Origin of the sequence: Bradyrhizobium sp. USDA 241, assembly GCF_049739505.1 — a bacterium.
Classification (GTDB): domain Bacteria; phylum Pseudomonadota; class Alphaproteobacteria; order Rhizobiales; family Xanthobacteraceae; genus Bradyrhizobium; species Bradyrhizobium liaoningense.
Genome location: NZ_JBMGPZ010000007.1, coordinates 1 through 57,671 on the forward strand (window position 1 = coordinate 1; position 57,671 = coordinate 57,671).

The following is a 57,671-nucleotide window of genomic DNA, read 5'->3' on the forward strand; positions in this document are numbered from 1 at the left end:
GAGCAGGCGATCGCCCAGCAGACCGAGATCGGCGCCCGCCGCCGGCTCGACGCCGCCAAGGTTGAGCTCACCGCTGTCGGGAGCGGCACTTATCTCGGCGACAGCTACAATGATCGGCCGAGCTCCGCGCAACGCGAAGAGGAGATGCGCCAGCGCGCCAGCGATCTGCGCGCCGATCTGGCGCATGCCGACGCCGAGATCGACTGGCTCACGCACGAGATTGCAGTCGAACAGTTCCACTACGTCAACCGGGCGGAAGCCGACATTAAGGCGCCGGTCGCCGGACGCATCTGGGAGATGATGACGTCGCCCGGCGAGGATGTCCGGGCCGGTCAGCCCTTGCTCAAGCTGCTCGATTGCAGCGGCGCCGTGGTCACCGCCAATGTCACCGAAGGAGTCTACAACCGCCTCCGGCTCGGCGAGCAAGCGATCTTCGAGCCGAATGACGGCAGCGCGACGATCCAGGGTGAGATCGTCAATCTCACCGGCGCATCGGGCGCGCCCGCGAACCTTGCGATCAATCCGGATGCGCTGAACAAGGAGCCCTACCGGGTGACGGTCTCGATGCCGGCGCTCAACAGCACGGGCAAGGAATGCGCGGTCGGCCGCACCGGACGGGTGGTGTTCAACACGGATGCGGCAAAGCCATGATGGCGGCATTCGCGCCCGGCCTGGTTGCCTTCGGCGCCTGCCTTGCGATCCTGCCGCTGCTCCGGCGCGAGCACACGCTGGCCCGCATCATGATGACCGGCATGTCGTTCGTCCTGCTGCTGCACTACTTCGTCTGGCGGGTGACCCAGACCTTGCCGCCTCTGGGACTCACCGCCGACGCGGTGGTCGGCTATCCCTTCGTGGCGGCCGAGGCGGCTTCGATGATCGCGGTGTGCCTGTCGTTGCTGTTCCTCTCCAGGACCATCGACCGCTCGCCCGAGGTCAACGCGATCCTTCGCCGATCCAGGGCCCCGACGGATGCGCCGCTCGTCGACGTCTTCATCTGCACCTACAATGAGGAGAAGGCGATCCTGGAGCGCACCATCATCGGCGCGACGGGACTCAACTATCCCAACTATCGCGTCTGGGTGCTCGACGACGGGCGACGGCTTTGGTTGCGCCGGCTCGCCCAGGAGCTCGGCTGCAATTACCTGACCCGTCCGGACAACCGGCACGCCAAGGCCGGCAACATCAATCATGGGCTCCACCACGTCTCCGCTCTGCCGGACCGGCCGGAGTTCATCTCGATCCTCGATGCGGATTTTGTCCCGATGCCGGACTTCCTGACCCGGGCGATCAGCCTGATGCAGGACGGCACCGTCGGCGTCGTGCAGACGCCGCAGCACTTCATCAATCCGGATCCGATCCAGACCAATCTCGCCGCGACCGACGTCTGGCCCGACGAGCAGCGCTTCTTCTTCGATATCCTGATGCCGGCCAAGGATGCCTGGGGCACCGCGTTCTGCTGCGGCACCTCATCGCTGATCCGTTTCTCCGGCCTGATGCAGATCGGCGGCTTCCCCACCGATTCGGTGACGGAAGACTATCTCGTCACGCTGCGGCTGAAGGAGAGGGGTCTGCGCACGGTCTATCTGAACGAGCGCCTGACCATCGGCCTCGCGCCGGAGGGATTGAAAGAATACATCACCCAGCGCGGGCGCTGGTGCCTCGGCTTCATGCAGATCTTCAGGGGCCGCAGCGGGCCGTTCTCGCGGCAATCCAGGCTCGCCTTCATGGACCGGCTGTCGCTGGTCGATGCCTTCATGAGCTGGGCGGCGGTCTACGGCACCAAGGTTTTCGGCCTGGTTGTGCCCTGGCTCTTTCTGCTGTTCGGCATCAAGGCGGTCCATGCTGACCTGTTCGAGCTGCTGACGTACTTCCTGCCGTTCTATGTCTGGTACGCCTTCACGATGGCCTGGATATCGCGTGGCCGCTCGCTTGCGATCATGACCGACGTCTCGCAATACATCGCGGCGCCGGCGGTCCTGAAGGCGGTCGTGACCGGCCTCGTCAAGCCGCAGGGCCACAAATTCAAGGTGACCGCCAAGGGCGGCGACCGCAACCTCCGCTTCATCGAGTGGCCGCTGCTGCGGCTCTATGGCGGTGCCTTGCTGATCACGCTGGTGGGGATCGCCTACGCCTTCATCCTGCACCCGCGCGGCGACAGCATCGCCTATGGCGGGCTGGCGCTGGCCTGGAGCCTGTACAATTGCGTTGTGCTCGCGATCGTGTGCTTCATCTGCATCGAGCAGCCGCGGCGCCGCAAGGCCGAGCGTTTCGAGCGCGACGAGCCGATCCTGGTTCACGAAGGCGCCGAACCGCGGCTGGTGCGGATGGCCGACATCTCGATTTCGGGCGCGCGCTTCATCGATCCGGCCCCGCCCGCAATCGGCGCCTCGATCAAGTGCAATGTCTACGGCCAGAGCGTGAGCGCGACCGTTGTCCGCCGCTCCCGCGACGGCTTCGGCGTCCGTTTCGAGGACGCGGTTGCGACGCGGATCAATGTCGTCCGCGCATTCTATGCCGGTGAATATGTCCGCGCCTTCCGCAGCGTGCGCGCGGCGCCGGTCGGCAAGGCGTTGCTGATGCGACTGTTCGGCTAGAGCGGGCGGAGCGTCATGCTGCCGGCTTCGCCGCCTGGTCCTCGCTCGACAACAGATGCAGTAGCGCGCTCTTGATCGCGGCCTGCCGGGTCGGCGCGGTGATCTGGGCGCCGAGCAGGTCGGTGACATAGAACACGTCGCGGGCGCGCTCGCCGAAGGTCGCGACGTGCGCCGAGGCGATGTTGAGGTTGAGCTTCGAGATCGCGGTCGTCAGCTGGTAGAGCAGGCCGGGGCGGTCGAGGCCGGAGACCTCGATCACGGTGTAGCGGTCGGACCACTGGTTGTTGACGGTCACTTCGGGCTCGACGACGAACGGCCGCGCCTTGCTGCGCACCGCGCGCTTGGCCACCGCCTCGGGCAGCCTGAGCTTGCCTTCCAGCACCTGCTCGATCATCTCGCCGATCCGCGTCGCGCGGCGGCCTTCGTCATCGTCACGGTCGTATTCGCGCGAGATCGAGATGGTGTCGAGCGCGCGGCCGTCGGTCGTGGTGTAGATCTGCGCGTCGACGATGTTGGCGCCGGCCGAGGCGCAGGCGCCGGCGATGATCGACAGCAGCCAGGGATGGTCGGTCGCCAGGATCGTGAGCTCGGTGACGGCGCGGATAGGACAGCGTATCGATTGCGGATCGTGCGTTCGTGGCGATGGCCTCATGGTCGCCACGCCTCATAGCTTCGCAGGCGACGGTTATTCCGAAGCACTCGGTCGCGGGAACGGGGACCACGGACTTTCAGGGACATTTCCTCAAGGGCCACGTCGGAACTTCTGTGGTCGACGGCTCGTTGTGGCCGCGCGGAGCCTCCCGCTTGCGCCCTTCAGTGGGCCTCGGCCGACCTCCAGCCACAGGCGGGAAAGGTCAACAGTCCCATCACGACTCTTGATCCATCGTATTTCTGCGCTATATCCGGGTTTCCCCTTACCCAATTGTGATCCGGTGAATGCATGACGACGTCAGATACGGCTGTGCATACGCAGCCCTTTCAAGCCGAGGTGTCCGAGCTGTTGCACCTGATGGTGCACTCCGTCTATTCGGAGACCGACATCTTCCTGCGCGAGCTTCTTTCGAACGCGTCGGATGCCTGCGACAGGCTCCGCTATGAGGCTATCGCGATCCCTTCATTACTTGGCAAGGGCGAGGCGCTGAAGGTCCGTATCATTCCGAATAAGCCGGCGAATACGCTGACGATCGCCGACAACGGCATCGGCATGGAGCGGCAGGAGCTGGTCGACCATCTCGGTACCATCGCCCGCTCCGGCACCAAGGCGTTCGTGTCGAAGCTGAAGGAGGCCAAGGACGGCCTCGGCCTGATCGGCCAGTTCGGTGTTGGCTTCTATTCTGCCTTCATGGTCGCCGAGAAGATCGTCGTGATCAGCCGCCGCGCCGGCGAGAGTGACGTCTGGACCTGGACGTCCTCCGGCGGCTCCGGATTCGAGATCGCCCGCGCCAGCGACGAGGACGCAGCGCGCGTGGCGCGCGGCACCGAGATCGTCCTGCACCTGAAGGACGACGCGAAGAAGTATCTCGAGACCTACGAGATCGAGCGCATCGTCGGTGCCTATTCCGACAGCATCCTGTTTCCCATCGAGCTTGTGCCCGGTGAGGGCGAGCCGCGCCAGATCAATTCGGCAAGCGCGCTGTGGCAGCGCTCGAAATCCGAGCTGACGGCAGACGACTACAAAAAGGCCTATCAGCAGATCGCTTCCGCCTTCGGCGATCCCGCGATCACGCTGCACTACCGCGCCGAGGGCCGCCACTCCTACGCCGTGCTGCTGTTCGCACCGTCGACGATAATCGCAAGGGCCGCGTCAAACTCTACGTCCGCCGCGTCTTCATCACCGATGATGCCGATCTGCTGCCGGGTTACCTCCGCTTCATCCGGGGCGTCGTCGACAGCGAGGATCTCCCGCTCAACATCTCCCGCGAGATGCTCCAGAACAATCCGCAGTTCGCGCAGATCCGCAAAGCCGTGGCGACCCGCGTCGTGTCCGAGCTCGAAAGCCTCGCCGAGAAGGACCCGGAGAATTTTGCCAAGATCTGGGATGCTTTTGGCGCGGTGCTGAAAGAAGGCATCTACGAGGATTTCGAGCGTCGCGAAAAGCTGCTGGCGCTGTCGCGCTTCACTACCACGTCAGGCGAGAAGCGCTCGCTCAAGCAGATTATCGCCGATTTCAAGCCGAACCAGACCGAGATCTATTATCTCGTCGGTGACAGCATCGAGCGACTGAAATCCAATCCGCGGCTGGAGGCCGCCACCGCGCGCGGCATCGAGGTGCTGTTGCTGTCCGATCCCGTCGACGCGTTCTGGACCTCGATGCCATCGGAGTTCGAGGGCAAGCCGCTGAAGTCCTTGAGCCAGGGCGACCTCAATCTCGACCTGATCCCGCGCGTCGACGAAACGGACGAGGCGAAGGAGGACGAGCCGGCCGCCGATGAAGCGGCCACCATCGCCTTGATCAAGGCCGCGCTCGGCGAGCGCGTCAGTGACGTCAAGGCTTCCACGCGCCTCACCAGCTCCGCCTCCTGCCTCGTCGCAGGCACTGACGGCCCGAGTCGCGAACTGGAGCGCATTCTGTCGCAGCAGAACCGCGGCATGCGCACCAAGCCGATCCTCGAGATCAACCTGCGCCATCCGGTGGTGGCGGCGATTATCAGGGCAGAGGCCGGCTCCAAGGCCGTCGACGACCTCAGCCTGCTTCTGCTCGAACAGGCGCAGATCCTGGACGGCGAACTGCCGGAGCACGCGACGGCCTTTGCAGCAAGGCTGAACCGGCTGGTGCTGCAGGGGCTCGGTAGGTAGCCCAGACACGTGCCTCCGGGTGGATAGATGCAAGACCGCCGCCGCCAATTCGACGAATCTTCTCGCAACACACGGCCGGACCATACATAAGGTCACATCCTCAGAAAGACGCTCGAACTTCACAAGACGGCCGCCGCCGGAGGAATACGGTAAATGTCAGACAGTGCGGCATTCAGATAACGTCGTTGGGCAATTGACCGCAGGTCTCGGCTGCGCTCAGGCAAGTTGCCCGTTTTGACAGCATCTTAGGAAGCTCAACGCTTATAGCAGTAAGTTGAGCCGCTGTCCGGCATGGCCGAAGACCGTTTCGGGTCGATGTCCGGCACCGGCCGCGGCAGGTAGTACACGCTGCCGCGGCTGATGTTCAAAGCCTCCGCCTGCCTGGTGATCGACAGCTCGTGCTCACGGTCGATCATCGCTTTGCGCTCAGCAATCCCGCCTTGGTGAGCGCTCCTTCTAAAAAACTATGCGCGGCGCTGCGCTCCCCCTGTGGGATAGAAACGGACCGGCGCTAGATTGCCGACCGGGAGGGAGCGGCCGATACGATTTTGGTGGCACGCGACCCCGTTAAAAAACCTGGTCCATGGGTTGTCGCGCACTTGAGAGTGGTGACGCCATCCGGCGATCCCGTTTAGGAATCTGACGAATAGCGCAGCCCAGCCCTTCCGCCGCCGTCAGCAGGAGGATTAGAGATGAACCCCAAAAGATCGAAGTCGAAGAACGGAGGTAAGATGCAGATGGTGCACCCGGACGCGGCTGCCATCGACGTCGGAGCGACTATGCACATGGCAGCCGTGAGGGCAGATCGCGCACCGGAGCCAGTCCGCAGCTTCGGTACCTTCACGGCTGATCTGCATCGGCTAGTCGACTGGTTTACTGAATGCGGCGTCGAGACTGTCGTCATGGAATCGACCAGCGTCTACTGGATTCCGATCTTAGAGCTGGCCCCGGTTGTTTGGACAGCGCCCCGCTGGATTTAAGTGGATTCCTGCCGGGTTATGCTGAACGCGGGGCTTTACGGTTTTGTCGTTGCGTCGGGAGGGCGTAGCCCGACCAGAGCGACGACAAAACCGTCGGCGACGGTCATGCGGCCATCACCATAGCTTGCGTGCCGAAGTAAGCCTCGTCGGGCGTGCGCCCGTCAAGGCTCGAGTGAGGGCGTCCCTGATTGTAGAAGGCCAGATACTTGGCAATTGACGCTAGCGCCTCGGACACGCTGTCGTAGGCGCGGAGATAAACTTCTTCGTATTTGACCGTGCGCCAGAGCCGCTCGACAAACACGTTGTCGCGCCAGGCGCCCTTGCCGTCCATGCTGATGGCGATCTTCGCGTCCAGCAGCACATCGGTGAACTCGAGGCTGGTGAACTGGCTGCCCTGATCCGTGTTGAAAATCTCGGGCCTGCCGTGCTTCGCCAACGCCTCCCGGACCGCTTCGACGCAGAAGGCCGCCTCCATTGTGATCGAGACGCGATGGGCCAGGACCCGTCGGCTGAACACATCGACGACCGCCGCGAGATAGACGAAGCCACGCCGCATCGGAATGTAGGTGATGTCCATTGCCCACGCATGGTCGGGCCGCTCGATCTTCAATCCGCGCAACAGGTACGGGTAGATCTTGTGACCCGGAGCCGGCTTGCTCGTGTTCGGGCGACGATAGACCGCCTCGATCCCCATGCGCTTCATCAGCGTCGCGATGTGGCGGCGACCGGCGTATACGCCCTCCCGCCGCAGCAACGATCGCAGCATACGCGCTCCCGCGAAGGGATAATCGAGATGCAGCTCATCGAGCCGACGCATCAAGGCAAGGTCCTCGGCCGAAACTGGCCGAGGTTCATAGTAGACCGTGCTGCGAGCCAGCTTCAGGACCTTCGCCTGGCGCACGATAGAAAGATCATGATCGCGGTCGATCATCGCTTTGCGCTCAGCAGGCCCGCCTTGGTGAGCGCGCCGGACAAAAAATCGTTTTCCAACGCCAGCTCGCCGATCTTGGCATGTAACGCCTTCAAATCGACCGGCGTCTCGGCCGATGTCTTGTCATGCCCAAACACGCCGGCGGCGCCTTCCAGGAGCTGGTTTTTCCAGATCGTGATCTGGTTCGGATGAACATCAAACAGTTGCGCCAGCTCCGCCAGTGTCTTGTCGCCTTTGACCGCAGCCAAAGCAACCTTCGCCTTGAATGCCGGAGAATGCGTCCGGCGGCTCTTCTTCGTCATCTTCGCTCCTGATTCGCAGCAAGAATCCTCGCCGCTGTCAGGCAGAAAATCCACTCAAGCTACTGTCCGAATTTGCGGGGCCAGCTCTCTTCGAGCTTCTCGATGCCCGGGGATTTAACGTGTTTCTTGTCAACGCGCGCGATGCCAAGCACGTGCCGGGGCGCAAGACCGATGTCAGCGATGCGCAATGGCTGCAGCGGCTCCATTCATTCGGGTTGCTGCGGGCCAGCTTTCGGCCCAAAGGGCAGATTGCCGAGCTGCGAGCCTACGTGCGTCAGCGCGAGCGTCTGCTGGAGTACGCGGCCTCACACATCCAGCATATGCAGAAGGCCTTGACGGAGATGAATCTTCAGCTCCACCACGTCGTCGCCGACATCACCGGCGCGACCGGCCTGCGTATCATACGCGCGATCCTTGCCGGCGAGCGCGATCCCGAGGCGCTGGCGTGCTTGCGCCACTACAGTTGCCACTCCAGTGCCGAGACGATCGCGAAGGCGCTCACCGGGAGCTACCGCGCCGAGCATCTGTTTGTTAGGAGCAGTTGACCCCTTATCAGCCCCTCAGTCGGGTTTGCAGTGCCGGCCGACTGACGCTGAGGTTGCTAAGGTTCTGCAGGCCTCGCTGGCCTGCCACCAACCCCCTAACCAGCGCTCGCGTGCCGTCCACGACAAAGACGCCGCAATCCCAGCCGTTCTGCTGCTGGGCCATGCCGGCTTGCACCGAGTCGCCGGGGAGGCCCAGCCTTCCTGCCAGATGGTCTGCAGACGTCTCGTTGAATCCCCAGAAGGAATCGTAGTGATAGGCAATCGGCGAGTTCCGGTCGCGACGATCAACGAACAGCAGCGACCAATGATTCCCTTGGCAACGAGGATCTGTAGGATCGGCGTCGTTCACTGGCAGGAACAGGAAGTCGGCTGTATCATTACCGTTGTCATCATAGACGATGCGCTGCAATGCGAGTTCCACGACGGTATCGTTGGGAGAGCGCAGCAGATTATGGGCCACAGTAGGATCCACCAACCGCGTCCGGGCGGCGATATCCAGGGTGGGGATATCCAGAGGGTGCCTCAGCAAATCCTGCTCCAGAAGCTGGTAATCCCTGAGGATATGCTCGTCGCCCAGCCATTGCTCGTCGTCGAGCACCAGCCCGCGGGACGAGGCTGTCGGATTCAACGCCACGATCTGAGCATCGGCGGATGTGCTCGGAAACACCGGCACAGAAACAGCATCGTCGCGCAATGGGGACAGTGTGGGCGCAGTCAGATCAATGAATGGATCAAGAGCACCATAGTTGTCTGAGCGAGCCCTGGCAGAGGGCGCTGGCGCAAAGTGAGCATCGTCGCGCAAGTCGGACGGCGTGAACGTAGTCAGATCAACCAATGATTCAAGACCGCCGTAGATGTCTGACGGAGCCCTGCCGGTTGATGGTGAGGCCGGTTCTTGCATCTGCCGCCGCGACAACTCCTCGCACGCCAAAGCTTCATCGTCCGAGGAGGCTGGCACCGGAGAAAGCCCCTGCGGCGAACCGGGCTGTCGATCGCCCTGGTGATGACCCGGTACTGTCCCGGCAAACAGCGGCCGAAAGTCAGGCGTCGGGACGAGGTCGTCACGCAACTCGAACGGATTCGGATGAACCATTGCCTCAATCCGGCCCTCCTGCCGGCTCGGCAGGAGATTGCGCCCGGTCATCTCGTCCAAGGCGCCTTGGTGATTGTGCGGCCAGTTAAGGGGATGGACGGCCTCTCTGGAATCCGGTGCCTGGGGATGGCTCGCGCTTGTCTCGCGAGACGGCGGTGAGGCGGCCTCGTCCGCGCCCCCCCAAAGCAGATCCTGATCGTAATTTTCCGCTGGAATGACCACTGGCGAACTGACAGCTTCCTGCGGAGCACTGTGCTGCGCGGCGGCGTCCCATGGCCGTGCGCCCACCTGGTGGATGGGGGCCTGCATCAGCACGCGGCCGCCTGAATTGCCGTTTCCGATCAGCATCCCCTGAATTGCGACCTCTTGCGGATTATCTAGAGTCCTGGGCCTCTTCGCTGGTCTCAGTTCCGCTGTGCCATGCTCATCGTTAATGAGAACCTCCTCGCTTGGCAGGAAGTTGCTCCACTCAAGCGCCCCCATCAGCTCGTGCGCGGCCTGTTGGAGGTCGCGGTGTCCGCTCAAGTCAGGAAAGGACTCTGCGGGCTCCGGCGCATGGTCGTCGCGCACGCTTGGCTCGAGAGCCGACAAGGGGCCGGATTGATGATCCCGCGGTCCCTGAATCTCCTCCGGAAGCTCTTGTTCCGGTGGCAGAAGCTCTGGATCGTCAGCCATGATCGGCGGCTCGTCGGCCTCATCATCCAACAGCTGCCGAAGCTCCTCGGGATCGACGTCTACCATCGGCGACTGGGTAGCCTCACCTGCGCCCTGCTGAGAGCCGCCTGCGCCCGAAGCCCCCTCCACCGAGGGGCCTGAAGCCTTCGCCTGACGATACTCACGAAGCGCTTTCAGCCCGCCGTCCAAGACCATTTTCCACCCGACGTTGCGAAACAATCTGTCCGCGTTGACACGTAGGGCTACGTGATCGAGTGCAGAAAGCGAATCGCCGTCAAGCCCTAGCTCTCGGGAGAATTTGCGAAGCGCCCAATCGTAACTCTGGGCGGTAGTCGAACTCAACTTGTTGCTCTCAAGGGCGTGGCTTATGGCGCCCTTAATGAGCCCTTCGTCACCATCGGCAGGAGGAAGCGGTGGGCGCCCACCAATAGATGAAGCGCCCGGAGCGTTGGGGGCACGATGTTCTCTAAGCGCCCCCACCGCGGCCCGCATAAGTTTATCACCCTTGAAGATTTCTTTAGCATGGGCGAGCAAGAAAGCGTCGCTACTCCCGTCAAGCGATAGACCGCGCTCCCCGAGATCATTCGCCAACCTGTTAAGATTGCGCGTATAACCGTTAGCCACCGCGTCTTTCAGCTTCCGACTTGCAATAACGCCCTGAGCCACCTCCCTGATAAGCTCCCGGTCGCACCCAGACACATGGGGATAGACGGTGGATGCTTTTTGGCGCTTGCGCACGGGAGCTGGACGGGGAACGCGCCCCGTCGACCGCCAGGTCCGGAGATGGTCTAGTGCCAATATGAGATCACTGTTTCCGTTGTGCTGGAACACATCACCGCCATCGGTCAGCGAATTGTTGTCTAGCCGAGCAACAATGCCCGTCTTGTTATTTACGCAGAGCCAGCGGCCAAAGCTAAGAAGAGGACCTACAATCCTCTGGACGAAGGATTCGGCGAGCTTGCCCTCGATGAGGGCCTCCCTAAACCCCAAAACAACGAGAGCATCCTTGGAATAAAGAGGCTGTTTCCTTTTTGTGCCCGCTATTGAAACCAGAGTTAACTGAGCCGGCTGCGGGGCCGAGGCGCCAGGCATTGCTCCACCACCTCCAACTGAATTGGCGACCTCGCTCAGCTGCCGCTCAATGGCAACGGCTTGCGGATAGTCTGGGGTCCTCGGCCTGTTCGTTGGTCTCAACTCAGCTGTGTCATGCCCATCTTTGATGAGAACCTTCTCGCTTGGCAGAAGGTTGCTCCCGGCGAGTGCACCTATCGGTTCGTCCGGGGACTGCTGGCCGTCGCTAGACACATTGGGAGTGTTCCCCCGGTCCGGCATCGCGGTATCGGCCTGGCGCGCCTCGTGCAATTGCTGCTCAAAGGCCTCTTGCCCGGCTTGGCCCGCCTGCTGCTCCTGCAACAGGTCGTGCTGCACCTGCGACGAAGCTGTTACGTTGGTTGGGTCATAATTGTGTCGGTCCACGCTAGCCTCGCATCTACAGAATCATCTAAGCAGGTATCTTACTCGGTTACGCGGCGGAACGGCGCATGGCAGCGGCAATCAGGATTGTCGCGCCATATCCCTCCGCAAAATCCCTCAGTTTGTCTCGCAGGCCCTGACGGCGAACACCGCAGGGGCTCCTCTTGGTGGCGGACCGAGTAGACGCAGCACCATTGTGTTGAGGTTCTGCACAATGGCGGCGAGATGAAACTCGTCGCGGGCGCCGAAGGCGCATTCGCCAGGCTGACCTTCAGGTGTGCAGCTCACAGACGCCAAATGTACGGCCGTGGCAAAATCGATCTGCTTCAAGCCGGACTAATCGGCGCAGAATAAACGTAGCTGCACCAAAACTGATGGTGTGGAACGGCCCTTCGAACCGGCCTTGAGGAGGTCTACTGTGGTGACGCCAATCGCCACACGAGAGAAGGAACCGTTCCCATGGAGAAGATTATCACAATCGGACTAGATCTGGCCAAGTCGGTCTTTCAAGTCCACGCCATCACCGAAGGCGGGCACGTCGCTGCCCGGCGCGCCTTGCGGCGATCACAGGTGCTGGAATTCTTTAGCAGCATCGAGCCCTGCCTTCGTCGGTATAGAGCTGGCCCCGCAAATTCGGACAGTAGCTTGAGTGGATTTTCTGCCTGACAGCGGCGAGGATTCTTGCTGCGAATCAGGAGCGAAGATGACGAAGAAGAGCCGCCGGACGCATTCTCCGGCATTCAAGGCGAAGGTTGCTTTGGCTGCGGTCAAAGGCGACAAGACACTGGCGGAGCTGGCGCAACTGTTTGATGTTCATCCGAACCAGATCACGATCTGGAAAAACCAGCTCCTGGAAGGCGCCGCCGGCGTGTTTGGGCATGACAAGACATCGGCCGAGACGCCGGTCGATTTGAAGGCGTTACATGCCAAGATCGGCGAGCTGGCTGCGCGTTTCGCGGGATCGTGAGCGCGGATTTCAGGGGATCGTGAGCAGAGATTTCAGACGATCGTGAGCAACGATTTCGCGGGATCGTGAGCAAGGCTTTCGGAGCCTTGCAGCGCTTCGGCCGACAACTCAACCGGCTTAGGGATGACCTCGTGGTTAACGAGGAAGTCCAATGCCTACCCAGAGATTGTCGATGCGCCGGATCAAGGAAGTCCTTCGGTTAAAACATTTTCAAGGCCTGCCAGAGCGGGCCATCGCGCGGAGCGTGGGCGTCAGCAACGGCGTTGTGCACAGCTACCTGAGCCGCGCCCGCTCTGCTGGGTTGAGCTGGCCGCTTCCGGAGGGAATGACCGATGAAGACCTGGAGCTTTTGCTTTTCCCGGCCCCACGACCAGCGTCTCAGAGCCCGCAGCGGCCGGTGCCCGACTGGAGCTACATCGATAAAGAGCTCCGCCGGCGCAACGTAACCCGTCGCCTGCTCTGGGAGGAGTATCGCGCCGTTAATCCCGACGGTTTCGGGTACACGTGGTTCTGCACTACCTACGAGGCCTGGAAGGGGCGGGTCCGACCTTCGATGCGGCAGATTCATCTGGGCGGCGAGAAGGTGTTCGTGGATTTCGCCGGCGACACCATCGACATCGTCGATCCCCTGACCGGGGAAGTGCAGCCGATGAAGCTGTTCGTCGCGGCGATGGGCGCTTCGAACTACACCTACGCCGAGGCCTGCCCCAGCGAGAGCTTGGCCGACTGGATCCGGGCCCACGTCAACTTGTTCACGTTTTTGAGCGGAACGCCGACGTTCGTGGTCTGCGACAACCTCAAAGCCGCCGTCAGCAACCCCGACCGCTACGATCCCGGCCTCAATCGCACTTATGCCGAGATGGCGAGCCATTACGGCACGGCCATTCTCGCCGCACGGCCGCGGCGCCCAAAAGACAAGGCGAAGGTCGAGGTCGCGGTGCAAATCGCCCAGCGCTGGATTCTGGCCCGGCTGCGCAATCAGCGCTTCTTTTCCCGGGCCGAGCTCAACGCCGCCATCAAGACACTCGTCGACGAACTCAATGCTCGTCAAATGCGTGGCTTCGGCTCAAGCCGCGCCGAACTGTTTGCCGAACTCGACAAACCCAAGCTAACCCCGCTGCCAGATCAGCCTTATGCCTTCGCACGCTGGAAGCGCTGCCGCCTCGCTCCCGATTATCATGTCGAGGTCGACGGCCATTGGTACTCCGCGCCGTATCGTCTGATTGGCGAGCTGGTCGATGCCCGTATCGACGATCGGACGGTCGAGATCTTCCACAAGGGCCAGCGGATCGCCAGCCATGCCCGCGCGCCCAACCGACGCGGACACACCACCATCGCCGACCACATGCCCAGCGCCCATCGCCGCTACGGCAAATGGACCCCCGCCGCGGTGATCGCCGCCGGCGAGCGGATCGGTCCTTCGACAGCAGCGTTTTTCCAGGCCGTGATCGACGCCCGCCCCCATCCAGAACAAGGCTTTCGAACCTGCCTTGGCATTCTGGCGCTCGTCAAAAGCTACGGCGCCGAACGCCTCGACGCAGCCTGCCAGAGGGGCATCCTCATCAAGGCGCGCTCCGTCGCCTCGATTAGATCGATCCTCCAGAACGGCCTCGATCGCACGTTCTTCGACGAATCTTTCGAGCACCAGCCCCTGCGCCACGGCAACATCCGCGGACGCGACTACTTCCACTGAAGCAAGGAGAGACCCGGCATGCTTAACCACCCAACCCACGAACGGCTGATCGAGCTTGGCCTGACCGGAATGGCCAAGGCCTTCGAGGAGCAGCGCCGATCGCCCGATCTCGAAGCCCTGCCGTTCGAAGATCGCATCGGCCTGTTGGTCGACCGCGAAGCCGCCGAACGCGACACCAGGCGGCTCACCACGCGCCTCAAGATCGCCGCACTGCGCCAGACTGCTTGCGTCGAGGACGTCGATCTGCGCACCCCGCGGGGCATCGACCGCGCCGTTTTCGCCAAACTCGTCGAAGGTCGCTGGATCGATCGCCACGAGAATTTGCTCGTCACCGGGGCAACCGGCCTGGGCAAAAGTTGGTTAGCCTGCGCGCTCGGCCACAAGGCCTGCCGCGACAACCGATCAGTCCTCTATCATCGCGTTCCAAGGCTGTTCGAGGCGCTCGCGCTCGCGCGCGGAGACGGACGCTACGCCCGGCTCCTCAAAAGCCTCGGCCGCGCTCAGCTTCTGATTTTGGATGATTGGGGACTATCGGTGCTCACCGCCGCGGAACGCCGCGATCTGCTCGAAATCCTCGAGGACCGCCATGGCCGCGCATCCACCATCGTCACAAGTCAGCTCCCCGTGGACACCTGGCATGGAGCCATTGGGGACCCCACGGTCGCCGACGCCATTCTCGATCGCCTCGTCCACAACGCCCACCGCCTCCAGCTCACCGGAGAAAGCATGCGAAAACGCAGCGCCAAAACCATCACCCTTGACGGCCAACCAGAACACTGACTCTATCTCCCATCGGCCGTAGCGGGCTGCTCACGATCGTCTGAATTCAGTGCTCACGATCGCGCGAAATCGATGCTCACGATCCGTGAAATCCGCAAGCTGGCGTTGGAAAACGATTTTTTGTCCGGCGCGCTCACCAAGGCGGGCCTGCTGAGCGCAAAGCGATGATCGACCGCGATCATGATCTTTCTATCGTGCGCCAGGCGAAGGTCCTGAAGCTGGCTCGCAGCACGGTCTACTATGAACCTCGGCCAGTTTCGGCCGAGGACCTTGCCTTGATGCGTCGGCTCGATGAGCTGCATCTCGATTATCCCTTCGCGGGAGCGCGTATGCTGCGATCGTTGCTGCGGCGGGAGGGCGTATACGCCGGTCGCCGCCACATCGCGACGCTGATGAAGCGCATGGGGATCGAGGCGGTCTATCGTCGCCCGAACACGAGCAAGCCGGCTCCGGGTCACAAGATCTACCCGTACCTGTTGCGCGGATTGAAGATCGAGCGGCCCGACCATGCGTGGGCAATGGACATCACCTACATTCCGATGCGGCGTGGCTTCGTCTATCTCGCGGCGGTCGTCGATGTGTTCAGCCGACGGGTCCTGGCCCATCGCGTCTCGATCACAATGGAGGCGGCCTTCTGCGTCGAAGCGGTCCAGGAGGCGTTGGCGAAGCACGGCAGGCCCGAGATTTTCAACACGGATCAGGGCAGCCAGTTCACCAGCCTCGAGTTCACCGATGTGCTGCTGGACGCGAAGATCGCCATCAGCATGGACGGCAAGGGCGCCTGGCGCGACAACGTGTTTGTCGAGCGGCTCTGGCGCACGGTCAAATACGAAGAAGTTTATCTCCGCGCCTACGACAGCGTGTCCGAGGCGCGAGCGTCAATTGCCAAGTATCTGGCCTTCTACAATCAGGGACGCCCTCACTCGAGCCTTGACGGGCGCACGCCCGACGAGGCTTACTTCGGCACGCAAGCTATGGTGATGGCCGCATGACCGTCGCCGACGGTTTTGTCGTCGCTCTGGTCGGGCTACGCCCTCCCGACGCAACGACAAAACCGTAAAGCCCCTCGTTCAGCATAACCCGGCAGGAATCCACTTAAATCCAGCAGGGCGCTGTCCAAACAACCGGGGCCAGCTCTCTTTGGACGCGGCACGACCGCGACTCCGCGTTTCGGCACAGAAATGATCGGGAGTCACTCAATCTTTCTTCAACTTAACCCGTCTTATTCGTAAGAGTGCGCCTGAGGGCTGGCGAGCGTGGTGTAAAGCGCTGATGCGGCGTAGGATTCGGTTGCGAAGCCACCCCATCACCTTCAACCGCGAACGCCACGCCCGCCATGACCGATGATACGATTCCGCCCTTCTCGTTTCCAGCCGTTCACGCCAAGAAAGTCACAGCTGCCTTCGATGGTGGGCGCCTGACCTCGAACGGGGGCGTGATGCTTCTGGCGATGGCCGAGCGGCGTCTCGGTTTGGCCGACAATCTGGCCCGGGCGTTCCCGGATCGGCGCGATCCGACGCGGGTCGTGCACAGCCTGGTCGATATGTTCCGCGCGCGCATGTTCGCGATCTGCTGCGGCTACGAGGACGCCGACGACCTCGATCATCTGCGGTCCGATCCGGCATTCAAGCTGGCCTGCGGTCGCCTACCGGACACGGGCCGGGATTTGTGTTCCCAGCCGACGCTGTCGCGGCTGGAGAATGCTCCGCGCCTGCGCGACGTGATCCGACTGACCTACATTTTGGTCGACGCATGGATGGATAGCTACCCCCACGAGCCGGCATCCGTCACGCTCGACATCGATGATACCTGCGACGTCGTCCACGGCCGTCAGCAGCTCTCGCTGTTCAACGCTCATTATGATGAACGCTGCTTTCTGCCGATCCACGTCTACGACACGGAGAAGAGCCGGCCCGTGGCGGTCGTGCTGCGGCCCGGCAAGACGCCGGGCGGCGTCGAGGTGCGTGCCCATCTGCGCCGCCTGGTACGGCATATCCGCACGCGATGGCACAACACGCAAATTACGTTCCGTGGCGACGGGCACTATGCCCGGCCGGAGGCCATGGCGTGGTGCGAGACCAACGGCATCGACTACATCTTCGGTCTGTCCGGCACCAAGCCTCTCGCCAGAAAAGTCGACGAGGTCGCCGACGACATCCGCACCCGACGCGCCATCGAGAACCTGCCGGTTCTGCGTGGCTATACCGAGACCCGCCACAAGGCAAAGTCCTGGGATCGCGAACGGCGCACTGTCGCCCGTATTGAGGCGACGATGCTCGGCCTCGACATCCGTTTCGTCGTCACCAGCCTCGATGTCGGCTCGGCCGAGTGGATCTACGACAGCCTGTATTGCGCGCGCGGCCAAGCCGAGAATCTGATCAAGCTGCATAAGACACAGCTCGCCTCCGACCGCACCAGCTGCCGTTCGGCGCTCGCCAACCAGGTCCGTCTCGTGCTCCATACGGCCGCTTATTGGCTGATGCTGACCGTGCGCGACGCCATTCCCAAAGCCCGGGAATTGGCCACTGCCGAGTTCGCGAGGCTGCGTCTTCGGCTCTTGAAACTCGCTGCCCGTGTGGTCGAGACCACGAGCCGCATTCGCCTTGCGTTCGCCGCGGCATGTCCCGAAGCCGACCTGATCCGCGGCTTGCCCGGCGCGCTGCTGCCGCTCAGTCCTTGACCGGCGGGGCGTCCGCCCCCCGTTCGCCCAACCTATCCCTCAAGCGCGTTGCAAAGTACAGGTGGTCAGGCGGTGAAAAGCCGAAGGCAATCCTGTGCGCCTCGTCAGACAAGATGTGCGGCCGCATCAATCGGGCCAAAAAGCCGCACTCTCACGAATAGGACGGGCTAGGGGCCCCCTACACCTACGTGACGACAAAAGCGTTCCTGTCGCACTTCGGCCTGCAGACGCTGCGCGATCTTCCGGACATGGAGATGCTCGAGGAGGCCGGCCTGCTCAGCAAGGACAAAATGCTGGCGGGAGAGTTTCCTGTGCTGGCGTCGGACGAGGCCGACCAACTCGAGGCGGACCGACGAAGACAGCGACGTGGCTTGATCGCCCCGAGACGAACTCTTGAACAATTGCAGTGACCGCGTAACGAGCGGTCACCACCGGGCGTGCCGATCTCCGGCAGTTCGCCATGAAGGCGCGTGCGACGGTCCACCTCGCCAGATCTCGGCGAACTTTGCCCAAAGCGGATCATCGGAAAGAAAAGGCGAACTTCAGGACGGCAATATCTTTGGAATGACTGCGTCAATGACGAGCGGAGAATTGTACTCGGCGGAAAACCTTTGGCAGGGACACGCTCAGCAGTAAAAGGGATCAGGATTCCTTGACTTACGTTGTCAAATATGACAACATTCCCCATATGCCGGAACTGGTACGCACGATCTCGTGGCTAAAAGCCGCGAGGAAAGACTTTGAGGAATTCCCGCGCGAGGTCCAGCTCGACATGCTGACAGCCTTGACGGTTGCTGCGCGTGGCGGAAAGGCCGACATCGCCAAGCCATTCAAGGGCGTGGGCTCGGGCGTGTTCGAGATTGCCTTAAAGCACCGTGGCGACGCTTTCAGGGCGATCTACGCGGTCCAGATCGGCGATGACTTATGGGTGGTAGATGCGTTCCAGAAGAAATCCAAGAGCGGGATCAAGACACCGCAGATGGACGTGGACCGGATCAAGGAACGCATCAAACGACTGAAGGAGGCTTTGCGATGAAAAAGAACGGCGTTGAATTGGTGCGCGGCAGCGGCAATGTCTTCCGTGACTTTGGCTATCCCGACGCGGATATTCATCAAGCCAAGGCCATTCTTGCGGCGAAGATCATTGGCGTCCTGGACAAGCAGGAGATCAGCGTGCGGAAGGCGCATGATCTCACCGGTTTTGCGGCGGCCGATTTCTCGCGTGTACGCAAGGCTAATCTCGATCGCTTCACGCTCGATCGCCTCATCGCCATGCTTGTGAAGCTCAACCGGGATGTCGAAGTCAGGATCGAAGTGAAACCGAGGCGCCAGAGGCTTCTCGTGCCGGCGTGACCTTATGGCTGGCATCGGATGATGAGCCGAACATCTTCTTGTTTAAGCCAGGCGCGTCCTCGACCAAGGAACAATCAGGTCAGCAAGGACAAAGTGCTGGCCCGGGGAGTTTCCGGATCCCTTGCCGGGACATGACGATGACCAGGATAATGACTAAGGAGCTGGGGATCGGACAGCTCACTTCCGAACAGACTGTGACGGGGGAAACCCTCCGCCTTCGGCATCGTCAACTTAATCAACCTCTGAGCCGAAGGGATTCGGCGAAGCGCTTGTCGTGGAGATCTCTCGCCAAGTCGCAAAGGCTCGCTCGCGCGAAGCACGACGGAAAGTCGGCGGTGACGGCTCCGGGATAGGGGATGTGGAAAAGGTTCGCGACCTGATCGTGAACTGACAGAAACCGTTGAGCCTGATGGGACGATTTGAAACGCTTCATGATCCGCTCGCGGCGCCGCGTCGGTTGATGAGAATTCTCGGCCCGATTGTTGAGAGCTTTGTGCTGGCGATGTTCGACGTGAAAGCCCATCGTCGCCCTCGCAGCGCCGTACGAACGGAGCTTATCCGTGATCATCACGCGCGGCGGCGTGCCGGCGGATTTCAAGAGCTTCTTCATGAGCCGCTGCGCAGCGCGCGAGTCTCTTCGGCGCTGGATCAAGACGTCGAGAACTGAGCCATTCTGGTCGACCGCGCGGCAGAGCCAATGTTGTTCGCCCGTGATCGAGATAACGACCTCGCCCAGATGCCATTTGCCACCGCGAGCGGGAGCGCGCTGGCGAATCCGATCGGAGAACGCCTTGCCGAATCTCCGTCCCCACTGGCGCACGGTTTCATAGGTCACGCCAATGCCACGCGCCGCCAGCATTTCCTCGACCATGCGCAAGCTTAAGGGAAACCCGAAATACAACCAAACGGCATAGCTGATCACTTCCGGTGGGAAGCGATGGCGACGATAAAGAGGGTCCCGGGCGGTGGGCATGCCCGTCGTCTACCCCTCGGCCGCTCCAATTCGTTAACTTGACGGTGCCTCTCCGAGCTCTGTCGGCGCGAGGGCATTGCCGCCTCGATGTATTACGGCTGGTCCAAGGAGTTCCTCGAGGCCAGCAAGCGCCTCCTGGCGGGCGATACGGCGCGAGCTGCGACCTCCGGCGAGGTGAAGGATCTCCGCCGGGAGGCCGCCGCCCTGGGCCGTAGCCGATCTGACCCTGGAAAACCGTCTGCTCAAAAAACGTATGGCCCCGCCCCGTCTGCAAGGGGTCTGATTCGGTTAAAGGAGATCGTGGTCGACTGGGCTGCCCTGGTCACCAATATCAAGCCGAAACGCGAACATCCGACTTTTCGCGTGCGCCTGGCGCTCGGCTTTGCCACCTCATTAAGCTGCAATGCGACATCATAATGCATTCACGCATCTGTCACGGACTCGGCTTATGGCTTCGACATCGTCAAATGACCGAGGATTGATCATGAGCCCTTTGTCAGACATGCTGCGAAGCCTGCGGTGGGATGACTACCGTTACTATCACCGGAGCAGAGTTAATCAGACGCTGCATTTGATCAGCGCTTTCATCTTCCTCGGTTGCTATGCGCTCTTGTTCAAGGACCCGGCAATGGCCGGCCTCGTTGGCTGGCTTGCGATGCTGACGCGGCAGACCGGACATTTCTTCTTCGAGCCGAACGGCTACGATAACGTGAACAAAGTCAGCAACGAGTACAAGGAGGCGGTCAAGGTAGGCTACAACCAGACGCGCAAGATTGTGCTCTTGATAATCTGGGGCCTGGCGCCGTTCGCACTCTACGTCTTCCCGGCGTTTGGCATGTTCGATCCGCCTGTCGGGCGGCTTGACTTCATCCGGCAAGTCGGCACGGTATGGCTCGTTATAGGCATTGGCGGCGGCCTCTTTCGGATGATCCAGCTCTTCGTCACCCGTGACGGCCAGACCGGGCTGGTATGGGTCTTCAAAGTCCTGACGGATCCCCTCCACAACGTCGCGCTGTACTACAAATCGCCGCTCGCGCTGTTGCGCGGCGAGCTGATCGACACATCGATCGCGGACGCCGGCTGGGGCGGTGACGAGGCCGAAAAGGCTCCGCATCTCACCTGAGCGACGCACGTTGAGCGTGTGCTCACCAGATGCCCGCTTGACAAGCGTATCCTTCGGCTGGAATGGTCCGCGCCTGATCTTCACTAAGGACCCCAAGGCGGTGAGCTTTGCGTGGTCGCATCCGCAACGATGATGGGCGCCATGTCCGACGCCGCTGAATAATGAATAGCTGGATCAGAAGGTTTTCGAGAAGGCCGCGCCGGCAAAGTGCGGCCTTCTTGCGTTGCTGGCATTTTCTCGCGGAAGCCAACGAGTTGGGGGATGTCCCGCTCGATGTTGAAGCTGGCAGAGCCGGAGTTCCCGATAATACCACGGAGGGCGGTCTCCGTGCGAGCTATAAAGAGAAGCTGATCGACTCCGCTTATCAATTACAGCGTCATGCGGGCGTGGGCCTGATTCGGCATGCAAGAGAACGATCGGGCGAAGGCACGGTCTGCGATAGCGGCAGGCCGACCACGTTTAGCGAACGAACAGGCTGGGCGGTGCGAATGCCGCTCAGCTACGGGACCGCGGCCTCGTCAGCTTCTCGAAAGCAGGTGAGACCCGCAATGGACTGCAGGGCAGGGTAGCGCGTGCACAAGGCCGAAAAGCCTCGAAAAGACCAATGATGTCGATTAGGGTATTTGGTGTGATTGATCGCCACTTTCGGAAAACTCCTTCCGCTCCGCCCAGTATGTTCGCGGTTCGCGATCGGCGAATAACCGGAACCCGACGCCGGCCAAGCGTCAGCCGTTAGATCACGGCGAAGCCCTCGCTACCCACAAACGGAAGGGCCGCAGATTGCTCTGCGGCCCACCGGATCAAAATATGCTTGTCGGTACTGAAATGGGCAGACCGGCTCTGCCCGCCAGCATTAGCACCGAAGAGGCCCTTCTTCTCCCCGGGCGATTACGGATGGTCACGGGAGGCTCCGTGTCCGGAAAGACATTCGCTGGAGAGAAATTCCTTTCCGATGCTAACGGAGCGGCAAACCGCGAGCGGCGGCGGGATAGCTCTTCCGGTAGTGCGAAGCGCTCGCACCCAAGGCGGCCGAAGCACAAGAACCAGCAACCCGAACGGCTGGCGGAGTGAGGAGGTCTGGCTTTTCCGGGGCGAAGGCCTCGCTATCCATGCGGCAGAAAATGCTCTTTTGCGGACCGCGGGGCTCGGCTGAACCTCCGCGAAAGACCTTTGCTATCGCACTCGGGTGCGACCTCCACCACGCCGGTCGATTGGTCTATTCGGACGGCATGGACCTCAGTAACCCCGCGGCGGCGACTCCGATCGGACGCGGCTGCCGGATCTGCGAACGACCTGCCTGCCGCAGCGGGCATTCCCCTCAGCCGGACGTGCCCTGCAAGTCGACGAAAACCGCAGCGCCTTTGCGCCCTACGCTGTGAGTTGACCGCAGCAATGTGCCGCGGAGACTGTGAACGTCTCCGGAAGCCTTTGTTACAATGACGTCGAGCGATTCCAACCCGAAGCCGCTATCTCGCAGTTTTGCATTCTTCAAACGGCGTCTCATTGACGTTCGGGCCCACGGCAGAGCTGACCCTCGGATCGCGGCGAAGAGCGATCGAGGCGCGGCGGCGTGTGGCCGGTTTGCTTCGGCGCCGCCGGTCAAGACGTCGACCCAGGGCGAAGCGATCTGCACACCATCGCGCCGCACGCCATCGACGAGCTTTCCGATCTTCTTGCCGCGGTCGATGCTGCGCTGGATGCCTTTCGACAGGAACGGCTGCATCCGCGTGTCGTTGAAGAAATCCTTGGGGTTACGTCGCACGAGCGCCGCCGCTGGACCAAGGACGGACGCCTTCCTCAATCCGGGTCCGGATCGTTCCGCCGTGGCCGGCAATCGATCCACTTCGCGCTCCATCCGGCCACAAAAATCGCGGCGCTAGTACCCACTTTTCTTAGATCGTGAGTCGTGATTCAAGGTCGGGATGATACCCGAAGCAAGAGAAGTCCACCTTTCGAGGAAAGATCGCAAGGTGCTTGAGGCGTGTTATCGCTCTCCGGTGACGTTGCAGCGCGATTTGATGCGGGCGCGGATAGTTCTGTTGGCGGCGGATGGGCGCAGTACCCGGTCGATCGCCAAGGAAGTCGGGGTCCAGCCGCGGATTGTCAGCCTTTGGCGGCATCGCTATGCCGACCATGGCCTTGAAGGGCTGCAAGACAAGCCGCGGCCGGGCAAGCAGCCGATCTATACGAAGACGACCGACAAGCGGATTCTGAAGCTGTTGGATAAGCCGCCGCCGCACGGGTTTGCGCGCTGGACCGGTCCTCTGCTGGCCGAGGCGCTGGACGATGTTGACGTCCAATATGTCTGGCGGTTCCTGCGCAGCCACAAGATTGACCTCGCAGCTCGCAAGTCCTGGTGCGAAGGCAACGACCCGAACTTTACGGCCAAAGCCTTTACGGCCAAAGCCGCCGATGTCGTTGGCCTTTACGTCGCCCCGCCGGCGAAGGCTATGTGCTATGCGTGGACGAGAAGCCTTCGATCCAGGCTTTGGAGCGAGCGCAAGGTTATCTGACGTTGCCCAGTGGCCGCGCCTTGACCGGCCAGAGCCACGATTACAAGCGGCATGGCACCACAACATTGTTTGCGGCGCTCGAAGTCGCCACCGGAAAGATCATCGCAACGCATTCAAAACGCCGTCGCCGCGTCGAGTTTCTCGATTTCATGGACAGCCTCACCGCGGCCTTTCCGAACCGCCAGCTTCACGTCATCCTCGACAACCTCAACACCCACAAGAAGAACGAGGACTGGCTTAAGGCCCACCCCAACGTGCAATTTCATTTCACGCCGACAAGTGCGTCCTGGCTCAATCAGGTCGAGGTATGGTTTTCCATCTTGCAGGGGCAGTCGCTCAGCGGCACCTCCTTCACGAGCCTCAAGCAGCTTCAGGAACACATCGATGCCTACGTCAACGCATACAACGACAGAGCCGAGCCCTTCGTCTGGACCAAGAAAAAGGTCCGTCACGCCGCTTCAAAGGCCGCCGTATCACTCAGCTCTGATTCCGGGTACTAGCTAGGCAGCCCGAGACAATCGACGCGTGGCGCAACGAAGACGAGAACCGGCATCGTCAACTTAATCGACCGCCGAGCCGAAGGAGGGGATTCTCAGAGGTCGAGAGTCGGCGATAGCGCTTGTCATGGAGATCTGGCGCCAAGTCGCAAAGGCTCGCTCGCGCGAAGCACGACGGAAGTCGGCGGTGACAGCTCCGGGATAGGGGATGTGGAAAAGGTTCGCGACCTGATCGTGAACTGCCAGAAACCGTTGAGCCTGACGGGACGATTTGAAACGCTTCATGATCCGCTCGCGTCGCGGCGTCGGCTGATGAGAATTATCGGCCCGATTGTTGAGAGCTTTGTGCTGGCCATGTTCGACGTGAAAGCCCATCTTCGCCCTTGCAGCGCCGTACGAACGGAGTTTGTCCGTGATCATCACGCGCGGCGGCGTGCCGGCGGATTTCAAGAGCTTCTTCATGAGCCGCTGCGCAGCGCGCGAGTCTCTTCGGCGCTGGATCAAGACGTCGAGAACGAAGCCATTCTGGTCGACAGCGCGCCAGAGCCAATGTTGTTCGCCCGCGATCGAGATAACGACCTCGTCCAGATGCCATTTGTCACCGCGAGCGGGAGCGCGCTGGCGGATCCGATCGGAGAAACGGCTTGCCGAATTTCCGTCCCCACTGGCGCACGGTTTCATAGGTCACGCCAATGCCACGCGCCGCCAGCATTTCCTCCACTATGCGCAAGCTTAAGGGAAACCGGAAATACAACCAAACGGCATAGCTGATGACTTCCGGCGAGAAGCTATGGCGGCGATAAAGAGGGGCCTTGGCAGTCCGCATGCCGCTCGTCTACCCCCTCCGCCGCTCCAATTCGTTAACTTGACGGTACCCTCGTCGATGCGTCCACGAGTGCGGGTGCGTTCGGTGACGGCCTCATCATAGTGCTTCTTGGACCGATCCAGGCTTTCAACGAGCCGGGCGTGATCCGAGGCCAGAGTGTCGAATTTCTCCCGCTCTGCCTTTAACTCCGCAAGCCGCGTCTTGAGATCCACGAGTGCGCCGCTGCGCGCCCGAAATTTGTAGAAGCCATCTGCCTCGGCCTTGAGATCGATGAGCTTTTGGCTGAGATGAGAAAGGCCTGCACTCGCAGAAAACAGCAATTGTCCGATATCGCCCTTACTTGCCAGAATGCTTTCGCCGCCCTTCTCGAGTGTCTCGTCGTCGAGCGAGAACATGGTGCGATAGGCGTCACGCTCGATGCCGCCGAGTTCGCCGCGAATTGCGCTTTCCGGGATAGGGCGATCATCGGCGTCGAGCAGGCTGTTCTGCGGCCGCTTGATGCGCGCGAACTCCCGCGTTTCACCGCCGAACTCCAGCGCTCCGCCAATCCGCATGGTGGAATAGGGGTGGAGGAAATCGAACGGACTCTGCGTCGCGATTCCGAACAACAAGTCGAGAAACGCGGTAAAGGCGGTCGATTTGCCGGCTTCGTTCGGTCCGTAGATGACATGCAGGTCCGGCTGATCGATGGGCCGTTCGCCGAAATCGATGCTGTGGTCGGTGAATTTCCCGTACCGGGTGAGGTCGAGGCGGCGCAGGCGCATGACTCAGCCGCCCTCGCCGGTAGGCTCAAGGCGCGCCATCACGCTTTCCGCTCCGTCACGCACCAGGCGCGTGAGCGCCTCCCTGAACGACGCCTCGTCGGCGCCGAAGGCGTCGCGGCTTTCCGGCGGGAGCTGCGCTCTTATCTCCTGAGCCATGCCGACGAGTTCGTTCTGGAAGGCGCCGGAGGTGAGTATGTCCTCCTCGATCACGCGGCGGAGCTCGAAGAGCGGATCCTCGGATGGCTCCTCCCAACGCTCGGCCGGACGGCAGACGATCTCCAGCTTCTCAACCCAGCAGGTCCCAATGACCGAGGCTCTGTCGTCCGCTTCCGCCTTCAGCAGATCCGTGTCCCGGCGAATCCGCCAAGCCAACGGAGTTACTCCCTCTATCCTAACCCGCGCGACGAGATGATCTGAATTAACCTTGCTGCGCTTCCTTTCCAAGGCACGCGATATGGCAGACACTAGGGTCTGTACCTAAATAGCGCCACGTGATTCTCTTGCCTACGTGTTGATTCGGGGGCGAGAGAATGCGCGCTGGTTTGTTTTGGCTGAACGACAGGCAATGGGCGCGTATCGAACCGCATCTGCCGAGGGGACTGACGGGGCGGATCGGGACGACGACCGACGCATCGTCAGCGGCATCATTCACATGCTGCAATCGGTGCACGATGGCGTGATTGTCCACGTGAATACGGCCCTTACACGACGATCTACAATCGCTTCAATCGCTGGGCCAAGCGAGGACGATGGTGCGCAATCTTCGAAGCGCTGGCCAAGCCTGGCGAAGACGGCGTCGTACTGTCGCTCGACTCGACCTCGATTAAAGCTCACCGGTGTGCCTCCGGCGGAAAAGGGGGGAGCACAATCAAGCAATCGGCCGCTCGCGCGGAGGCCGCACGACAAAAATCCATGCGCTGAGCGATCCGCTCTGCCGGCCGGTCGTCCTGCATCTGACTCCAGGCCAGGATGCCGATATCGCTGCGGCTCCCGATGTCCTGGCGCTCGCGCCACCCATGAGCGTGCTCCTCGCCGACAAAGGGTATGATGGCGACAAGCTTCGCGGCGAAATCATTCGTCGTGGCGCCAAGCCCGTAATCCCCAATAAATCTAACCGTGTCGTCATCCATCGCTTCAACAAACGCGCCTACAAAGGACGAAATGTCATCGAACGCTGCTTTTGCAGGCTCAAGGACTTCCGGCGCATCGCCACGCGATATGACAAGCTCGCCCGTAAGGCACGCGATATGGCAGACACTAGTACCCGGAATCAGAGCTGAGTGATACGGCGGCCTTTGAAACGGCGTTGACGGACCTTTTTCTTGGTCCAGACGAAGGGCTCGGCTCTGTCGTTGTATGCGTTGACGTAGGCATCGATGTGTTCCTGAAGCTGCTTGAGGCTCGTGAAGGAGGTGCCGCTGAGCGACTGCCCCTGCAAGATGGAAAACCATACTTCGACCTGATTGAGCCATGACGCACTTGTCGGCGTGAAATGAAATTGCACGTTGGGGTGGGCCTTGAGCCAGTCCTCGTTCTTTTTATGGGTGTTGAGGTTGTCGAGGATGACGTGAAGCTTGCGGTTCGGAAAAGCCGCGGTGACGCTGTTCATGAAATCGAGAAACTCGACGCGGCGCCGGCGTTTTGAATGGGTCGCGATGATCTTTCCGGTGGCGACTTCGAGCGCCGCAAACAATGTTGTGGTGCCATGCCGCTTGTAATCGTGGCTTTGGCCGGTCAAGGCGCGGCCATTGGGCAACTTCAGATAACCCTGCGCTCGCTCCAAAGCCTGGATCGAGGGCTTCTCGTCCACGCACAGCACAATGGCCTTCGCCGGCGGCGCGACATAGAGGCCGACAACATCGGCGGCTTTGGCCGTAAAGTTCGGGTCGTTGCTCTCGCACCAGGACTTGCGAGCCACCAGGTCAATCTTGTGGCTGCGCAGGAACCGCCAGACATATTGGACATCGACATCGCCCAGCGCCTCGGCCAGCAGGGGGCCGGTCCAGCGCGCAAACCCTTGCGGTGGCGGCTTATCCAGCAGCTTCAGAATCCGCTTGTCGGTCGTCTTCGTATAGATCGGCTGCTTGCCAGGCCGCGGCTTGTCTTGCAGCCCTTCAAGGCCATGGTCGGCATAGCGATGCCGCCAAAGGCTGACAATCCGCGGCTGGACCCCAACTTCCTTGGCGATCGACCGGGTGCTGCGCCCATCCGCCGCCAACAGAACTATCCGCGCCCGCTTCAAATCGCGCTGCAACGTCACCGGTGAGCGACAGCACGCCTCAAGCACCTTGCGATCTTTCCTCGAAAGGTGGACTTCTCTTGCTTCGGGTATCATCCCGACCTTGAATCACGACTCACGTTCCAAGAAAAGTGGGTACTAGATGGCGCCTTTCAAGCGGGCTTGCAGGAGGTCGATCTTCGCCCGTCCATACATCTGGCGTTTTACGAGCTTTAGTTTAGTGATCTGCCCTTCTGTCTGGCCATTGGACCAAGGCTCGGTGATGGCGGCACGGACGGCGGCTTTGTCCCTGATGATGCCACTCGCAAAAGAGGCGATCAGGCTCAAGCTGGCGGTGGCGATCCACGGATCGAGATCAGCGAAGAGCTTCTTGCGTACCATGGCCTGAAAGCTTTCGACGAGCATGCGGGCTTCGACGAGTGTGGGAACGCGCGCCTCGATGGCGGCGATGGTGATCGTATCTGCTTTGCTGAGATTGTCGCGCGCCGTGGTCATCAATCGTGAGATTGTTCTCGCGGATGGAACGTTTTGCAGTTGTTGATTGGTCGCCTTCTCGGCCCGTCGTCGCCGTGTCGTCCACTCACTGACTACACGCAAGGAGCCTCGGAAGCCTTGCCCTTGCAAACGACGCCAGAGCTCTGCGCCGTTACGGCAGCCCTCGCTCCATTGCGCATCCAGAAAGGGCAAGTGGGCATCGAGCGTGCTTTGCCGGGTCCGGAAGACATCTGTACTCTCGCCGCGACTGACTTGGCGAACGAGTTTACGGCTGTGTCCTGTTCGACGGACAATCTCCTTGAGTGGCACAGCGTCTCTGACGAGCTCCATGATGGCGGCATTCGTCTGCTTGCGCCGGAGATATCCTTCATACTGCAGCCTTTCCGCGCAAGTGAGCAGTTTTGGATTGATCGTCGTCGCACCGATTGCGGCGCGGATTACCCGCATGGAACGGCGCACCGCGTTGAGGAAGGCCGCGCTTGCGTTCTCCATCAGGTGCCAACGGTCGGCGACCTGGACGGCGTCGGGCAGCGCCTTTGCCGCGGCCTCACCGTAGCCGCCGCCACGGTCGCGCGATACGACCCTGATCTCCGGATGGTCGGAAAGCCAAGCCCGCACCGTTGCAATCTCGCGATCTGGAAGCAGGGTTACGATCCGCCGCCTCTCCAGATCGCACACGATTGTTCCGTAGCGATGGTTCTTGCGAAAAGCCCAGTCGTCAATGCCGGCGACGATCAGAGGCTCCGTTCGCGGGCGGGTTCGTCGCCTGACAACCCGAAGCAACGTATCGTTGCTGACCGGCAGCATCAGCCGTTTAGCGAAGCTCGCCGCTGGTCTGCCGCCGAGTGCCAGCCCCAGATGGTGGACGATACATTCCAGCCGTGCCGTCCGGCGCGACCGGGTCGGGAGAATATCGTCCCCGAACCGTTCAGCGAAAATCCGTCGCCGACACTGAGGCACCTCGCAAACGAAGCGCCGCGTGATCACGCGGAGCCGTATTTCCTTCCCGGAACACGGCAAATCCGCGACTCGTCTGTCATATCGGCTATGGCTTCGGCGCGATCTCGCCCCGCACAGTGGGCACCCGGCTGCATCGCCCTCGGATCGGACGGCTAAAATAATCGAGTCAGATGACTCACTTACGCTCTCGATAACCAACCCACTCGGCACAAGCGACGAGATTCGAATACCGACTCGCATGGCTGATTCCCCCGTTGGAGAACCGCAAACTCGGCAGACAAAATCATCAGATGTGAGTCAGACCCCAAAGGGGACCCCTTTGATCGGCGCGTCTTGATGGTAGCGCTCGCGGCGTCGGAGCTGGCCGGGGTTGCGGAGACGGCGCGAGCGCGGGTTGTTTGATCGTCGTCGCGGCCGGAACCAAACGGCGCGACCGAACGCGAAGCGTAAAACTGCGCCTGCTCGATATCTCGCGAACCGCGCGTGCCAAAGGACCGCTCAATCACGAGAGGCTCAAGCAAGGCTACCGCGGCTGTTGAACTCGACGAGCCGTGTGGTGGGGCAAGCCGAGCGCTTCTCCCATGAGATATCCACCGGCGTGAAGCGGGCCAGCGGCATCTTGAAACGGTGGCTACGATGAACCAGAAATCCTCCCCGTCTCACAGGTCCTGACGGCGGACAGCACAGGCTATTACGTGGCCAATGTCGGCCTACGCGATCACCACAAGCCGATTGATATCATCTTTTCGGCGCTGGTGTTTGGCATTTGCCGCGTTTGCCTACAACATCGGGCGGATCACGTTCGCTCTGGACATTCCCTGGGCCTCTACAGCGGTTTTTCTATGTGCAGTTCTGCTGGGCGGCCTATGGAGCCTAATCGGCCGTCCCTGAGCTTCTGTTGCGGCATTCACGGATCGGGGTGCGAGATCCGGACACAGCACGAGCTTGCCCTCGAGACCCCCCGCCTCGAGGCGGCGGTGAGCCTCGGTGACCTCGTTGAAGGAGATCCGCTCGGCGACGCGCGGCCGGATGGCGCGAGTTGCCAAAAGCCCGAACAGCCGCTCCAAGTCATCCTTGAACCAGGTCGGATGTCGCGCCCGCATCGCATTGACCGAGTAAAAGCGAGCGCGCTTGCCGCTGGGCAACAGCCTCCACAGGTACAGGCGCGCAATCTCCATCAGGATGGGGAACATGCCGCGCTGTGCCTGCACACTCGCAGAGAAGCCGATGGCGCAGAGCAGGCCGCCTGGCTTGAGCGCTCCGTATGAGCGGCGATAGCCGTCTTCGCCAATTCCATCGACGACGACGTCGAATCCGCCCGACACGACGCGCGTGAAGTCCTCATGTTCGCAGTCGATCGGCGTTGCCCCCAGCTCTCGGACGAGCACCATGTGCTCGCCGCGCACGGTACCCCACAGCTCGAGACCGGCCAGCCTTCCAAGGATGAGCAGCGCCTGGCCGACAGCGCCAGCGGCGCCGTGCACCAGCACGCGCTGACCTGGCTGCACCCGGGCCGCGCGGTGCAGAAGCTGGTACGCGGTCGTCCAGCTCAAGATCAGGGTGGCCGCCTCCGCTGCGTCTACGTCTATCGGCACGCGGGCCACGTCGTTCGCCCGAAGCGTACGATAATCGGCGTTTGACCCGACCACAGTCATGTCGGCCACGCGGTCGCCAATCTGAAAATCGTGCACGTCCTCACCGAGCTGATCGATTATCCCGACGACGTCGTAACCCATTACGAACGGCGGGCGGAGGCGCATCGTTTGCGGGTATAGGTGGCGCCTGATCAACACCTCGGTGTAATTGAGGCTTGACGCGATTACACGGACCCGCACCTCTCCCCGACCAGCTGTCGGCAGGGGAGCGTCGATCACCTCCAGCCTCTCCGGATCACCGAAGCTGCTGACTTGAACAACTCGATTGCGCAGCTCTATCATGAGTGATCTCCCTGCAATCTCGTAATTCTGCGCAAGGACGGCACCAGTCCGCAGCTGCGCGACGAAAATGAACAACTGAAAGCGCTTTTGGCGCAAACGCAGGCGGCCTTGAGCGAGCATCAGGGGGCGCTGGCGGCGTCGGAAGAAGCCCGACGTCGGCTGGAGGTCATCCTCGGCGAATTGCGCCGCGAAAAGTTCGGCGCGAAGTCCGAGAAGCTGCGGCCAGATCAGTATCACTTACCGTTGGAAGACGTGGAGATCGCGCAGGGCATTCTGGATGCGGCGCAGGAAAGAGCCGAGGCTGTGATCAAGGGCCGCTCGCGGAGCGTGCCGGATCAAGGTTCTCATCGCAATCGCGGCTGTTGCCTGCCCATTTGCCGCGGGTGGAACGGATCATCGAGCCTGCGAGCACGCTCTGTCCGTGCGGTTGCGGCGCCATGACGAAGATCGGCGAGGACGTCAGCAAACGCCTCGACGTGATCCCGGCGCAATGGCGGGTGTTGGTCACGCGCCGCCCGAAATACATCTGTCGCCACTGCTCGGGCCCTGTCGTGCAGGCGCACGCACCGGAGCACGTCGTGCCCAGCGGGCTGCCGACCGAAGCGGCGATTGCGCACGTGATCGTCTCCAAGTTTGGCGACCATACGCCGTTTTACCGCCAGGCCGAGATCTATGCGCGCCAGGGCATCCGACTTGATCGGGCGACACTGGGCAACTGGTCCGGCCGCGCCTGCTTCCATCTTCAGCCCATCGCGGACCACATGCGCCACCGCCTAGCCATGGCGGATCGTCTGTTCATGGACGAAACCACGGCGCCGGTGCTCGATCCCGGGCGTGGCCAAACGAAGAAAGGCTACTTCTAGGCGATCGTCTCCGACGACCGCGGCCACAGCGGTCCAAGTCCGCCGATCGTGCTGTTCCGATATGCCCCCGGTCGCAGCGGTGCCTTTGCGGAGCAGTTCCTGGATGGCTTTTGCGGACACTTCCTGCAATGCGATGCCTATGACGGTTATGACCGGCTAACCGAAGTCGCTCGACCGCAAGGGCCGTGGACGCTCGTGCATTGCTGGAGCCATTTGCGCCGGCGCTTCGTCAAATTGGCCCGTAACAGCAAATCGCCGATCGCCGAGGCCGCCGTTCGGCACATCGCACAGCTTTACGCCATCGAAGCCATGGTGCGCGGCTCATCGCCGGACATCCGGCTGGCCGCGCGTAGGGAGCACTCGCTGCCCATGATCGCCGCGTTAAAGCCTTGGTTCGAGAAACAGCTGTCGATGATCTCCAGCGGTTCGACGCTCGCCGAGGACATCCGCTACGCGCTCAATCACTGGCAGGGGCTGACCCGCTTCCTCGAAGACGGGCGCCTCGAGCTCGACACGAACCCGGTCGAGAACGCCATCCGGCCAGTCTGCCTGACCAGAAAAAATGCTCTCTTCGCCGGGCATGAGGTTGGAGCTGAAAATTGGGCCTTGCTTGCGTCGCTCGTCGCCACCTGCAAGCTCAACGACGTCAACCCGGCCGCCTACATCGCCGAAACACTCGAGGCCATTATCGATGGCCATCCCCATAGCAGAATCGAAGACCTCATGCCGTGGCGATTCCGCAAAGCGTCAAGCCTGCGTCCATAGGGTGACGGCTAAGCGCTTACTGCGCTGCTCGCGATGCTCGGGTTTCTGCGATGTCAGCCATCTCATATGGGCTGGTCCCCACGTCGTCTTGCCCGGATAGATGCGTCCCAGCCGCAGCAGCCTCGCTCGGCGTTCTGGTCTCGAACCTCAAAACGGTCTGGGCTGCGCCGACGACGGATGCTCGCCTCAAGAAGCGGATTGTGCGCACCCTCATCCATGAGGTCGTGGCCGATATAGACAACGCGGCCTCGGAGATCTGCCGCTACTGAGAGGCCGGTTCAATAGAATTACCTATAACCGCCGCCTCCGCGTCAGATGGCGGCTGTTCGCTTAAACCATTTCCTTGGTAGGCCAATGCAGTAGCCGCGGCTACGAAGCTCTGGCTCGGACCTGTTAAGCGTTTCGCAAATGGATTTCACGGGTGAGCCTGCATCAACAAGCTCGCGCAGCAATTCGTCTTCTCGTTTGGTCCAGGGAGGAGAACGGAGAGTCAACTTCAATCCAATTTCTTAGCGTCGGTTTCATGCGTGGAGGAGAGTTGGCGCCCAGACTTGTGCCTGCCTTTCCGTGCTGAGCATCTTGCCAAGCGTTGTCTGCAATCTCGGCGTTCTGGAATGGCGTACAGTCCCAATCAGAGTGGCGCAATCGTTTGGACAACTTCGAGGACGTCTCATAGCGACGACCTCGCCTGTCCTCAGCTATGCATCGCACTCAAAAAGAGTGACAGAGGAACCGCTCCTTCGAAAGCTATACGTTGGCATAGTTGAAGCTAATGCCAGTTGGACCAATCGGACTCACCCAGGCGCTGGCGGACGATCTGTGAGATCGCTGTGCTGCCCTGGAGTTAAGCTAAAGCAATGCGGACGCTTTGTAAGCTGACCCAGTGATATTGGTGCAAGCAGCCGTTGAAGCTAGCAACAGAGCAATTGCGGACGAACAGGAAATCGAAGTTCGGACATGGGTGATCTTATGGAATGACACCCCGGCACTTGTTTGCCAGTGCTGCTGCATCTGAAAATCAAGCGCGCGATGTTGTCAGAGATCGCCTACCTGTGTCTGGCAGGCCGAACCGACCTTATGGGGCGCTGAAAAAGCGCGCGGCCTCTTAAAGGCCGCATTCCGTGTGGTAGGCCAGTACTTGAAAGTGCGAGCATTTCGCCGCGCTACTTGAGACGAGAGGAGGATTTCGATGTTCGAGGCTAAAGACTACCGCGTGTGTTGCCACGACTTCGTCACCCCGACCAACCGCATCATCTACCCGGCGCAGGAGCCCTTACTAACCTACTCTGAGGCCGTCCGGCACGTGCAGGCCGAGCAGGCCAAGGGCTACGTGGTGGCCTGGGTCATCGATCGCACCGGAGCAGGCGCCACCAAATGAGATGGGTGGTTCGAACGCATCGGTTCGACGTTGATCGTAAGCATTGGGGTCGAACCATTTGGGAGCTATGGCTGATTTTGGGTGACGCGGCCTGATCAGGCGGCGTGGCTTTCAGTGTTCGGAATGACTTCGATTCCGTCGATGAACTTTACACCGGCGATGACTTTCGGCAACTGGTTCGTGCTCTTCAATCGCCGCCAGGTCTTCGATGCGGCGTCGATGAGCTTGAACACCATCAGCTTCGCAGTTTGTTGCGACAGCGATCCCTTGGTCCGCACCGTTCGGTGGCGCACCGTGGCGAAGACGCTCTCGATCGGGTTCGAGCTGCGTAGGTGGATCCAGTGCTCAGCAGGGAAGTCGAAGAAGGCGAGCAGCGCATGGCGATCCTTGATCAGGCACTCCACCGCACGTCCGTATTTGACGTGGTATTTCTCGACGAAGACGTCGATCGCGGTTTCAGCTTCGGCCCGGTGTGGGGCCAGATAGATGTTCCGCAGGTCGTTCTTCATGGGGCCCTGCACGGATTTGGCGACCTTGTCGAGTACGTTGCTCACTTTATGGCACCAGCATCGTTGGTGCCGCGTGCCGGGAAAGGCCTCGTCCAGTGCCTTCCAGAAGCCGAGGGCGCCGTCGCCGATGGCGAGTTGCGGGGCAATCCGTAACCCGCGTTGCCGCAGGTCGATCAGGAGTTCGCGCCAGCTCTGCGCGCTCTCGCGCACGCCGACCTGGAAGCCGATCAGCTCCTTCTTGCCTTCCGGCGTGGTGCCAATCAGCACCAGCATGCATTCGCTGTGATCTTCCATGCGGGCCTGCAGGTACACGCCATCGGCCCAGATGTAGACATAGCGACGCGCCGACAGATCGCGTCTCTGCCAGCGTTCGTACTCGACCTGCCAATCGGCCTTCAGGCCGGCGATCACCGAAGGCGACAGGTTCGGCGCATCCTTGCCGAGCAGCGCCGAGAGCGCCTCCTGGAAGTCGCCGGTCGAGATGCCGCGCAAATAGAGGACCGGGATCAAGGCATCCAGGCTCTTCGTCCGCCGCGCCCATAGCGGCAGGATTGCCGAACTGAAGCGGAGGCGGTCGCCTGGCCCGCTCGCTCCGCGGTCGCGGACCTTGGGACGAGCGACCTCCACCGGACCGATGCCGGTCGCAATCTCGCGCACCGGACCGTGCCCATGTCGGACCAGGCGCGCTCGACCGTCGGGCAGCGTCAGATTGGCCGTGCTGGCCAGAAACGCGCCAACCTCGATCTCGATCGCCCTGGCAAGCAGGTCCCGCGCGCCGGCACGAACGATATCGGTCAGTGGATCATCAACCGCGGACGGCTGACGGAAAGCAAGAACATTGGTAGTCTCGGTCATGGCGTATCGCTCTCCTCGAGAGGTTCTGGCAGGCTCGTCACCCGCCTCGATACGCCGCCTTCCTCACACCGTCATCACCCAGATTCCGCCATAGCTCACCATTTGGCCCCAAAGGAGAATATTTTCGTGTTCTGGATGGATGAGGTCGCCGATTGCCTCGAGAAGGTCGGCATAGCTGGGCCCCCGACCTCTTTCGGGGGGCTGCGGCATCGAGCAAGAGGAGAAGACCGTCCTCGGCGTGTCGTCTAACTATTTTTTTGAGCTTGATCACATGATCCCAGCCGCGCCAAAAATGCTGCAAGCCGTTTCCACGCCGAATCACAAGCAGAAGAAAACTCGACCAGGACTCGCGCTGGTCAGCGTCATCAGAAGCTGTGCGCGCTCGACAGGACGATCGAGCCAGTGCGTCGAGGTCTATCCCTGCATAGGTGGACGCGACGAGGCGACGGGAAAGCGCTTGCACGGTGCATTGGAAGGCTTGGGATCCGGCAAGGTTCCGATTCGCGCACTGTACCTCGGCGGTCCCAAACACGAGGGCGCAGAGAGGTCTGTTTCGGGCGCGGGATTTTGGCTGGGACACGAGCCCGTCAGAGCGTTGCCGCCGCCGCTCTGAAATGGTCGGGAAACCTTCTGATAATTATTACTAACCTAACATGTGATCCGCTCCCCTCGGCACTTTTGGAAGATACCCCAACTGCTGTTGCAGGGCAGCCAAAGTTAGACGGGCGGAATCCAATCGCGCAGTCGCCTCCACTAGAGCGTCCCGCGTTTTGTCCGACCGCGCAACCGCTGCGGAGCCAATCTCAAATAGGCTGTTGTTGAGATGCGGTGCCACTTCGCCTCGCAAAGCACGCTTTAAATCGAGTAGGATGCTCGACAGCGCTCGTTGTGCGCACGCGTCCTCTCGTTCCAGGTTTTCCGCCAAGTCGAGCGCCGCGCGATAGTGTCGTATCGCTGCCGCGACTCTGCTTTCGAGATCGGTGTTATCGCTCATCTGCTTTTCTTCCTCGCAAATCGCTGAGCATTTTGTTGCGGCCTGAACGGGCAAAAATTAGGCGGCTTACGGGTGAGGCGGGCGAGGTGATGCGCTGGCTCATACGTCGAGCCGAGCATCGAGCCCGGTATGCCGTCGTTGCTGATGCGTTCCGTCTCGACTTTTTCATCTCCGACAATATTGCCGTTCCCCGCACGCCCGTTCTTTCTTTAGTTGGGAGCCAGCCGGTCTGTTGTATGCTGGCCGAGTCTTTCCCTGATCGCCGCTTTCGCGATAATCAGCTACGCCCGCCAGCTTCTCCCCGGTAGAACCTGTTCTCGCCGACGCACGCCCGCATGTCGGTGCGACGGAACCAGATGGCGCGTCCGCACCGCAGCGGCGGGTTGCCGGCGGTGAAAATGATCTGTTCGTCCGTTCGCATGCGCAGCACTTCATGCGGCAGCACGAGCGGCCGGCGCGCGAGCTGTTTGGACCGGGTGCGGGAGGAACCCGATGTCTGCGAGGACTGGCTCAGCTGATCCACCTCGACCGTCGTGTCACGCAGCGCTTGGAGATGTAGTCCGCCGTTTCAGGGTCGTTGATCGCCGAGAAGGAGATCCAGGACGCGCTTTCGAACCATTTGCTGGTGGCGTCACGCCCGCCGTAGGCCTCGCGCATCTGGCCGATCGACTGGTAAAGCATCAAGAGGGTGATGCCGTATTTGCGGCCCGCATCGCGCGCGGTTTCGAGGATGCGCAAGTACCCGAGGCGGGCGACCTCATCGAGCAGGAACAGCGTGCGGCCGGTCACTTCGCCATTGCGATTGTAGATGGCGCTGAGCAGCGAGCCGATGACGACCCGGGCGAGACCGGCATGGTTCTCCAGCGTCTTCAGGTCGAGATTGATGAAGATGTCCGTCCGGCCCTCCGCGAGCTCGGCCCCAGCGCGGCATAGTTGGCATAGGAGAGCCAGTGGGTTTCCTTCACCGCGTTGGCGTAGACGCCGCTGAAGGTCTCCGGCGTCATGGCGATGAAGGGCGCCACATTCTCCTTCACGAATCCGGACTCCGAGTTGTCGTAAATCGTCTGAAGCCGCTGGCGCAGTTTGGGCTCCGGCTCGGAGAGGTTGGCGCGAACCTGGCGGAGGTGCTGGTCCTTCTTTTCCGTATGACCGGACAGGCAGACATCGGCGATCAGCGCTGTCAGCAGTTGCAGCGCCGAGGCCCGAAAGAAGTCGTCCCGCGCCGAGCCCTGGCGCGGATTGTCGGTCATGATCCATGAGGCGACGGCGGCAATGTCCTCTTCCTTGGTTGCGCCGTGCTCGCCGATCCAGTCGAGCACATTGAAGCCGCCGCCTAAGGAGCGCGGGTCGAGTACGAAGACCTGCCGACCGGCTCCGTGTCGGTGCGCGGTCACCATGGGCGCGACCTCGTTGGAGGGATCGAGGACGACCAATCCGCCGGCCCATTTGAGCGCCGTCGGCACCGTGAAGGACGTCGTCTTGAAGCCGCCGGAACCGGCGAACACGATGCCGTGCGACGAGCCGAAGGAGGCATCGAAACACAGCAAAGGAGACTTGCCGCCGGCGCCCCATGTCTCCGCGTCGTCGGCGCGGAAGGACTGGTCAGTGATCGCATCCCGATCGACGCGATAGCGCTCCCCGACCACGATGCCACCTGCCTCCGGGAAGAGCCGTGCAGCCTCCGTTATCGTCATCCAATCGGACTCGCCATGGATGGCGCGTCGGCCCCGGATGCGGCGCGGCGCGGCGGCCGCGAACGCGGCATTGCCCCTCATCCCCACGCGCAATCCGAAGACGGCGACGAGCGCCCTGACTGTCGCTCCGATGATGGTCGAGGGATCGGCATAGGCGAGAAGCCGGTCTCCAGCCGGCAGGGCATTGGCGAAGGAATGAAGGCGCGCTATCTCGCGCGACGCGGCGATCGCGACCACAATCAGGACGCCGAACACGACGCTCCAGCCGGCCGAGCGGATTGCCGTCGCACCGGCCGCCGCGAACAGGAAGACCACGCCGATCGCCGCGGCGATCACGTAGGGCAGGGCGATACCGATCCGGCCGAGCACCAGGTGGGCCTTCGGGGTAGTCCCGAACTTGGAAAGCCAGGCTTCGATGCCGGTGAGGGCAAGGCATAAGCCCGTCATCAGCACGGCCGGGACGATCGCCAATGCGATCTTATTTGCTTTCATGACCGAACGCCTTCGCGCCAATCGCCATCAGGCGCTCGCGTTCCGCTTCGTTGCCGCGCAGACGGTCGGCGGCATCGATCAGCAGACCCAGCAGCAGCGCACGCTTCTCATAGCGCAGCCCGGCCTTGGCGATCAGGCCGCCGAGCTCGATCTTCTCCCGCGTGTCCTTCTTGCGGGCACCAGTCGCATCGGAACGGCGCATGCGTTCAGCCCTGTTCAGCCACGCCCGAAGACGCGCCAGGCGCGACGGCCGCGGCCGCCTTGGCGGGTCGGCTCCCGCCCTTGCGAAACCGGCCGGCGATCTCCTCAAAGGCCGACAGCAGCGCGCCTTCCTCGATCTCGATTTCTCCCATCCCGGCTCTCAGTGCGATGCGGCCGATGCGCTCGGCCTCCCGCGTTTCAGCCTGCTTCAGCTGGTCCTGGAGCCGAGCGATTTCGTCCCTGATCTGCCGCGAGGGTTTTTTCATTCCGGAAGAACCTTTCCTGTCATTTTGGCGCGAAGCGCGGACAGGAAAGCCGGGCTGAGCGCGAAGCGCGACCCGGGTAATTAACGGGGTCGGCGGAGCCGACGCTTTGGAAGATCATCCCGCCGTTCCGAAGGAGCGGCTTCCAAGGGCGCAGTAATACGTCGCTTGAGGCGACGTCCTGCTTCCCAACCCGAATGGGGCGGCCGATCTCGACGAACAGCATGTTCGTTCGTCTCGGGGATCACTCCGGCCGTGGCCATCACCCATTTCACGCCCCAGCTCATCGGACGCGGCGATGGCCGCAGCGCCGTGCTGGCCGCCGCCTACCGGCATTGCGCGAAGATGGAGTTCGAGGCCGAGGGCCGTACTGTCGACTATTCCAACAAGCGGGGGATGATCCACGAGGAATTCCTAGTGCCGGCCGATGCGCCCGCTTGGCTTCGGACGATCATCGCCGATCGCTCCGTTGCCGGCGCGTCGGAGGCCTTCTGGAACAAGGTCGAAGCCTTCGAGAAGCGGGCGGATGCGCAGTTCGCCAAGGAGTTCATCATCGCGCTGCCCGTCGAGCTGACGACTGAGCAGAACATCGCGCTGATGCGCCAGTTCGTGGTCGAGCAGGTGCTGTCCCGCAGGCAGGTCGCGGACTGGGTCTATCATGACGAGCCGGGCAACCCGCATGTTCACTTGATGACGACGCTGCGGCCTCTCACCGAAGACGGATTCGGGCCAAAGCGGGTCGCGGTCATCGGCGAGGATGGGCAGCCGCTGCGCATGCAATCCGGCAAAATCGCCTATCGGCTTTGGGCCGGCGACAAGCAGGAATTCCTCGAGCAGCGCAACGGCTGGCTCGATCTGCAGAACCAGCACCTCGCCCTGAACGGCCACGAGATTCGGGTCGATGGTCGGTCCTACGCCGAGCGCGGGATCGACGTCGTGCCGACCACCCATATCGGTGTCGCGGCCAAGGCCATCCAGCGCCGCGCGGAGCGCGAGGGGCGCGATCCCAACCTCGAACGGCTGCGCGTCTTCGACGAGAACCGGGCCGAGACGTTGAGGCGGATCCAGCGCCGTCCGGAGATCGTGCTCGACATGATCTCGCGGGAGAAGAGCGTCTTTGACCAACGAGATGTCGGCAAGCTCCTGCATCGCTATGTCGACGATGTCGGGACCTTTCAAGACTTGATGGCACGGGTGCTGCAAAGCCCGGACGCGCTGAGGCTGGAGGGCGAGTCGGTCGATTTCGCCACAGGCGCGCGGGCGCCGGCAAAATACACGACGCGCGAACTGATCCGGCTCGAAGCCGAGATGGCACGGCGTGCGGACCACCTCTCGGGCAGTGCGGCTTTCACGGTCAAGGCACAGGTGATTGCCGCGGTGTCCGCGCGTCACGCCAACCTCTCGGTTGAGCAGCGCGCTGCCATCGCGCACGTCGTGTCCGGAGAGAGGATCGCGGCGGTTGTCGGCCGTGCCGGCGCGGGCAAGACCACGATGATGCGGGCCGCACGGGAGGTGTGGGAGGCCGCAGGCTACCGCGTCGTCGGCGGCGCCTTGGCGGGCAAGGCGGCCGAGGGATTGGAGAAGGAGGCGGCTATCCAATCCCGCACGCTCGCCTCCTGGGAATTGCGCTGGAAAAGCGGCCGGGACGGCCTCGATGACAGAACGGTTTTTGTCCTGGATGAGGCCGGCATGGTCGCCTCGCGGCAGATGGCGCTGTTCGTCGAAACAGCGTCAAAGGCGGGATCGAAGCTCGTCCTGGTCGGCGATCCCGAGCAGCTCCAGCCAATCGAAGCAGGCGCAGCTTTTCGCGCGATCGTCGAACGCATCGGCTATGCCGAACTCGAAACGATCTATCGCCAGCGCCGGCAATGGATGCGCGACGCTTCGCTCGATCTTGCACGTGGCCGGACGGGAGAGGCCCTATCCGCCTATCGCCATCATGGACGTCTGTTCGGCTCGGAGTTGAAGGCGCAGGCGATCGACAATCTCATCGCCGATTGGAACCGCGACTACGATCCGTCCAAGTCGACCTTGATCCTGGCGCATCTGCGCCGCGACGTCCGCGCGCTGAACGACATGGCGCGGGCCAAGCTCGTCGAGCGCGGTCTTATCGAAGAGGGACATGCCTTCCGGACCGAGGATGGCGAGCGCCGGTTTGCGGCGGGCGACCAGATCGTCTTCCTGAAGAACGAGGGTTCGCTCGGCGTCAAGAACGGCATGATCGGCAAGGTCGTGGCAGCCGAGCCTAAGCGCCTGGTTGCCGAGATCGGGGAGGGCGAGGGCCGCCGCCACGTCGAGGTCGATCAGCGCTTCTATCGCAATATCGACCACGGCTATGCGACGACCGTGCATAAGGCGCAAGGCGCCACGGTCGACCGGGTCAAGGTGCTGGCAACGCTGTCCCTGGACAAGCACCTGACCTATGTCGCGCTGACCCGCCATCGCGAGGATGTGGCGCTCTATTACGGCCGGCGTTCGTTCCAGAAGGCCGGTGGCCTGATCCCGATTCTGTCGCAGCGCCGGGCAAAGGAGACCACGCTCGATTACGAATGCGGCGCTCTCTATCGCGATGCGCTGCGCTTTGCCGCGAACCGCGGACTGAATATTTTCAAGGTGGCGCGCACGCTCGCGAATGACCGCCTGCGCTGGACGGTTCGTCAGAAGCAGCGCCTCGCCGATGTCGCGCGTCGGCTCCGCGCGCTCGGCGAAAAACTCGGCCTTCTCGACAGTCGCAAACCCATCATCAGAACAGCACACAAGGAGGCGAAGCCGATGGTTGCCGGGGTGACGACATTCACCAAATCCCTCACCGACACCGTCGAGGACAGGATCCTCGCCGACCCCGCCATCAAGAAGCAATGGGAGGATGTGTCCACCCGTTTCCGCCTCGTCTTTGCCGATCCCGAGCGCGCGTTTCGTGCGACGAATTTTGACGCCATGCTGAAGGACCCCGCGGCCGCGAGCTCGACGATGGCGCGTCTTGCCGCGAGCCCAGAATCCTTCGGGGCTCTGCGCGGCAAGGTCGGCCTGCTGGCGGGTAAGTCCGATAAGCAGGTGCGCCAGCGCGCGGAGGCCAATGCGCCGGCGCTCAAGCGCGACATCGAGCGCTACTTACGTCTGCGCGCCGAGGCCGAGCACAAGCATGAGGCCGAAGAACGTGCGATCCGGCATCGTGTCGCAATCGACATCCCCGCTTTGTCGCGCGAGGCACGTCGCGTGCTCGAGCGGGTACGCGATGCCATTGACCGCAACGACCTGCCGAGCGCGCTCGAATTCGCGCTTGCGGACAGGATGGTGAAGGCGGAGATCGACGGTTTCAACAAGGCCGTCGCTGAGCGCTTTGGCGATCGGACATTCCTGTCGAATGCCGCCAGGGAACCCAACGGGCAGCCTTTCGAGAAGGCGGCCGCCGGCATGGATCCGGCGCGGCGCGAGCAGCTGAAAGAAGCCTGGCCAGCCATGCGTGCGGCACAGCAGCTCGCAGCAGGGGAGCGCACCGCGCAGGCCCTCAAACAGGCCGAGGGGCAGCGCCTGACCCAGAGCCAGGGACAGACCCTGAAATGAGCATACGGCGTTTCCCTCTCGTGATCCTGATGGCTGGTGCCGGCCTCATCGCCGCCATGGCGGGCGCCGGCTGGGGCGCCGGACTGCGCATCAACATGACGGCGAGTTACCCGCGTGGGCTCTGGCGGATCGAGACGCTGGATCGAGCCGCCGCCACCGGCGATCTCGTCTTCATCTGTCCGCCCGACACGGCCGAGTTCGAACGCGCCTTCGCGCGCGGCTACATCCGGCGCGGACTTTGCGCCGGGGGCATAAGCCCGCTCATCAAGACCGTCGTCGCCGTCAGTGGCCAACAGGTCGATGTCGCCGAACAGGTCTCGATCGACGGCTATCCGCTGCCCGATTCCGATGTCCGGCAGACCGATGCCGCCGGCCGTCCTCTCTTAGCCTTTGCCGGCGGCGTCATTCCCGACGGCGAGCTCTATCTCCACTCCGATTTCGCAGGTTCCTATGATTCCCGCTACTTCGGCCCGATCCCGTCATCGGGTGTTCTCGGCCTCGCCCGGCCCGTCTTCACCTTCGGTCCCTAGCGCTTGGCATGGCGTGGCGATGATCGTCGCCGCGGCTGCGGTCGGGGCTGCTGCCTGGTGCGGTCACGCGCTCGCCCTGCCGCTCGCCTGCGCCTTCCCGACGCTGTGGGCGTTCGCGCCGTCGAGGATGACCTCAGCGGCAGTCAGCGCGGCGTATTTCCTTGCGGCATCGCACGGGCTGCCGCAGGGCGTCGTCAATTTCTACAGCACGGATCTCGGCGTCGGCATCGCCTTGTGGATCGGCGCGGCGGCCGTCTTCGTCCTTGTCCATGCCGTGCTGTGGCAAAGCCGGCCGGGATGGGAGAGGCCGCTTTGGTTCGGGCTCGCGGCGATCCTGATGAGCGTGCCTCCCTTTGGGATCGTCGGATGGGCACAGCCGATCACCGCGGCCGGCATTTTGTTTCCCGGATGGGGATGGTGGGGACTGGGCGCGACCGCGGCCATCCTGCTCACCATGACGACCGGCAAGTGGCCCGTCGCGGCAATCGTCGCGGCTAGCTTCTGGGCCTGGTCGGCCGCGCACTGGATCGCGCCGTCGCAACCAGACGGATGGGTTGGTCTCGATACCAAGCTTGGGAGTTTGCTCGGCCGGGCTCCGGACCTCGATCAATCCCAGACGCTTCTCCAGTGCGTGCGCGAAGCGGGCGGGGCCGGAGCGCGCGTTGTCGTGCTTCCCGAGAGTGCGGCCGGGCTCTGGACACCGACCACGAGCGGCGTCTGGATGGATGGCCTTCGCGGCACCGACATCACGGTGATCGCTGGTGCGGCGATCGTCGACCGTGAAGGCTATGACAACGCCATGATGGAGGTCAGCGCCGATCGCACGCGCCGGCTCTATGGCGAACGCATGCCGGTCCCGGTCTCGATGTGGCAACCCTGGCTCGCATGGACGGGGCAAGGCGGAGGCGCCAGGGGACCCTCTTTGCCAATCCCGTCGTCGAGTCCGCCGGCCACCGCGTGGCGCCCTTGATCTGTTACGAGCAACTGCTCGTCTGGCCCGTCCTGCAGTCGATGCTCCATTCGCCCGACGTACTTGTCGCGATCGGCAACGATTGGTGGACCGCCGGCACCAACATGCTGGCGATTCAAAGAGCCAGTACCGAAGCCTGGGCGCGCCTGTTCGGACTGCCGCTCGTGCTCTCGTTCAACACCTGAAGGGGATCATCATGATCGATGCCGCCACCATTCATCAATGTGCCGATCCGGGCCTGAAGCCCGCGATCGTCGAGAAATTCATCCGTGCGGTCGGGGCACCCGATCCGCTCGCCGTCACGGTCCGGACCGGAAACCGCGTCATCCTCGTGACGCCGCCCAAGACGCCGGATGATGCCATGGAGCTCGTCCGCCGTTACGTCGGCCACGCCATGGTCCGCGTTGGGGTGACCCAATATCCGGCTGGGCTCGGCGTCACCGACGTCGCCGAGCTCAAGCCCGATCTCGTCGACGCCTGCGCCAATATCAGGATGGGTACGGCGCTGTTCGGCAAGGTCTATCGCATCGTCATCAAATGGTATGGCACCGACGTCGACGAGGCGTTCGGCGATGCGATCGACGCCTGGGAGAGCGGGTATTTCGACGGGAAATATGTATTCGACGAGCCCGATCCCGGCAGCCTGCCGGCCCGCAAGGGGGCATCGGACGCTGGCGACAAGCCCGTGGACGGGAATGACGCGGCGAGACCTGCGAGCCGTCCGGACGAAGGGACCCAGCAGGACAAGGAGCCGGATAATCCCAATAAGGCGGGCATCAGGATCGATCTGACCGGAATTGGCGTCAGCAGGCCGAAATAGCCCTTTGTGGATTGCAACGGCCCCAGCTGGAGAGCCAGGGTCTATTGATAGGCCGCAGCGCTACGCTGTCGGCCGTAAGCTCCTTGATGTTGATGTGCAAGGGCCCGCGATCCGGCTGATTCCGCGGAGCGTGAGGTCGCCGCTTTGATGGGCTATCGGCATATTCGGTCATGCGCGGGGAGGTTCGGCAACGCACGGTCGCCGCAGTTCGCGCCGAACGAGGTCAGCGAAATAGTTGCGTCGAATGGAGAGCCGAGCTTCGGCAACAAGGTGTGGAGCGAAGTCCTTCGCATTCAGAATATTCCGCTTCCCGTGGACGGCCGTTCCGGGCCGCGTCGATACCGCCTGGAAGAGCTGCTGTTGGGCCGTATTGCGGAGATGCAGAAAGCGACCATCCAGTACGGGGCTCCGTTGCAGCACGGTCAGGCGCGGCAGGCGACCTTCCGCGTCGTGCCGATAGCCCGCCACGTGTCGATGATTTCAAGAAAGGCGATTGCGCTTCCCGGGCAATTCCTCAAAGAGACTGCCCCGGTCTGGATACCAGCCACGATTCGACCGGCGGCCCCCGATGTGAAGGAACTGGTGCCCATCTTCAGCTGGGATGACCACTCGTCGGTGGACAAGGCTGTGGCGAGGTTTTCCCGGACGCGCAAGACCGGATTGCGTTTGGTCCTTCGTCGCCCGTGGTTCAGTACCGGGGAGGGGGAGCGCGTCGGCATCGTTTTCTGGCCGCCTCCGGTTCTCAACTTGCCTTTGTTGAAGACCCAGCCGCCCTTCAACGAGATCGAGGTGCCGCAATCCACAGCTCTCGGCCTCCTGACGGAAGAGGATCTCGATCCATTCGGCCGGTTCGTCTCGGTGTGGGGGATCGATCCGATCAAGCGCGAACCGCTGGAGCCGATCGACCGTCATCGCTTCCTCTCCTGGAACGACCTCAAGCTTCCGGACAAGGCGATGCTGCATCAGCGCGTGCTGATGCCGATTCCCGGAGCCATTCCGGGGCAGAACAAGGAGATCTTCGTCGAGGTGTCGGTCGTGAGTTTTCCGCTGACCTTCGTCAACGGCGAGCGCGATGCCTATGTCGACATCGACCTTGCTCCGGTGAAGGGCGTGGCTGAAGCCGTCGTCAGGCTGGGCGTCGTCCGCATGCAACTCAACGCGCGTCAGGATACCCCGCCGTCACAACGCATCGATCGCTCGGGAATCCGCTGCTCGCCACCGGTCGCCGTCCAATCACAGCTTCTTCCCGAACGTCGATTGTCGGTCAGCGTCACGGAGGTCAACAGCAAGCATGGGGCCGATGGCGATCAGCTGTCAGTGTCGGTCGTGCTTTCGGGCCCCGCAGCTCCGATTGTCGTCAAGAAGCCGGATGCCAGGGTCAGCATCGAGCTCTCGGAGCACATTTCCGGTGAGGAGCTTGCCGTCAAGACGATCGGAGGCCGCCGCGCGCGGGCGGAAGGCAGCGGCGATTCCAAAGAGCTGTTTCTCAAATACGACAAGGGCGAAGCAAGTTGGGTCGCGAATTTTCTGCTGCCGGGCAAGCTTGGAACGCGGAACCTCGTCGCTTTGGCGCGCGAGGAGGCTCTCATGGATCCTGCCAATGGGAAAATAGATACCGTCGATCTGCCGGGCTACTTCGGCAAGGTCGTCGTGAGAAACCCTCTGGTGATCAGGGGATGAACTTTGAAATGGAGTTGCGCAACGATTGTAGTTCCTTGGGAGATGATGGATGAAATTCGGTAGCAGTAACCTTGCGGTGATCTCGGTCGCCGCGCCACTTTTTACAGGCCTAACGACGGCGGGCGTTCAGGCGTCGCCAAGAATCAACTATGGCAATATCAACGGCGTCAACGCTGGCACCGATGCGTGCAGGCCCGAGGATGTGTACAACGGGCTGAAGCAGGCTCACTTTTGGGCAGCGCCGGTCAATCTCCAACTGCGGGGAGTCATGTCTCGCGTCCCTTGGCGCGTGGAAGACAACAGGGAGGTCGGCACATACGGTTATACGCGGATCGCGCCGGATGGGACGCGAAAGTTCCATGCCGGTACGGATCTGCTTGGTGATGTCGGGGAGTCCGTGCGGGCAGTAGCTGCGGGGAAAATCGTCGCGACCGGGTCTCAGCCAGATTCGATCGGAAATTATGTCATTCTTCGCTCCAGCTTTATTGTCCCTCCTGCGCTTCCCTGTGCAGTCGACGTCGTCTACGCACATCTTCAGCGCGCGATGGTAACGCAAAATCTGGAGGTAAGCGAGGGGACGGAAATCGGAAAGATGGGACGAAGCGGCAACCTAGTACCCACTTTTCTTGGAACGTGAGTCGTGATTCAAGGTCGGGATGATACCCGAAGCAAGAGAAGTCCACCTTTCGAGGAAAGATCGCAAGGTGCTTGAGGCGTGCTGTCGCTCACCGGTGACGTTGCAGCGCGATTTGAAGCGGGCGCGGATAGTTCTGTTGGCGGCGGATGGGCGCAGCACCCGGTCGATCGCCAAGGAAGTTGGGGTCCAGCCGCGGATTGTCAGCCTTTGGCGGCATCGCTATGCCGACCATGGCCTTGAAGGGCTGCAAGACAAGCCGCGGCCTGGCAAGCAGCCGATCTATACGAAGACGACCGACAAGCGGATTCTGAAGCTGCTGGATAAGCCGCCACCGCAAGGGTTTGCGCGCTGGACCGGCCCCCTGCTGGCCGAGGCGCTGGGCGATGTCGATGTCCAATATGTCTGGCGGTTCCTGCGCAGCCACAAGATTGACCTGGTGGCTCGCAAGTCCTGGTGCGAGAGCAACGACCCGAACTTTACGGCCAAAGCCGCCGATGTTGTCGGCCTCTATGTCGCGCCGCCGGCGAAGGCCATTGTGCTGTGCGTGGACGAGAAGCCCTCGATCCAGGCTTTGGAGCGAGCGCAGGGTTATCTGAAGTTGCCCAATGGCCGCGCCTTGACCGGCCAAAGCCACGATTACAAGCGGCATGGCACCACAACATTGTTTGCGGCGCTCGAAGTCGCCACCGGAAAGATCATCGCGACCCATTCAAAACGCCGGCGCCGCGTCGAGTTTCTCGATTTCATGAACAGCGTCACCGCGGCTTTTCCGAACCGCAAGCTTCACGTCATCCTCGACAACCTCAACACCCATAAAAAGAACGAGGACTGGCTCAAGGCCCACCCCAACGTGCAATTTCATTTCACGCCGACAAGTGCGTCATGGCTCAATCAGGTCGAAGTATGGTTTTCCATCTTGCAGGGGCAGTCGCTCAGCGGCACCTCCTTCACGAGCCTCAAGCAGCTTCAGGAACACATCGATGCCTACGTCAACGCATACAACGACAGAGCCGAGCCCTTCGTCTGGACCAAGAAAAAGGTCCGTCAACGCCGTTTCAAAGGCCGCCGTATCACTCAGTTCTGATTCCGGGTACTAGCCTGCCTGAGGCCCTTGTATGGGGCTTGTTTTGTCAAGAAGTTCGGCAGTGCAACGCATGTCTTGTCCTTCGTCAGTTTCTTTGTTCGATCTGAAAGCCCGTTTCTTCGTCCCGACCCGCGGCAGCGCCAGGCCGTCGCGCGCAGGGGCTGTCAAGGTTGGCCGGCGGACCAACCTTTCGAGATGCTTCGCTCTTGCGAGGCCATACCTTGACAGCTTCGAGCACGCCGGCACGGTGGGGTGCGGTCGGGATGACGATCAGAGGGGAGCCCGCTTTCGGGCGCGGATCAGTCGCGCCACAACCTTGTATCCGGTGGGTCCAGGGACCCGAACCATGATGCAGTCATGCGCATCGGCAGCGAGTCGTCCGTGAAGAATGCAGATCGGCCTGAGACATAGGCAGAAGTTGTCTCGATAAAGTATTCGATTTTGCAAGAAAGCCGGGTGTTGGGCCGCGGTTTCTTGCGTTTTGGGATTTTGCTTTCGAGCGATTCGTGATTCCCTGACGGCGGGTCATCGGCATTGGGGACGGCGATGAGCAAACCGCGGGATGATCGCCAAAAGGACCTGTTGCTTCCGGCGCTCGATCAAATCATCGACATGGGCCACCCGCTGGTGCGGTTGGCGGCGCTGATCGACTGGAACTTTCTGGATGACCGCTTTGGTTCGGTGTGCCAAACCGGTCCGGGGCAGCCTGGACTGCCGACGCGGCTTGTCGCCGGCCTGTTCATCCTGAAGCACATGCACAATCTCTCGGATGAGGTGCTGTGCGCTCGCTGGATCGAGAACCCTTATTACCAATACTTCTGCGGCGAGTTGAGCTTCTGCCACCGGCTGCCGTTCGATCGATCGTCGATGACGCGCTGGCGCCAGCGGCTCGGCGAGGAGGCTCTCGTCGCGCTGATCCAGGAAAGTCTGTCGGTGGCACACAAGACTGGCGCCATCGGTCCCAAGGACCTGGAGCGAGTGGTGGTCGATACCACGGTGCAGCCCAAGGCCGTTGCGCATCCGACCGACGCGCGGCTGACGCATCGGGCCATCACCAAGCTCGTCGGGTTCGCCAAGCGCAACCGTGTGCCGCTGCGCCAGAGCTATCTGCGCCTGGCCAAACGCGCCGCCATCATGGTCGGCCGCTATACCCACGCTCATCAGTTCAAGCGCGCCCGGCGCCAACTCAAGTTCCTGCGGACGCGGCTTGGCCGGATCATCCGCGACGTCCGCCGCAAGATTGATGGCGATGCGGCGCTGGAAGCGCGCTTCGGCCCGCTGCTCGATCTGGCGCAGCGGGTGCGCAGCCAGGATCAGCATCAGCGCGGCCCGAAGATCTATGCGTTGCATGCGCCGGAGGTCGAGTGCATCGGCAAGGGCAAAGCCCGCGCGCCTTACGAGTTCGGCTGCAAGGTCAGTATCGCCACCCCCGTGACGTCCCCGAAGGGCGGACAGTTCGTGCTCCATGCCAAGGCGCTGCACGGCAATCCCTTCGACGGCCACACGCTCGGCCCCGTGGTCGCCGACATGGAGAAGCTCACCGGGGTGGAGGCTCGCCGTATCCATGTCGACAAAGGGTACCGCGGCCACAACTACCCGCACCGGTTCAGGGTCTGGATCTCGGGTCAGGTTCGCCGCGTCACGGCTTCCATCCGGCGCGAGATGAAGCGTCGCGCGGCTGTCGAACCCGTCATCGGTCACGTCAAGGCCGAGCACCGCATGGACCGCAACTATCTCAAAGGCCGCGTCGGCGACCGTATCAACGCCGTCCTCGCCGCGGCCGGCTACAACTTCGGCCTGCTCCTGCGATGGCTCGCAGAACTCTTGCGGGCCATCATCCGGGCCTTCGCCGAAACTGTCCCGGCTCAAAAGATCGCTTAAATCAGCGCTCGTCCGCGTTCTTCACGGAGGACCAGCGAAGCTCCGAGGCGGCGGACCCATTCTTCCTCTCGGCATGACAGCCATGGGGCAACTCGGGACCCCGCCACCTCGAACCGTCATCGGCGGCCCGTCACAAGCGGACGGAGTGGGCCGAAACTGTCGGGTGCCTTCAGTGACCTCCGTTCATTGCGCCGGGCGCAGAACGACGCCGTCCGGTACCACGCCCTCGCGCACCAGCCGCCACAGGGCGATCAGAAGCTTGCGCGCCAAGGCCACGATCATGGTCTTGCGAGTGCCGCGGGTGCTCTCAGTGCGGCCTCGAAACCACTGCGCCAAGGTGCTGTCCTTCTGGAACATGAGAAATCGCCACGCCAATTGGATCATGCCGCGTCGAACCCGAGCGTTGCCGGAACGGGCCAGCCCTTTCTCTCGCCGTTTTATCCACTCTCGTCGGGCGAACCCGTGAGGCCGGCATAACGTGCGACGGCCCGTCGATCGCGCATGTTTCGCGCCAGCACCTCCTGCACCAGCATGGCGGCCGTCTCGATGCCAACCCCGATCACCCGCGCCAGTAGGAGCACCATGGCGTTTGGTCCATCACCGGGCGCTTGCTCGATGCGTTCCAGGCGAGCATCCTCGATTTGGCGGATCTGATCATTGATCAGCTGGCGGCGCTCCATGTCGCGACGCAGCTCAGCCAACATGTTGGGCAGTATTGGCTCTCCCTCAGGAGTGCGCAAATCTTCAAGGCGTCCGGCTGCCTTCTTTAGCTTGGGATTGAAGCCGCGGATGCCCAGCCGATTAACGCTGCTTTCATTCGGTTGACGATCCGACTCCGCTCTCCGACGAGGCTCTCGTGCGCTTGGCGTCTTCGTCCTTGATTGTCGGGATCGCCACCATCTTGCAGTGATCACGCTCGCCGCGCAGCCAGCCGAGAAAAGAGCGCTTGAGCAAGCTGGTGTCGAGCCGATCGGTCTTGGCGCGCCGGTGCTCGCGCGATACCGCGACGCTCGATGCGTGAATGACGTGGACCTCAATATCATGTGCCCTGAGCCAGCGCGCCAGCCAGAAGCCGTCACGGCCGGCGTCGAAAGCGACAGCGATGCGTTTGATGTGATGCCCAGCCTTCGCCGCTTCATCTCGCCATCGATGCAGCAATTTCAGCAATGCGCTCTCATCGACCGCGAGCTTCTTCAATGGCTGGCGCTCGACACCAGGCACAATGCCGGCGACGAGCCAGCTCGACAGGCTCAGTTCGATAACGGCGATCAGCGTGCCGTCCGGATCGAGTGGGCTCGGGGATCGGCTCAGATCGTTCAACTTTTGCATGGGGCGCTCCATCGGTTCACATTAGCAACGATAGATGCAATATCCTCGCCACCGCCCCATAGCATCTTCCTCCCGCGCTTCAGTTTCTCGATGTCAGCCACAATCAGTTGCCGAATCTGCCGGAGGTCCTCCCTGCTGGGCTTGAGTGGCTCGACGTCAGCCACAATCAATTGAGCAGTCTGCCGGAGAACCTCCCTGCTACGCTAACTACTCTCGCAGTTAACCGCAACGAGCTAACCAGGTTACCCGAGGCGCTCCCGCCCGGGCTCGAGCACCTCTTTGCTAACTATAACCAGCTAACCAGCCTACCCGAGAACCTACTGACGCAGTTGGGGGCTGATGCCAACGTAGATCTGTATGGAAATCCGCTGCCGGAGCAGGTGCTGACGAACCTGCATACAGCCGTCAGCGCCGCGGGTTATGCCGGTCCATCCGTCATGCTTCCGGACAACGACGCGAGTGAACTATCATCGACAGACGATGAACAGGACGCCTCTCTCACTGAAGCCGTCGCAGGCTGGCTCAGGGGCAATCCAAAAGACGGCGATCGGGAGGTGCTGGACGCTTGGCGGACCTCTGCAGAAGAGCCGGGTGCTGAAGAGTACGCGCTTTTCCTCGGCAAGCTGTTCGAGTCCGTCAACTCTGACAATCAGGAATTCCAACAGTCGGTGGCGAATGATCTGCGAGAGGCGGCGAAGAACCCGCAATTGCGTGCGCAGTACTTTCAGCTGGCCGCCGATGCTAACCAGACCTGCGAGGATCGCAGAACGTTGACTTGGAACGGTATGCAAACCGCACGTCTCATCGCAGACGTGGAGAACGGCGTCTATGACGATGGGGCACGCCTTCCCGATCTCATCGAACTGGGGCGCGTCATGTTCGGCTTGGACGCTCTGGAGGGGATCGCGCGCGAGAAGGCTGACTCGCTCGGCTCCGTCGACCGCGCCGAAAACATCGATCCCATCGAGGTCTATCTTGCTTATCAGAACAAGCTACGCGAGCGGCTGGGACTGCAGCACGTCGCGCCGAATATGCGCTTCTTTGAAGTTTCCGGCGTCACCGACGCTCACGTTGACAATGCAGAGATAACCGTGCGGAATAAGGAAGCGGCGGAAATTGCTGACTATTTGGCGACGGACTGGCAACCTTGGGACGATGTGGTTTCTCGCATCGCCCCTGACGACCATGCTGCGATGCAGGACCAGCTCATTGATGCAATGGGCGAAGAGTTCGACAACAGACTGGAGCAACAGCTCGCCGACAGAGGCTTGAGTGGAACTGATTCTGATCTCGTCGAGGATGCCAAGCGAGAATTAGGTGCCGAGGTCCGTAAGGAAATTGCCCGCGAGATCAAGGGCGCTCTAAGGGATAGGGTGCTCAATGATCACGGCCTCAGGCTGTGAAGCAGCCTTTGACTGCAGGAGGCTGTTAATTCGCATGAGGCGTAGCGCTGTCCGTCAGACTGCGGAGCGCCGACCTAAAAGCGGGCGCATGCTCAGGTGAGCGGCTAAAATTCGTGCAAGTAGCGGTGAGAGTCGGACTCCCTTCCCCGATGCCGCAACTGCACGAAAACCGCCGGAAAACAAGGAGTCCAAAAAGGCGGGGCTCGATTTTGTGACCACCGCCGTGTACCACCGATTCGGCCCGCAACGCGGGGCAAGCATCAGAACAGCGAGGCAGCCATGGTAAAACCGTTCCCGTCGAAGACCCATATCGGCAACCATATGCTGCATCCGGAAACCCTGATGCTGACCTATGGCTATGATCCGCAATTGTCGGAGGGCGCCATCAAGCCGCCGGTGTTCCTGACCTCCACTTTCGTGTTCAAGACGGCCGAAGACGGCCAGGACTTCTTCGATTACGTCGCCGGCCGGCGCGAGCCGCCGGAAGGCATGGGCGCGGGCCTGGTCTATTCGCGCTTCAACCATCCCAACAGCGAGATCGTCGAGGACAGGCTCGCGGTCTATGAGCGCACCGAAAGCTGCGCGCTGTTCTCGTCGGGCATGGCGGCCATCGCGACCACGATTCTCGCCTTCGTCCGCCCCGGCGATGTCATCCTGCATTCCCAGCCGCTCTATGGCGGCACGGAAACGCTGCTGACGAACACGCTTGCGCGGCTGTCGATCGGCGCGGCCGGCTTTGCCGACGGAATCGATGAAGCCTTGGTCAGGCAGGCCGCGGAGGAAGCGATGGGTCGGGGGCGGGTTTCAATGATCCTGATCGAGACCCCGGCCAATCCGACCAACGGCCTCGTCGACATCGCGATGATCCGCCGCATCGCCGATTCCGTCGGCAAGACCCAGGGACACACGCCGATCATCGCCTGCGACAACACGCTGCTCGGCCCGGTGTTTCAGCGCCCGATCGAGCACGGCGCGGACCTGTCGCTGTATTCGCTGACCAAGTATGTCGGCGGCCACTCCGACCTGATCGCGGGCGCCGCGCTCGGATCGAAGGCGATCATGAAGGGCATCAAGGCGCTGCGCGGCGCCATCGGCACCCAGCTCGATCCGCATTCGTGCTGGATGATCAACCGCTCATTGGAGACGCTGAACCTGCGCATGGAAAAGGCCGATGCGAATGCGCGGCTGGTGGCGAGCTATCTGCGCGACCACCCCAAGGTCGCCAGGGTTCACTATCTCGGTCATCACGAGGAGGCCTCGCCCTCGGGCCGTGTATTCGCGCGGCAATGCCTGGGCGCGGGATCGACCTTCTCGTTCGACATCGTCGGCGGCAAGGACGCGGCGGTGAAATTCCTCAACGCGCTACAGATCCTCAAGCTGGCGGTGAGCCTTGGCGGCACAGAATCGCTCGCGAGCCTGCCCGCGACCATGACCCATTCCGGCGTTCCCGCCGACATCCGCCAAAAGATCGGCGTGCTCGATTCCACCATCCGGCTGTCGATCGGCATCGAGAACCCGTCGGATCTGATCGCGGACCTCGCGCAGGCGCTGAACGCGGCTTGAGCGAGGGAATCAAAGCGGATTGGACGCGCGGCACGCTGAGGTTCGCAACGTCTCGCTGCTGGTGGCCTCGGCAGTCAATGCCGAGGGGGTCCGGGAGATCCTCGGCATCTGTGAGGGCGCCAAGGAGGACAAATCCGGCTGGTCATCGTTTCTGCGGCATCTCGTCGATCGCGGTCTCAAGGGCGTGCAGTTGGTGGTTTCCGACGCGTGCCGAGGTCTTGTCGAAAGCGTTGCGGATTATCTGCCCGAGGCACGCTATGAACGCTGCATGGTGCATTTTTATCGCAATGTCTTCAGCCACGTGCCGTCGACCCGGGTCCGCGAGGTGAGCCACATGCTCAAGGCCATTCATGCCCAGGAGAGCCGCGCCGCGGCCGACGACAAAGCCAGGACCGTCATCGCGGATCTGCGGGCAAGCCGTATGGCCAAAGCTGCTGATCTCGTCGAGCAGGCAGTTCACGAGACGCTCGCCTACTATGCCTTTCCAGATATCCATTGGCGGAAGATTCGAACGAACAATCCGCTCGAGCGCATCATGAAGGAGATCCGGCGACGACCCCGTGTCATCGGCGCCTTCCCCGACGGTCAATCCTGTCTCAACTTGGCGGCGGCCCGGCTGCGGCACATTGCCGGAACGGCGTGGTCGACCAAATGCTACATGAACATGCGACCGCTCTATCAGCCACAACTCTCTGAAACCGGAGCCGTCGCCTGATCAAAAGTGCGAAAGATTCTGGACAGTACCTTTCAATCCGGAGGTCGTCATAGTTCTTCTGTTTTAGCTTATACCTGAAAACACTTCCGTCCCCGTCCAAGTTGATGGTCGCCTTTACTTGGATATCAATCTTGGGGCGCATCGATTCGCCGGCCTCAATCGTGAGGTCGATACTATCACGATCAAAATGACGGGTGGCTACGACATAACCGGCGCTAGCCGCTACCGCACAAACGTACGCGAGTGAGTACGCTTCTTGCTTGTCGGTCTCTGCGAGAAGTGCATCCATGGCTTACCTTCAAACCACACTGCACCCCCATACCATAGTTCCCGCCGAATAGTCGATGCTTTGGTGCTCCGCCGCCCTCCTCGCCCCACTGCTCCACGCAGCCTACCGATTTGCGGGGGGCAACGTTGACGCCGGGCGCGCTCCGCCCGCCATGCTGACCAATCATCGATGCCGGCTCAATCTTCTTTCCAGGTTGATCTTCCGGCCATACGCGCACGACGCGCTGCATCACGCCATCCGCGTGATGATCTCAGTCTCAGTGACCGTAAGCAGCGCAGGCGCGACTCGGCGCCGGAAATGCGAGCGACGCTGTCCCTGCCACACCCGCGCTGCCGGTGAAGTTAGCGGCACGTGACTCGGCGATTCGTGACGGACAACGAAGCGCTGTCCCTGCAACGCACCGCTAACTTAGGTGGCCAGCCTTCCCCCTTGGATTGGCAAGACTGTCCACCTTTGCTCCTGAGACATATTCTCGTTCTCGAAAGCTTCTCGAGGAGCGCCACCAGATTATAGCGCAGACAAGTATCCGGGGCACAGAGCTGGCCCCGGTTGTTTGGACAGCGCCCCGCTGGATTTAAGTGGATTCCTGCCGGGTTATGCTGAACGCGGGGCTTTACGGTTTTGTCGTTGCGTCGGGAGGGCGTAGCCCGACCAGAGCGACGACAAAACCGTCGGCGACGGTCATGCGGCCATCACCATAGCTTGCGTGCCGAAGTAAGCCTCGTCGGGCGTGCGCCCGTCAAGGCTCGAGTGAGGGCGTCCCTGATTGTAGAAGGCCAGATACTTGGCAATTGACGCTCGCGCCTCGGACACGCTGTCGTAGGCGCGGAGATATACTTCTTCGTATTTGACCGTGCGCCAGAGCCGCTCGACAAACACGTTGTCGCGCCAGGCGCCCTTGCCGTCCATGCTGATGGCGATCTTCGCGTCCAGCAGCACATCGGTGAACTCGAGGCTGGTGAACTGGCTGCCCTGATCCGTGTTGAAAATCTCGGGCCTGCCGTGCTTCGCCAACGCCTCCTGGACCGCTTCGACGCAGAAGGCCGCCTCCATTGTGATCGAGACGCGATGGGCCAGGACCCGTCGGCTGAACACATCGACGACCGCCGCGAGATAGACGAAGCCACGCCGCATCGGAATGTAGGTGATGTCCATTGCCCACGCATGGTCGGGCCGCTCGATCTTCAATCCGCGCAACAGGTACGGGTAGATCTTGTGACCCGGAGCCGGCTTGCTCGTGTTCGGGCGACGATAGACCGCCTCGATCCCCATGCGCTTCATCAGCGTCGCGATGTGGCGGCGACCGGCGTATACGCCCTCCCGCCGCAGCAACGATCGCAGCATACGCGCTCCCGCGAAGGGATAATCGAGATGCAGCTCATCGAGCCGACGCATCAAGGCAAGGTCCTCGGCCGAAACTGGCCGAGGTTCATAGTAGACCGTGCTGCGAGCCAGCTTCAGGACCTTCGCCTGGCGCACGATAGAAAGATCATGATCGCGGTCGATCATCGCTTTGCGCTCAGCAGGCCCGCCTTGGTGAGCGCGCCGGACAAAAAATCGTTTTCCAACGCCAGCTCGCCGATCTTGGCATGTAACGCCTTCAAATCGACCGGCGTCTCGGCCGATGTCTTGTCATGCCCAAACACGCCGGCGGCGCCTTCCAGGAGCTGGTTTTTCCAGATCGTGATCTGGTTCGGATGAACATCAAACAGTTGCGCCAGCTCCGCCAGTGTCTTGTCGCCTTTGACCGCAGCCAAAGCAACCTTCGCCTTGAATGCCGGAGAATGCGTCCGGCGGCTCTTCTTCGTCATCTTCGCTCCTGATTCGCAGCAAGAATCCTCGCCGCTGTCAGGCAGAAAATCCACTCAAGCTACTGTCCGAATTTGCGGGGCCAGCTCTTCACCACACTCCCGCCTGTTCTGGAAAACCCGGATGCGGGCTCGATGCCTGCAGCCGGGTTCCGATAGGACCGAACGCGGACAGCCGCCCACCGGTCCAGACAT

General features: G+C 61.9%; 35 protein-coding genes and 19 pseudogenes. 34 read left to right on the forward strand and 20 right to left on the reverse strand.

Annotation, left to right across the window (positions count from 1 at the left end; translation table 11 throughout):
* Together ABIF91_RS44190 and ABIF91_RS44195 are read left to right on the forward strand one after the other, a co-directional pair.
* The coding region (locus ABIF91_RS44190; protein WP_424579891.1) for an HlyD family efflux transporter periplasmic adaptor subunit at positions 1-651 on the forward strand (651 nt) is incomplete at its 5' end.
* A complete protein-coding gene (locus ABIF91_RS44195) occupies positions 648-2,594 on the forward strand; it encodes a glycosyltransferase (protein ID WP_028182192.1) in 1,947 nt (648 codons plus the stop codon). The genes ABIF91_RS44190 and ABIF91_RS44195, both read left to right, overlap by 4 nt.
* Positions 2,595-2,607: 13 nt before the next feature.
* On the opposite strand, the pseudogene ABIF91_RS44200 reads toward ABIF91_RS44195, so the two are convergent.
* Positions 2,608-3,198 (reverse strand): annotated as a pseudogene (locus tag ABIF91_RS44200) (ACT domain-containing protein); the annotation flags it as partial.
* A gap of 336 nt (positions 3,199-3,534) precedes the next feature.
* Here ABIF91_RS44200 and htpG point away from each other — a divergent pair.
* Positions 3,535-5,390, forward strand: a pseudogene (gene htpG / locus ABIF91_RS44205) (molecular chaperone HtpG).
* Between the two features lie 311 nt (positions 5,391-5,701).
* Here htpG and ABIF91_RS44210 read toward each other — a convergent pair.
* Positions 5,702-5,854: pseudogene (locus ABIF91_RS44210) on the reverse strand (IS3 family transposase); the annotation flags it as partial.
* Positions 5,855-6,082: 228 nt separating this feature from the next.
* On the opposite strand from ABIF91_RS44210, the pseudogene ABIF91_RS44215 reads away from it, so the two are divergent.
* Positions 6,083-6,334, forward strand: a pseudogene (locus ABIF91_RS44215) (IS110 family transposase); the annotation flags it as partial.
* Between the two features lie 139 nt (positions 6,335-6,473).
* On the opposite strand, the gene ABIF91_RS44220 reads toward ABIF91_RS44215, so the two are convergent.
* A protein-coding gene (locus tag ABIF91_RS44220; protein ID WP_166353404.1) for an IS3-like element ISRj2 family transposase occupies positions 6,474-7,603 on the reverse strand; the annotation gives its coding sequence in 2 pieces (ribosomal slippage) (positions 6,474-7,351 and positions 7,351-7,603; 1,131 coding nt in all).
* Positions 7,604-7,689: 86 nt separating this feature from the next.
* Here ABIF91_RS44220 and ABIF91_RS44225 point away from each other — a divergent pair.
* A pseudogene (locus ABIF91_RS44225) lies at positions 7,690-8,133 on the forward strand (IS110 family transposase); the annotation flags it as partial.
* 22 nt (positions 8,134-8,155) lie between these two features.
* Here the strand turns inward: ABIF91_RS44225 and ABIF91_RS44230 are convergent.
* Entirely contained in the window at positions 8,156-11,392 is a 3,237-nt protein-coding gene (locus ABIF91_RS44230) for a Ulp1 family isopeptidase (protein WP_244430240.1), read from the reverse strand.
* Between the two features lie 456 nt (positions 11,393-11,848).
* Between ABIF91_RS44230 and ABIF91_RS44235 the strand changes: the two are divergent.
* The 9 genes and pseudogenes from ABIF91_RS44235 to ABIF91_RS44275 form a co-directional block, all read left to right on the forward strand.
* A pseudogene (locus tag ABIF91_RS44235) lies at positions 11,849-11,995 on the forward strand (IS110 family transposase); the annotation flags it as partial.
* A gap of 97 nt (positions 11,996-12,092) precedes the next feature.
* Positions 12,093-12,332: pseudogene (locus tag ABIF91_RS44240) on the forward strand (transposase); the annotation flags it as partial.
* Between the two features lie 175 nt (positions 12,333-12,507).
* Positions 12,508-14,049 (forward strand): IS21-like element ISFK1 family transposase, encoded by a 1,542-nt coding sequence (gene istA / locus ABIF91_RS44245; protein ID WP_424578820.1) that lies wholly within the window; start codon positions 12,508-12,510, stop codon positions 14,047-14,049.
* Positions 14,050-14,067: 18 nt separating this feature from the next.
* Entirely contained in the window at positions 14,068-14,829 is a 762-nt protein-coding gene (istB, locus tag ABIF91_RS44250; RefSeq protein ID WP_011090937.1) for an IS21-like element ISFK1 family helper ATPase IstB, read from the forward strand.
* A gap of 87 nt (positions 14,830-14,916) precedes the next feature.
* Positions 14,917-15,821, forward strand: a pseudogene (locus ABIF91_RS44255) (IS3-like element ISRj2 family transposase); the annotation flags it as partial.
* Positions 15,822-16,165: 344 nt separating this feature from the next.
* Entirely contained in the window at positions 16,166-17,509 is a 1,344-nt protein-coding gene (locus ABIF91_RS44260) for an IS1380-like element ISBdi2 family transposase (RefSeq protein ID WP_284277757.1), read from the forward strand.
* A gap of 170 nt (positions 17,510-17,679) precedes the next feature.
* A pseudogene (locus ABIF91_RS44265) lies at positions 17,680-17,919 on the forward strand (hypothetical protein); the annotation flags it as partial.
* 242 nt (positions 17,920-18,161) lie between these two features.
* Positions 18,162-18,545, forward strand: a complete 384-nt coding sequence (locus ABIF91_RS44270; RefSeq protein ID WP_244430985.1) for a type II toxin-antitoxin system RelE/ParE family toxin — start codon at positions 18,162-18,164, stop codon at positions 18,543-18,545.
* Positions 18,542-18,862 carry a helix-turn-helix domain-containing protein gene (locus ABIF91_RS44275; RefSeq protein ID WP_028181696.1) on the forward strand — a complete coding sequence of 107 codons (321 nt, stop codon included), beginning with the start codon at positions 18,542-18,544 and terminating at the stop codon, positions 18,860-18,862. Before ABIF91_RS44270 ends, ABIF91_RS44275 begins: the two co-directional genes overlap by 4 nt.
* Positions 18,863-19,093: 231 nt before the next feature.
* Here the strand turns inward: ABIF91_RS44275 and ABIF91_RS44280 are convergent.
* A pseudogene (locus ABIF91_RS44280) lies at positions 19,094-19,835 on the reverse strand (IS6 family transposase).
* 48 nt (positions 19,836-19,883) lie between these two features.
* On the opposite strand from ABIF91_RS44280, the pseudogene ABIF91_RS44285 reads away from it, so the two are divergent.
* From ABIF91_RS44285 to ABIF91_RS44295, 3 genes and pseudogenes are all read left to right on the forward strand, one after another.
* A pseudogene (locus ABIF91_RS44285) lies at positions 19,884-20,088 on the forward strand (IS3 family transposase); the annotation flags it as partial.
* Positions 20,089-20,319: 231 nt separating this feature from the next.
* Positions 20,320-20,958, forward strand: a complete 639-nt coding sequence (locus ABIF91_RS44290) for a hypothetical protein (protein WP_035680285.1) — start codon at positions 20,320-20,322, stop codon at positions 20,956-20,958.
* Positions 20,959-22,079: 1,121 nt separating this feature from the next.
* Complete coding sequence (locus ABIF91_RS44295) at positions 22,080-22,337, forward strand: short-chain fatty acyl-CoA regulator family protein (RefSeq protein ID WP_225006026.1); 258 nt, start codon at positions 22,080-22,082, stop codon at positions 22,335-22,337.
* Here ABIF91_RS44295 and ABIF91_RS44300 read toward each other — a convergent pair.
* Entirely contained in the window at positions 22,277-22,801 is a 525-nt protein-coding gene (locus tag ABIF91_RS44300) for a hypothetical protein (protein ID WP_424579890.1), read from the reverse strand. The genes ABIF91_RS44295 and ABIF91_RS44300 overlap by 61 nt on opposite strands.
* A gap of 175 nt (positions 22,802-22,976) precedes the next feature.
* Here ABIF91_RS44300 and ABIF91_RS44305 point away from each other — a divergent pair.
* Positions 22,977-23,971 (forward strand): annotated as a pseudogene (locus ABIF91_RS44305) (IS630 family transposase).
* A 60-nt stretch (positions 23,972-24,031) separates the two neighbouring features.
* Here ABIF91_RS44305 and ABIF91_RS44310 read toward each other — a convergent pair.
* The 3 genes and pseudogenes from ABIF91_RS44310 to ABIF91_RS44320 form a co-directional block, all read right to left on the reverse strand.
* Positions 24,032-24,794, reverse strand: a pseudogene (locus ABIF91_RS44310) (IS6 family transposase).
* Positions 24,701-25,558, reverse strand: a complete 858-nt coding sequence (locus ABIF91_RS44315) for an ATP-binding protein (protein ID WP_348522389.1) — start codon at positions 25,556-25,558, stop codon at positions 24,701-24,703. The pseudogene ABIF91_RS44310 and the gene ABIF91_RS44315 overlap by 94 nt, the downstream one beginning before the upstream one ends.
* A gap of 3 nt (positions 25,559-25,561) precedes the next feature.
* Positions 25,562-26,002, reverse strand: a complete 441-nt coding sequence (locus ABIF91_RS44320) for a hypothetical protein (protein WP_424579892.1) — start codon at positions 26,000-26,002, stop codon at positions 25,562-25,564.
* Between the two features lie 64 nt (positions 26,003-26,066).
* On the opposite strand from ABIF91_RS44320, the pseudogene ABIF91_RS44325 reads away from it, so the two are divergent.
* Positions 26,067-26,838 (forward strand): annotated as a pseudogene (locus ABIF91_RS44325) (IS5 family transposase).
* Here ABIF91_RS44325 and ABIF91_RS44330 read toward each other — a convergent pair.
* Together ABIF91_RS44330 and ABIF91_RS44335 are read right to left on the reverse strand one after the other, a co-directional pair.
* Positions 26,829-27,893 carry an IS630-like element ISRj1 family transposase gene (locus ABIF91_RS44330; protein WP_026192128.1) on the reverse strand — a complete coding sequence of 355 codons (1,065 nt, stop codon included), beginning with the start codon at positions 27,891-27,893 and terminating at the stop codon, positions 26,829-26,831. The pseudogene ABIF91_RS44325 and the gene ABIF91_RS44330 sit on opposite strands and share 10 nt — an antisense overlap.
* A 42-nt stretch (positions 27,894-27,935) precedes the next feature.
* Positions 27,936-29,492, reverse strand: coding sequence for an ISL3 family transposase (locus ABIF91_RS44335; RefSeq protein WP_284278433.1), 1,557 nt, complete (start codon positions 29,490-29,492; stop codon positions 27,936-27,938).
* 161 nt (positions 29,493-29,653) lie between these two features.
* Here ABIF91_RS44335 and ABIF91_RS44340 point away from each other — a divergent pair.
* Positions 29,654-29,880, forward strand: a pseudogene (locus ABIF91_RS44340) (ISNCY family transposase); the annotation flags it as partial.
* A gap of 151 nt (positions 29,881-30,031) precedes the next feature.
* Here the strand turns inward: ABIF91_RS44340 and ABIF91_RS44345 are convergent.
* Positions 30,032-31,189 (reverse strand): medium chain dehydrogenase/reductase family protein, encoded by a 1,158-nt coding sequence (locus tag ABIF91_RS44345; protein WP_081494981.1) that lies wholly within the window; start codon positions 31,187-31,189, stop codon positions 30,032-30,034.
* A gap of 87 nt (positions 31,190-31,276) precedes the next feature.
* On the opposite strand from ABIF91_RS44345, the pseudogene tnpC reads away from it, so the two are divergent.
* Positions 31,277-32,817: pseudogene (gene tnpC / locus ABIF91_RS44350) on the forward strand (IS66 family transposase).
* A 1,189-nt stretch (positions 32,818-34,006) separates the two neighbouring features.
* Positions 34,007-34,195, forward strand: coding sequence for a hypothetical protein (locus ABIF91_RS44355; RefSeq protein WP_224518069.1), 189 nt, complete (start codon positions 34,007-34,009; stop codon positions 34,193-34,195).
* Between the two features lie 95 nt (positions 34,196-34,290).
* Here the strand turns inward: ABIF91_RS44355 and ABIF91_RS44360 are convergent, their stop codons facing one another.
* Complete coding sequence (locus tag ABIF91_RS44360; protein ID WP_038952271.1) at positions 34,291-35,559, reverse strand: IS256 family transposase; 1,269 nt, start codon at positions 35,557-35,559, stop codon at positions 34,291-34,293.
* 238 nt (positions 35,560-35,797) lie between these two features.
* On the opposite strand from ABIF91_RS44360, the gene ABIF91_RS44365 reads away from it, so the two are divergent.
* Positions 35,798-36,172 (forward strand): hypothetical protein, encoded by a 375-nt coding sequence (locus ABIF91_RS44365; protein ID WP_211434444.1) that lies wholly within the window; start codon positions 35,798-35,800, stop codon positions 36,170-36,172.
* Positions 36,173-36,202: 30 nt separating this feature from the next.
* On the opposite strand, the gene ABIF91_RS44370 is transcribed toward ABIF91_RS44365, so the two are convergent.
* The 4 genes and pseudogenes from ABIF91_RS44370 to traC all read right to left on the reverse strand — a co-directional run bounded on the left by ABIF91_RS44370 (position 36,203) and on the right by traC (position 39,206).
* Positions 36,203-36,553 carry a hypothetical protein gene (locus ABIF91_RS44370; RefSeq protein ID WP_028181191.1) on the reverse strand — a complete coding sequence of 117 codons (351 nt, stop codon included), beginning with the start codon at positions 36,551-36,553 and terminating at the stop codon, positions 36,203-36,205.
* Positions 36,554-36,830: 277 nt separating this feature from the next.
* Positions 36,831-38,739, reverse strand: a pseudogene (gene traG / locus ABIF91_RS44375) (Ti-type conjugative transfer system protein TraG).
* Positions 38,726-38,941, reverse strand: a complete 216-nt coding sequence (traD, locus tag ABIF91_RS44380; RefSeq protein ID WP_028181190.1) for a type IV conjugative transfer system coupling protein TraD — start codon at positions 38,939-38,941, stop codon at positions 38,726-38,728. Before traD ends, traG begins: the two are co-directional and overlap by 14 nt.
* Before the next feature lie 4 nt (positions 38,942-38,945).
* The gene (traC, locus tag ABIF91_RS44385; RefSeq protein ID WP_028181189.1) at positions 38,946-39,206 is read right to left on the reverse strand and encodes a conjugal transfer protein TraC; all 261 of its coding nucleotides are present in this window, start codon (positions 39,204-39,206) and stop codon (positions 38,946-38,948) included.
* 252 nt (positions 39,207-39,458) lie between these two features.
* Between traC and traA the strand changes: the two genes are divergently transcribed.
* The 8 genes and pseudogenes from traA to ABIF91_RS44425 all read left to right on the forward strand — a co-directional run bounded on the left by traA (position 39,459) and on the right by ABIF91_RS44425 (position 50,369).
* A complete protein-coding gene (gene traA / locus ABIF91_RS44390; RefSeq protein WP_424579893.1) occupies positions 39,459-42,767 on the forward strand; it encodes a Ti-type conjugative transfer relaxase TraA in 3,309 nt (1,102 codons plus the stop codon).
* Positions 42,764-43,297, forward strand: a complete 534-nt coding sequence (gene traF, locus ABIF91_RS44395; protein ID WP_028181187.1) for a conjugative transfer signal peptidase TraF — start codon at positions 42,764-42,766, stop codon at positions 43,295-43,297. The genes traA and traF overlap by 4 nt, the downstream gene beginning before the upstream one ends.
* Positions 43,298-43,316: 19 nt before the next feature.
* Positions 43,317-44,452: pseudogene (locus ABIF91_RS44400) on the forward strand (conjugal transfer protein TraB).
* A gap of 11 nt (positions 44,453-44,463) precedes the next feature.
* On the forward strand, positions 44,464-45,087 hold the full coding sequence (locus ABIF91_RS44405; RefSeq protein WP_028181186.1) for a TraH family protein: 624 nt from the start codon (positions 44,464-44,466) through the stop codon (positions 45,085-45,087).
* A gap of 144 nt (positions 45,088-45,231) precedes the next feature.
* Positions 45,232-46,767, forward strand: a complete 1,536-nt coding sequence (locus ABIF91_RS44410; RefSeq protein WP_424579894.1) for a hypothetical protein — start codon at positions 45,232-45,234, stop codon at positions 46,765-46,767.
* A 49-nt stretch (positions 46,768-46,816) separates the two neighbouring features.
* The gene (locus ABIF91_RS44415) at positions 46,817-47,404 is read left to right on the forward strand and encodes a M23 family metallopeptidase (protein WP_284282843.1); all 588 of its coding nucleotides are present in this window, start codon (positions 46,817-46,819) and stop codon (positions 47,402-47,404) included.
* 19 nt (positions 47,405-47,423) lie between these two features.
* Entirely contained in the window at positions 47,424-48,488 is a 1,065-nt protein-coding gene (locus ABIF91_RS44420) for an IS630-like element ISRj1 family transposase (RefSeq protein WP_424579574.1), read from the forward strand.
* Between the two features lie 546 nt (positions 48,489-49,034).
* Positions 49,035-50,369: an IS5 family transposase gene (locus ABIF91_RS44425; protein ID WP_424578682.1), complete on the forward strand. Its 1,335-nt coding sequence runs from the start codon at positions 49,035-49,037 to the stop codon at positions 50,367-50,369.
* Between the two features lie 183 nt (positions 50,370-50,552).
* Here the strand turns inward: ABIF91_RS44425 and ABIF91_RS44430 are convergent.
* A pseudogene (locus ABIF91_RS44430) lies at positions 50,553-51,698 on the reverse strand (IS110 family transposase).
* A 107-nt stretch (positions 51,699-51,805) separates the two neighbouring features.
* On the opposite strand from ABIF91_RS44430, the gene ABIF91_RS44435 reads away from it, so the two are divergent.
* From ABIF91_RS44435 to ABIF91_RS44445, 3 genes are all read left to right on the forward strand, one after another.
* Positions 51,806-53,101, forward strand: a complete 1,296-nt coding sequence (locus ABIF91_RS44435; RefSeq protein WP_051394042.1) for an NEL-type E3 ubiquitin ligase domain-containing protein — start codon at positions 51,806-51,808, stop codon at positions 53,099-53,101.
* 279 nt (positions 53,102-53,380) lie between these two features.
* Entirely contained in the window at positions 53,381-54,664 is a 1,284-nt protein-coding gene (locus tag ABIF91_RS44440) for a cystathionine gamma-synthase family protein (RefSeq protein ID WP_028154486.1), read from the forward strand.
* 19 nt (positions 54,665-54,683) lie between these two features.
* Positions 54,684-55,379, forward strand: a complete 696-nt coding sequence (locus tag ABIF91_RS44445) for an IS256 family transposase (protein ID WP_225005992.1) — start codon at positions 54,684-54,686, stop codon at positions 55,377-55,379.
* On the opposite strand, the gene ABIF91_RS44450 is transcribed toward ABIF91_RS44445, so the two are convergent.
* Entirely contained in the window at positions 55,261-55,668 is a 408-nt protein-coding gene (locus tag ABIF91_RS44450; protein WP_129557665.1) for a DUF4365 domain-containing protein, read from the reverse strand. The two genes, ABIF91_RS44445 and ABIF91_RS44450, sit on opposite strands and share 119 nt — an antisense overlap.
* Positions 55,669-56,349: 681 nt before the next feature.
* Positions 56,350-57,479, reverse strand: a protein-coding gene (locus ABIF91_RS44455) for an IS3-like element ISRj2 family transposase (protein WP_129557670.1) whose coding sequence is annotated in 2 segments (ribosomal slippage) — positions 56,350-57,227 and positions 57,227-57,479 — 1,131 coding nt in all. Because the reading frame shifts where the segments join, the coding sequence is not laid out codon by codon here.
* Between the last annotated feature and the right edge of the window lie 192 nt (positions 57,480-57,671).

Coding starts and splice junctions, on each gene's coding strand:
- ABIF91_RS44195 (WP_028182192.1), top strand. CDS start 648: ATGATGGCGGCATTCGCGCCCGGCCTGGTTGCCTTCGGCGCCTGCCTT.
- istA (WP_424578820.1), top strand. CDS start 12,508: ATGCCTACCCAGAGATTGTCGATGCGCCGGATCAAGGAAGTCCTTCGG.
- istB (WP_011090937.1), top strand. CDS start 14,068: ATGCTTAACCACCCAACCCACGAACGGCTGATCGAGCTTGGCCTGACC.
- ABIF91_RS44260 (WP_284277757.1), top strand. CDS start 16,166: ATGACCGATGATACGATTCCGCCCTTCTCGTTTCCAGCCGTTCACGCC.
- ABIF91_RS44275 (WP_028181696.1), top strand. CDS start 18,542: ATGAAAAAGAACGGCGTTGAATTGGTGCGCGGCAGCGGCAATGTCTTC.
- ABIF91_RS44290 (WP_035680285.1), top strand. CDS start 20,320: ATGAGCCCTTTGTCAGACATGCTGCGAAGCCTGCGGTGGGATGACTAC.
- ABIF91_RS44295 (WP_225006026.1), top strand. CDS start 22,080: ATGCTCTTTTGCGGACCGCGGGGCTCGGCTGAACCTCCGCGAAAGACC.
- ABIF91_RS44315 (WP_348522389.1), bottom strand. CDS start 25,558: ATGCGCCTGCGCCGCCTCGACCTCACCCGGTACGGGAAATTCACCGAC.
- ABIF91_RS44330 (WP_026192128.1), bottom strand. CDS start 27,893: ATGATACCCGAAGCAAGAGAAGTCCACCTTTCGAGGAAAGATCGCAAG.
- ABIF91_RS44335 (WP_284278433.1), bottom strand. CDS start 29,492: ATGCGAGTCGGTATTCGAATCTCGTCGCTTGTGCCGAGTGGGTTGGTT.
- ABIF91_RS44345 (WP_081494981.1), bottom strand. CDS start 31,189: ATGATAGAGCTGCGCAATCGAGTTGTTCAAGTCAGCAGCTTCGGTGAT.
- ABIF91_RS44355 (WP_224518069.1), top strand. CDS start 34,007: ATGTTCGAGGCTAAAGACTACCGCGTGTGTTGCCACGACTTCGTCACC.
- ABIF91_RS44360 (WP_038952271.1), bottom strand. CDS start 35,559: ATGACCGAGACTACCAATGTTCTTGCTTTCCGTCAGCCGTCCGCGGTT.
- ABIF91_RS44370 (WP_028181191.1), bottom strand. CDS start 36,553: ATGAGCGATAACACCGATCTCGAAAGCAGAGTCGCGGCAGCGATACGA.
- traD (WP_028181190.1), bottom strand. CDS start 38,941: ATGCGCCGTTCCGATGCGACTGGTGCCCGCAAGAAGGACACGCGGGAG.
- traC (WP_028181189.1), bottom strand. CDS start 39,206: ATGAAAAAACCCTCGCGGCAGATCAGGGACGAAATCGCTCGGCTCCAG.
- traF (WP_028181187.1), top strand. CDS start 42,764: ATGAGCATACGGCGTTTCCCTCTCGTGATCCTGATGGCTGGTGCCGGC.
- ABIF91_RS44405 (WP_028181186.1), top strand. CDS start 44,464: ATGATCGATGCCGCCACCATTCATCAATGTGCCGATCCGGGCCTGAAG.
- ABIF91_RS44415 (WP_284282843.1), top strand. CDS start 46,817: ATGAAATTCGGTAGCAGTAACCTTGCGGTGATCTCGGTCGCCGCGCCA.
- ABIF91_RS44420 (WP_424579574.1), top strand. CDS start 47,424: ATGATACCCGAAGCAAGAGAAGTCCACCTTTCGAGGAAAGATCGCAAG.
- ABIF91_RS44425 (WP_424578682.1), top strand. CDS start 49,035: ATGAGCAAACCGCGGGATGATCGCCAAAAGGACCTGTTGCTTCCGGCG.
- ABIF91_RS44440 (WP_028154486.1), top strand. CDS start 53,381: ATGGTAAAACCGTTCCCGTCGAAGACCCATATCGGCAACCATATGCTG.
- ABIF91_RS44450 (WP_129557665.1), bottom strand. CDS start 55,668: ATGGATGCACTTCTCGCAGAGACCGACAAGCAAGAAGCGTACTCACTC.